39 protein-coding genes and 2 pseudogenes are annotated in these 50,669 nt (G+C 62.8%); 22 read left to right on the top strand and 19 right to left on the bottom strand.

What is annotated here, in order from left to right; all coding sequences use genetic code 11:
- Together araG and araH are read left to right on the top strand one after the other, a co-directional pair.
- Positions 1 to 328 (top strand): annotated as a pseudogene (araG, locus tag BOP96_RS24625) (L-arabinose ABC transporter ATP-binding protein AraG); the annotation flags it as partial.
- A gap of 9 nt (positions 329 to 337) precedes the next feature.
- On the top strand, positions 338 to 1,306 hold the full coding sequence (gene araH / locus BOP96_RS24620) for an L-arabinose ABC transporter permease AraH (protein WP_014718075.1): 969 nt from the start codon (positions 338 to 340) through the stop codon (positions 1,304 to 1,306).
- A 115-nt stretch (positions 1,307 to 1,421) separates the two neighbouring features.
- On the opposite strand, the gene BOP96_RS24615 is transcribed toward araH, so the two are convergent.
- Positions 1,422 to 2,570: an aldose epimerase family protein gene (locus BOP96_RS24615; protein ID WP_073454270.1), complete on the bottom strand. Its 1,149-nt coding sequence runs from the start codon at positions 2,568 to 2,570 to the stop codon at positions 1,422 to 1,424.
- 138 nt (positions 2,571 to 2,708) lie between these two features.
- Between BOP96_RS24615 and BOP96_RS24610 the strand changes: the two genes are divergently transcribed.
- Positions 2,709 to 3,476: an SDR family NAD(P)-dependent oxidoreductase gene (locus BOP96_RS24610; RefSeq protein WP_014718077.1), complete on the top strand. Its 768-nt coding sequence runs from the start codon at positions 2,709 to 2,711 to the stop codon at positions 3,474 to 3,476.
- Between the two features lie 73 nt (positions 3,477 to 3,549).
- Here the strand turns inward: BOP96_RS24610 and BOP96_RS24605 are convergent, their stop codons facing one another.
- Positions 3,550 to 4,146 (bottom strand): glutathione S-transferase family protein, encoded by a 597-nt coding sequence (locus BOP96_RS24605; protein WP_038449817.1) that lies wholly within the window; start codon positions 4,144 to 4,146, stop codon positions 3,550 to 3,552.
- Between the two features lie 30 nt (positions 4,147 to 4,176).
- Positions 4,177 to 4,710 (bottom strand): G/U mismatch-specific DNA glycosylase, encoded by a 534-nt coding sequence (gene mug, locus BOP96_RS24600; RefSeq protein WP_073454268.1) that lies wholly within the window; start codon positions 4,708 to 4,710, stop codon positions 4,177 to 4,179.
- A 95-nt stretch (positions 4,711 to 4,805) separates the two neighbouring features.
- Between mug and yghU the strand changes: the two genes are divergently transcribed.
- A complete protein-coding gene (yghU, locus tag BOP96_RS24595; RefSeq protein WP_020303155.1) occupies positions 4,806 to 5,636 on the top strand; it encodes a glutathione-dependent disulfide-bond oxidoreductase in 831 nt (276 codons plus the stop codon).
- A 122-nt stretch (positions 5,637 to 5,758) separates the two neighbouring features.
- On the opposite strand, the gene BOP96_RS24590 is transcribed toward yghU, so the two are convergent.
- The 3 genes from BOP96_RS24590 to BOP96_RS24580 are packed head-to-tail and all read right to left on the bottom strand — an operon-like array spanning position 5,759 to position 8,500.
- The gene (locus BOP96_RS24590; protein ID WP_019817323.1) at positions 5,759 to 6,685 is read right to left on the bottom strand and encodes a sugar ABC transporter substrate-binding protein; all 927 of its coding nucleotides are present in this window, start codon (positions 6,683 to 6,685) and stop codon (positions 5,759 to 5,761) included.
- A gap of 19 nt (positions 6,686 to 6,704) precedes the next feature.
- Entirely contained in the window at positions 6,705 to 7,484 is a 780-nt protein-coding gene (locus tag BOP96_RS24585; RefSeq protein WP_073454267.1) for a TIM barrel protein, read from the bottom strand.
- Complete coding sequence (locus BOP96_RS24580; RefSeq protein ID WP_014718083.1) at positions 7,481 to 8,500, bottom strand: Gfo/Idh/MocA family oxidoreductase; 1,020 nt, start codon at positions 8,498 to 8,500, stop codon at positions 7,481 to 7,483. The genes BOP96_RS24585 and BOP96_RS24580 overlap by 4 nt, the downstream gene beginning before the upstream one ends.
- Positions 8,501 to 8,687: 187 nt before the next feature.
- Here BOP96_RS24580 and BOP96_RS24575 point away from each other — a divergent pair, with 187 nt between their 5' ends.
- Complete coding sequence (locus BOP96_RS24575; protein WP_073454265.1) at positions 8,688 to 10,649, top strand: sigma-54 interaction domain-containing protein; 1,962 nt, start codon at positions 8,688 to 8,690, stop codon at positions 10,647 to 10,649.
- A gap of 18 nt (positions 10,650 to 10,667) precedes the next feature.
- Here BOP96_RS24575 and BOP96_RS24570 read toward each other — a convergent pair whose 3' ends face one another.
- Entirely contained in the window at positions 10,668 to 11,717 is a 1,050-nt protein-coding gene (locus tag BOP96_RS24570) for a LacI family DNA-binding transcriptional regulator (protein ID WP_073454263.1), read from the bottom strand.
- A gap of 161 nt (positions 11,718 to 11,878) precedes the next feature.
- Here BOP96_RS24570 and BOP96_RS24565 point away from each other — a divergent pair, with 161 nt between their 5' ends.
- The 5 genes from BOP96_RS24565 to BOP96_RS24545 are packed head-to-tail and all read left to right on the top strand — an operon-like array spanning position 11,879 to position 16,324.
- Positions 11,879 to 12,973 carry a fatty acid desaturase family protein gene (locus tag BOP96_RS24565; RefSeq protein ID WP_073454261.1) on the top strand — a complete coding sequence of 365 codons (1,095 nt, stop codon included), beginning with the start codon at positions 11,879 to 11,881 and terminating at the stop codon, positions 12,971 to 12,973.
- Positions 12,970 to 13,296: a MocE family 2Fe-2S type ferredoxin gene (locus tag BOP96_RS24560; RefSeq protein ID WP_019817317.1), complete on the top strand. Its 327-nt coding sequence runs from the start codon at positions 12,970 to 12,972 to the stop codon at positions 13,294 to 13,296. Before BOP96_RS24565 ends, BOP96_RS24560 begins: the two co-directional genes overlap by 4 nt.
- On the top strand, positions 13,293 to 14,492 hold the full coding sequence (locus BOP96_RS24555; RefSeq protein ID WP_073454259.1) for an NAD(P)/FAD-dependent oxidoreductase: 1,200 nt from the start codon (positions 13,293 to 13,295) through the stop codon (positions 14,490 to 14,492). Before BOP96_RS24560 ends, BOP96_RS24555 begins: the two co-directional genes overlap by 4 nt.
- A 2-nt stretch (positions 14,493 to 14,494) precedes the next feature.
- Entirely contained in the window at positions 14,495 to 15,313 is an 819-nt protein-coding gene (locus tag BOP96_RS24550; protein ID WP_073454257.1) for a sugar phosphate isomerase/epimerase family protein, read from the top strand.
- A 48-nt stretch (positions 15,314 to 15,361) separates the two neighbouring features.
- Positions 15,362 to 16,324, top strand: a complete 963-nt coding sequence (locus tag BOP96_RS24545; RefSeq protein ID WP_019817314.1) for a Dyp-type peroxidase — start codon at positions 15,362 to 15,364, stop codon at positions 16,322 to 16,324.
- On the opposite strand, the gene BOP96_RS24540 is transcribed toward BOP96_RS24545, so the two are convergent.
- Positions 16,321 to 17,193, bottom strand: a complete 873-nt coding sequence (locus tag BOP96_RS24540; protein ID WP_038449834.1) for an undecaprenyl-diphosphate phosphatase — start codon at positions 17,191 to 17,193, stop codon at positions 16,321 to 16,323. The two genes, BOP96_RS24545 and BOP96_RS24540, sit on opposite strands and share 4 nt — an antisense overlap.
- A 47-nt stretch (positions 17,194 to 17,240) precedes the next feature.
- On the opposite strand from BOP96_RS24540, the gene BOP96_RS24535 reads away from it, so the two are divergent.
- On the top strand, positions 17,241 to 17,879 hold the full coding sequence (locus BOP96_RS24535; protein WP_019817313.1) for a GNAT family N-acetyltransferase: 639 nt from the start codon (positions 17,241 to 17,243) through the stop codon (positions 17,877 to 17,879).
- On the opposite strand, the gene BOP96_RS24530 is transcribed toward BOP96_RS24535, so the two are convergent.
- On the bottom strand, positions 17,857 to 18,801 hold the full coding sequence (locus BOP96_RS24530; protein ID WP_019817312.1) for a GlxA family transcriptional regulator: 945 nt from the start codon (positions 18,799 to 18,801) through the stop codon (positions 17,857 to 17,859). The two genes, BOP96_RS24535 and BOP96_RS24530, sit on opposite strands and share 23 nt — an antisense overlap.
- Positions 18,802 to 18,967: 166 nt before the next feature.
- Here BOP96_RS24530 and BOP96_RS24525 point away from each other — a divergent pair, with 166 nt between their 5' ends.
- Together BOP96_RS24525 and BOP96_RS24520 are read left to right on the top strand one after the other, a co-directional pair.
- Positions 18,968 to 19,645, top strand: coding sequence for a type 1 glutamine amidotransferase domain-containing protein (locus tag BOP96_RS24525; RefSeq protein ID WP_019817311.1), 678 nt, complete (start codon positions 18,968 to 18,970; stop codon positions 19,643 to 19,645).
- A gap of 78 nt (positions 19,646 to 19,723) precedes the next feature.
- Positions 19,724 to 20,854 carry an alkene reductase gene (locus BOP96_RS24520; protein ID WP_073454255.1) on the top strand — a complete coding sequence of 377 codons (1,131 nt, stop codon included), beginning with the start codon at positions 19,724 to 19,726 and terminating at the stop codon, positions 20,852 to 20,854.
- A gap of 185 nt (positions 20,855 to 21,039) precedes the next feature.
- Here BOP96_RS24520 and BOP96_RS24515 read toward each other — a convergent pair whose 3' ends face one another.
- Positions 21,040 to 22,038, bottom strand: a complete 999-nt coding sequence (locus tag BOP96_RS24515) for an NAD(P)H-quinone oxidoreductase (protein WP_014718096.1) — start codon at positions 22,036 to 22,038, stop codon at positions 21,040 to 21,042.
- A gap of 183 nt (positions 22,039 to 22,221) precedes the next feature.
- Here BOP96_RS24515 and BOP96_RS24510 point away from each other — a divergent pair, with 183 nt between their 5' ends.
- Positions 22,222 to 22,608: a DoxX family protein gene (locus BOP96_RS24510; RefSeq protein WP_014718097.1), complete on the top strand. Its 387-nt coding sequence runs from the start codon at positions 22,222 to 22,224 to the stop codon at positions 22,606 to 22,608.
- A gap of 52 nt (positions 22,609 to 22,660) precedes the next feature.
- On the opposite strand, the gene BOP96_RS24505 is transcribed toward BOP96_RS24510, so the two are convergent.
- The 4 genes from BOP96_RS24505 to BOP96_RS24490 all read right to left on the bottom strand — a co-directional run bounded on the left by BOP96_RS24505 (position 22,661) and on the right by BOP96_RS24490 (position 26,668).
- Complete coding sequence (locus BOP96_RS24505; protein ID WP_014718098.1) at positions 22,661 to 23,479, bottom strand: alpha/beta fold hydrolase; 819 nt, start codon at positions 23,477 to 23,479, stop codon at positions 22,661 to 22,663.
- Positions 23,480 to 23,572: 93 nt separating this feature from the next.
- Positions 23,573 to 24,964 carry an alginate export family protein gene (locus tag BOP96_RS24500; RefSeq protein ID WP_019817308.1) on the bottom strand — a complete coding sequence of 464 codons (1,392 nt, stop codon included), beginning with the start codon at positions 24,962 to 24,964 and terminating at the stop codon, positions 23,573 to 23,575.
- The gene (locus tag BOP96_RS24495) at positions 24,961 to 25,857 is read right to left on the bottom strand and encodes a VOC family protein (RefSeq protein ID WP_019817307.1); all 897 of its coding nucleotides are present in this window, start codon (positions 25,855 to 25,857) and stop codon (positions 24,961 to 24,963) included. Before BOP96_RS24495 ends, BOP96_RS24500 begins: the two co-directional genes overlap by 4 nt.
- 238 nt (positions 25,858 to 26,095) lie before the next feature.
- The gene (locus BOP96_RS24490) at positions 26,096 to 26,668 is read right to left on the bottom strand and encodes a LuxR C-terminal-related transcriptional regulator (RefSeq protein WP_003190613.1); all 573 of its coding nucleotides are present in this window, start codon (positions 26,666 to 26,668) and stop codon (positions 26,096 to 26,098) included.
- Positions 26,669 to 26,798: 130 nt separating this feature from the next.
- Between BOP96_RS24490 and BOP96_RS24485 the strand changes: the two genes are divergently transcribed.
- The 6 genes from BOP96_RS24485 (at position 26,799) to BOP96_RS24460 (ending at position 33,089) form a co-directional block, all read left to right on the top strand.
- A complete protein-coding gene (locus BOP96_RS24485; RefSeq protein WP_073454253.1) occupies positions 26,799 to 27,977 on the top strand; it encodes an acetyl-CoA acetyltransferase in 1,179 nt (392 codons plus the stop codon).
- A gap of 3 nt (positions 27,978 to 27,980) precedes the next feature.
- A complete protein-coding gene (locus BOP96_RS24480; RefSeq protein WP_060767426.1) occupies positions 27,981 to 29,510 on the top strand; it encodes a class I adenylate-forming enzyme family protein in 1,530 nt (509 codons plus the stop codon).
- Between the two features lie 33 nt (positions 29,511 to 29,543).
- Positions 29,544 to 30,863: an MFS transporter gene (locus tag BOP96_RS24475; protein ID WP_014718103.1), complete on the top strand. Its 1,320-nt coding sequence runs from the start codon at positions 29,544 to 29,546 to the stop codon at positions 30,861 to 30,863.
- Positions 30,864 to 31,006: 143 nt separating this feature from the next.
- Positions 31,007 to 31,561 carry a histidine phosphatase family protein gene (locus BOP96_RS24470; RefSeq protein WP_014718104.1) on the top strand — a complete coding sequence of 185 codons (555 nt, stop codon included), beginning with the start codon at positions 31,007 to 31,009 and terminating at the stop codon, positions 31,559 to 31,561.
- A gap of 45 nt (positions 31,562 to 31,606) precedes the next feature.
- Positions 31,607 to 32,362, top strand: a complete 756-nt coding sequence (gene cobF, locus BOP96_RS24465; RefSeq protein WP_073454251.1) for a precorrin-6A synthase (deacetylating) — start codon at positions 31,607 to 31,609, stop codon at positions 32,360 to 32,362.
- A 10-nt stretch (positions 32,363 to 32,372) separates the two neighbouring features.
- Complete coding sequence (locus tag BOP96_RS24460) at positions 32,373 to 33,089, top strand: alpha/beta hydrolase (RefSeq protein ID WP_020303169.1); 717 nt, start codon at positions 32,373 to 32,375, stop codon at positions 33,087 to 33,089.
- Between the two features lie 133 nt (positions 33,090 to 33,222).
- Here BOP96_RS24460 and BOP96_RS24455 read toward each other — a convergent pair whose 3' ends face one another.
- From BOP96_RS24455 to BOP96_RS30795, 3 genes and pseudogenes are all read right to left on the bottom strand, one after another.
- Positions 33,223 to 33,777 (bottom strand): hypothetical protein, encoded by a 555-nt coding sequence (locus tag BOP96_RS24455; RefSeq protein WP_014718107.1) that lies wholly within the window; start codon positions 33,775 to 33,777, stop codon positions 33,223 to 33,225.
- A 72-nt stretch (positions 33,778 to 33,849) separates the two neighbouring features.
- Entirely contained in the window at positions 33,850 to 35,661 is a 1,812-nt protein-coding gene (locus BOP96_RS24450; protein ID WP_019817299.1) for a monovalent cation:proton antiporter-2 (CPA2) family protein, read from the bottom strand.
- A 26-nt stretch (positions 35,662 to 35,687) separates the two neighbouring features.
- Positions 35,688 to 35,801, bottom strand: a pseudogene (locus tag BOP96_RS30795) (outer membrane lipoprotein carrier protein LolA); the annotation flags it as partial.
- A 271-nt stretch (positions 35,802 to 36,072) separates the two neighbouring features.
- Here BOP96_RS30795 and BOP96_RS24445 point away from each other — a divergent pair.
- On the top strand, positions 36,073 to 47,460 hold the full coding sequence (locus BOP96_RS24445) for an autotransporter-associated beta strand repeat-containing protein (RefSeq protein WP_073454249.1): 11,388 nt from the start codon (positions 36,073 to 36,075) through the stop codon (positions 47,458 to 47,460).
- A gap of 116 nt (positions 47,461 to 47,576) precedes the next feature.
- On the opposite strand, the gene BOP96_RS24440 is transcribed toward BOP96_RS24445, so the two are convergent.
- Both BOP96_RS24440 and BOP96_RS24435 read right to left on the bottom strand, forming a co-directional pair.
- Entirely contained in the window at positions 47,577 to 48,248 is a 672-nt protein-coding gene (locus BOP96_RS24440; RefSeq protein ID WP_072435738.1) for a helix-turn-helix domain-containing protein, read from the bottom strand.
- Positions 48,249 to 48,479: 231 nt separating this feature from the next.
- Positions 48,480 to 49,724, bottom strand: coding sequence for a methionine gamma-lyase (locus BOP96_RS24435; protein ID WP_073454248.1), 1,245 nt, complete (start codon positions 49,722 to 49,724; stop codon positions 48,480 to 48,482).
- 123 nt (positions 49,725 to 49,847) lie between these two features.
- On the opposite strand from BOP96_RS24435, the gene BOP96_RS24430 reads away from it, so the two are divergent.
- The gene (locus BOP96_RS24430; protein WP_014718112.1) at positions 49,848 to 50,318 is read left to right on the top strand and encodes an Lrp/AsnC family transcriptional regulator; all 471 of its coding nucleotides are present in this window, start codon (positions 49,848 to 49,850) and stop codon (positions 50,316 to 50,318) included.
- The last annotated feature ends 351 nt before the right edge of the window (positions 50,319 to 50,669 follow it).

Raw genomic sequence — 50,669 nt, 5'->3', positions numbered from 1 at the left:
GCAGAAGATCCTGTACCTGTCCGGCGGCAACCAACAGAAAGCCATTCTTGGCCGCTGGCTGTCGATGCCGATGAAGGTCCTGCTGCTGGATGAACCCACCCGCGGTATCGACATCGGCGCCAAGTCGGAGATCTACCAGATCATCCATAACCTGGCGGCCAGCGGCATTGCGGTGATCGTGGTGTCCAGCGACCTGATGGAGGTGATGGGCATCTCTGACCGCATCCTGGTGCTGTGCGAAGGCGCCCTGCGCGGCGAACAACTGCGCGAGCACGCGACTGAATCCAACCTGCTGCAACTGGCCTTGCCACGCGGCCTGGCGAACTGAGAGACGACCATGACCATTCAAAACAACGCGTTGCCCTCGGCACGCAAACCCCTCGATATGCGTGCATTGCTCGATAACTGGGCGATGCTCTTGGCGGCGGTGGGCATCTTCGTACTGTGCGCGCTGCTGATCGATAACTTCCTCTCTCCGCTCAACATGCGCGGCTTGGGCCTGGCGATTTCGACTGTCGGTATTGCCGCATGCACCATGCTGTTCTGCCTGGCCTCGGGGCACTTCGACCTGTCGGTAGGCTCGGTGATCGCCTGCGCCGGGGTAGTTGCGGCGATTGTAATGCGCGATACCGACAGCGTGATGCTGGGCATTGGTGCAGCGCTGCTGATGGGCCTGATGGTGGGGCTGATCAACGGCATCGTGATCGCCAAGCTGCGGGTCAACGCCTTGATCACTACCCTGGCGACCATGCAGATCGTGCGCGGCCTGGCTTACATCTTTGCCGACGGCAAGGCGGTAGGCGTGTCCCAGGAGCAATTTTTCGTGTTCGGCAACGGCCAATTGTTCGGCGTGCCGGTGCCGATCCTGATCACCATTGTCTGCTTCCTGTTCTTCGGCTGGCTGCTCAACTACACCACCTATGGGCGCAACACCATGGCCATCGGCGGTAACCCGGAGGCGGCGCTGCTGGCGGGCGTGAACGTTGACCGCACCAAGATCCTGATCTTCGCCATCCATGGCCTGATCGGCGCCTTGGCCGGGGTGATCCTGGCTTCGCGCATGACCTCTGGCCAACCGATGATCGGCCAGGGTTTCGAGCTCACGGTGATCTCGGCCTGCGTGCTGGGTGGGGTGTCGCTGAGCGGCGGCATCGGCATGATCCGCCATGTGATCGCCGGGGTGTTGATTCTGGCGATCATCGAGAATGCGATGAACCTGAAGAACATCGATACCTTTTACCAGTATGTGATCCGCGGTTCGATCCTGCTGTTGGCCGTGGTCATCGACCGCATGAAACAACGCTGAACCCAGGCGCTGTGAAAAACCAATGTGGGAGCTGGCTTGCCTGCGATAGCGTTGGTTCAGGCAATAATTGAGTAGCCTGTGCCACCGCCATCGCAGGCAAGCCAGCTCCCACAATTTAATCAGCGGTGAACTTGAAAATAGTGTGTTGGGTGTAAGTCTGCCCTGGATTCAAACGCGTTGAGGCAAAGCTCGGCTGGTTAGGCGCATCCGGAAAATGCTGGGTCTCCAAGGTAAACCCACTCCAGTGCTGGTACGTCTTGCCGCCTTTGCCCTTCACCGAACCGTCCAGGAAGTTGCTGGTATAGAACTGCACGCCAGGCTCTGTGGTGTAGAGCTGCAAACGTCGGCCTGATTCAGGATCATGCACCTCGGCGGCCAGTTGCTTGACGTCGCCTTTGGTATCCAGCGCCCAGTTGAAGTCGAAGCCACCTTGCTTGGGCTCGGCGAATTTGAGCTGCGGATGGTCTGCCTTGATGTGCTGGCCGATGGGTGTGGGCTTCAGGAAGTCCATGGGCGTGCCCTTGACCGGCGCCAGTTCGCCGGTGGGAATCAAGGTGGCATTCACCGGTGTGTAGTGGCTGGCGTGCAAGGTGGCGACCTGCTTGAGAATGTCGCCGTTGCCCGCGCCGGCCAGGTTGAAGTAGCTGTGGTTGGTGAGGTTGAGCACCGTCGGTTTGTCGGTGGTGGCGGTGTAGTCGATGTGCAGTTCGTTGTGGTCGTTGAGGCGGTAGGTGACCTCGGTTTTCAAGTTGCCCGGAAAGCCCATTTCCCCATCTTTGGACAGGTAGGTGAGGGTGACGCCCACCGAATCCTTGTCCTTGACCGATTTGGCTTGCCACACCTGCTTGTCGAAGCCCTGGGCGCCGCCATGCAATGAGTTAGGGCCGTCGTTGAGCGGTACCTGGTAGCGTTTGCCGTCGAGTTCGAAGGCGCCGCCGGCCAGTCGATTGCCGAAGCGGCCAATGGTCGCGCCGAAAAACGCGGTACCGCCTTGATAGCCTTGCACGTCATCGAAGCCCAGCACCACGTCGTCGAGCTTGCCGTGTTTGTCTGGCACTTTTAGCGACTGCAGCACGCCGCCGTAGGTGATCACCGTGGCTTGCATGCCATGGCTGTTACGCAACACGTACTGTTCGACGGCGGTGCCATCGTTGGTTTTGCCGAAGGGTTTGTGTTCGCTGCTAAGGCCGGCGGCGTGCGCGCCACCGCTGGCGATCAGCATGGACAGCGCGAGGCCGGACAGCAGGTATCGAGGGTGCTTCATGGTCGAACTTCCTTTTGTTGTTTTGCTGGAATAGTTCTACTAATTTGAGATATTTTGTCGATATGACAGCAGATTTATAGCCTTTAACGCCGTTCTTGCAAAATAAAATAAGACTAATTAAGCGGAGCACTGATTGTTATGACTACCCAGCAAGCGATTTATCCCGACCTCAAGGACAAAACCGTGCTGGTTTCCGGCGGGGCTTCGGGGATTGGCGAGTTCATGGTGCGGGCCTTCGCCGCGCAGGGTGCCAAGGTGGCGTTTGTGGACCGTGCACAGAGCCAGGGTGAACGCTTGGCGGCGCTGCTCAACTCCAAAGGGCACAGTGTCGAGTTCGAGTGCTGCGATATCACCGACGAGATCGGCTACCGTGCGGCGATCGGGCGCTTCGAGCATTCCCTGGGGCCGATCACGGTACTGGTCAACAACGCAGCGAACGATGTGCGCCACAGCCTGGAAGAAATCGACTCGCACATGTTCGACCAGCTGATTGCGGTCAACCTCAAGCACGCCTTTTTTGCCGCCAAGGCGGTGGTGCCCATGATGAAGGAGGCCGGTAGCGGCTCGATCATCAACCTGGGCTCGGTGGGCTGGATGATGGCCTCGGCCGGCTACCCCGTATACGCCGCCAGCAAGGCCGCCGCCCACGGCATGACCCGAGCCCTGGCGCGTGAGCTGGGGCCCAACCGTATTCGCGTCAACACCTTGGTGCCGGGTTGGGTGATGACCGAAAAACAACTGGCCATGTGGGTCGACGACGCCGCCAAGGAGCTTATCGCCCGCAGCCAGTGCCTGCCCGGCAGCGTGATGCCGGAACACATCGCCAACATGGCGCTGTTTTTGGCCTCGGATGCCTCGGCGATGTGCTCGGCGCAGAACTTTATCGTCGACGGCGGTTGGGTATAAAACGCGATGTTCAGAATGATGCACATCGAGTGTGGGAGCGAGCAAGCCCGCTCCCACAGTTAAATTGTGGTGCTTACTCGATGGGGTAACGCTTGAACGCCGGGTGCTGCTCCAGGCGTTCAGCATGGCGCTTGAGGTTGGGGAACGCATCGGCTTTCACCACCGAGGGCACGGTGAACTGGCTGAACGACCAGGCGACCGCTGCGGTAATCGACGCCTGGGTCAGCGCTTCATTGCCTGCCAGCTGCTTGTCCAGCAGCGCATAAGCCGCCAGCAGTTGCCCGGTAACGCGCTCAAGCCACGGCGCATGCAATTTTTCAGCGGGGCGAAGGTTGTGTTCATAGACGATCTGCACGCTTTTCTCGCATGCCGCCAGCGCGAGCCCAAGCAATTGCAGGTCACGGGCACGTGCCGCCGGTTGTTGGGGCAGCAGCTTCTTGTCAGCCGGCGCCAGCGTTTCCAGGTAATCGAGGATCAGGCTCGAATCCATCAGCACCGTCCCATCGTCCAGCACCAGGGTAGGGGCCTTGACTACGGGGTTGATCTGGGCAAATTCAGCGTAAGTGCTGAACACTGACAGCGGTTCATGCACAAAGTCCACCCCGTATAACTCCAGGGAAACAGCCACGCGGCGTACGTAGGGCGAGTCCAGCATTCCGACCAGTTTCATGCAGCCTCCATTGCTTACAGGGTGTTGGGCTCAAGAGATTACGGGCACGGGCCGGGCGTGCGCAACGGCGTTGTGCAGCAGCCGATACGCTTGCACCAATTGATCGAGGCTGAACGCCAGGTTGCGCCCGCTGGGGTTGGGCAGTACCCAGACCGAGGCGTCGCCCAGTGGCTGCGCTTGCAAACCCCAGGCGACCTCGCGCTGGCCGCTCAGCGCGCTATAGCCGGGCTTGCCGAGGAACGCCACGAAACGCGGGGCATGGCGGCGGATCCTGTGTTCGAACGCCGCCGCCGCGTCCTGGAATTCATGCCGCGCCAACTCGCCTGCACTGGCCGTTGGCCGTGCCACCAAGGTGGTCAATCCGCAACCGTAGTGCAGCAAGGTGGCGCCGTCTTGCGGGCGAATTTCATGGGGCGTGAAACCGGCCAGATGCACGGTGCGCCAGAAGCGGTTGCTGCGATTGGCAAAATGCAGGCCGAGGGCTGCCGAGCCCTTGCCAGGGTTGATGCCGCAGAACAGTACGTGCAAGTGGTCGGCGAGGAGGTCGTCGAGTCGCTCGTTCATGCCGGATCTTCCATGCTGATAGGTGTGACGAGTCATCAACCTTTGGTTTAGTCTGGAACGCTTAGTGGATCACAAGCGCCTCTGGAGCATTGATTATGACCGAGTACGTACCTGCCAAAGTCTGGACCTGGGACACCGAAAGCGGCGGCACCTTCGCCAGCATCAACCGGCCCATCGCCGGCGCCACCCACGAAAAGCCGCTGCCGGTGGGCAAGCACCCGCTGCAGTTATACTCCCTGGCCACGCCCAATGGGCAGAAGGTCACGATCCTGCTGGAAGAACTGCTGGCCCTGGGGCACAGCGGCGCCGAATACGATGCTTGGCTGATCAAGATCGGCGACGGCGACCAGTTCGGCAGTGGCTTTGTGGCGGTGAACCCGAACTCGAAGATTCCAGCGCTGATGGACCACAGCGGCGCCACGCCGATTCGCGTGTTCGAATCGGGCGCGATTCTGCAGTACCTGGCCGAGAAGTTCGGTGCGTTCCTGCCCACGGAGCCTGCGGCCCGGGCTGAATGCCTGTCGTGGCTGTTCTGGCAGATGGGCAGCGCGCCTTACCTGGGGGGCGGCTTCGGGCATTTCTATGCCTATGCGCCGAGCAAGATGGAATACCCGATCAACCGCTTCGCCATGGAGACCAAGCGCCAACTGGATGTGCTGGATAAGCGCCTGGCGGTCAGCCAATACATCGCCGGGGATGAATACACCATTGCCGATATCGCGATATGGCCTTGGTACGGTGGGTTGGTCAAAGGCCGCTTGTATGGCGACTCGGCGGAGTTTCTCTCTGTGCATGAATACAAGCACGTGCTGCGCTGGGCCGACGCAATTGACGCCCGGCCGGCGGTGCAGCGCGGGCGGCGGGTGAACCGGGTGTCGGGTGAGGAGCAGTTGCCAGAACGGCATGATGCAAGTGACCTGGATTGATTCAGATCCAGTGTGGGAGGGGGCTTGCCCCCGATGGCGGTGAATCAGTCACAGATGTAACAACTGATCCACCCTCATCGGGAGCAAGCCCCCTCCCACATTTAGTTTTCCTTCGCTTCGATTTATTTGTAGCGTTGTTCGAATACCGCCACCTGTTCGGGCTTGATCAGTTCAAACGGCACCCACACTTGGGCTTCAATCGGCTCGCCCTTGATCATCTTGATCGCCGCTTGCACCGCCTGGGTCGCCTGGGCCTTGGGGTCCTGGAACACTGAGGCAGCAAGCAGCCCACGCTTGATCGCTGCCAAACCGTCGGGCAAGCCGTCGATGCCGACGATCGCAATCTCGCCCTTGGCCTTGCCGGCTTGCTGCAACGCCATGGCCGCACCGATTGCCATTTCATCATTGTTGGCGACAATGGCATCGAACTGTGTACCTGCCAGCAGCCAGTTGCTGGTGAGGTCCATGCCTTTGTTGCGTTGCCACTCGGCGCTTTGCTGCTCGACGATCTTGATACCGGGAAAGTCCTTGAGCACCTGCCTGGCGCCTTCGGTACGGTCATGGGTGGCGTTCTGTGCAAGGTCGCCCATGATGATCGCCACATTGCCCTTGCCGCCCAGTTTTTGGGCGAGGTAGCGCATCTGCAATTGCCCCGCTTCGATGTCGTTGGAGGCCACCGTGACCACGCCCGCAGGCAGCGTACGCTCATCCGGGTGGCGGTTGACGTACACCAGCGGTGTCTTCGCCGCCACGGCGGCGCGGGTGATGTTGGCAGTGGCGGCGGTGTCGACCGGCAGCACGATCACCGCATCGACCTTCTGGTTGAGAAAACCTTCGACTTGATTGAGCTGGCGCACCACATCGCCCTGGGCGTCTTCAAATTGGATCTGCACGTCCTGGTGTTTGGCTGCCGCCTCCAGTCCGGTGCGCACGTAGGTCATGAAGTTATCGTCCACCCGGGCAATGCTCACGCCGATGCGATAGGCGGCGAAGGACCACTGGCTGAACATCAACAACAGCGCGGCCACTAGTAATGAATAACGGTGCATGAGGCTGTTCCTTTTATTGTTATAGGGTGAATGCCTGGCGGAAACGCTCCAGAGCTGACTCGCTGTCGCCGCTGGCCCAGCCCTCCAGGCCGACCACACCGGTGTAACCCATGGCGTGCAAGGCCCGGGCAATGGCCGGGTAGTGGATTTCGCCCGTGCCGGGCTCCTTGCGCCCAGGCACATCAGCGACCTGGATTTCGCCGATGGCGCTGCCAGCGCGCTGGATCAATTCGATGAGGTTACCTTCGCCAATCTGCGCGTGGTACAGGTCCAGGTTCATTTTCAGATGCGGGCTGCCGACGGCTTCGATCAGGGCCAGGGTGTCGTCGGCACGTGCGAACGGTGTACCTGGGTGGTCGACGGCGGTGTTGAGGTTTTCCAGCAGGAACACGCGGCCGGCGTCTTCCCCCAGGCGCGCGATTTTCTCCAGGCTCTTGCAAGCGCTCAGCCACATGCGCCCGTTGGTGTGGCTGACGGCCTGCACGGGCAGGCCGCCTTCACCCAGGCCCGTGCCATGCAGGTTGAGGCTGGGGCAATTGAGGCGCTCGGCAATGCCCAGGGACTCACGGGCGCTGTCGAGCAATTGGCGGATGCCGTCGGGGTCGGTGAGGGTGCCGCTGAGGTAGCCGGTCATCGAGGTGAAGTCCGCGCCGGTCGCCGCCAAGGCATTGATGTCCTTGTCGGCCCAACTCCAGATTTCGGCGCTGAAGCCCAAGGCATGAATACGTTTGACCCGTTCGATGAAGGGCAGTTCGAGAAACACCATTTCGGCGCTGACGGCCAATTTGAACGGCATCATTCGCGGGCTCCTTGTACGGCCACGGCCTTGCCGGTTTGGTACGACTCAATGCAGGCACGGGCAATTGCCAGGGCTGCGCGCGCATCTTCACCGCTGGCCAGGGGCTTGGCGCCGCTGCGCAGGCAGTCGACAAAGTGGTTGAGCTCGGCAATGTATGCGTCGCGCAGCAGGTCGGTGTCCATCCGCTGGGTGTCTGCCTGGATGCCCTCGGCCAGGTAGCGCACCAGATCGCAGTCGTTAAGGCTGCCCATGCTCAGCATGCCCTTGCTGCCGAACACTTCGCCGCGCACGTCGTAGCCATACACCGCCTGGAAGCTGGCTTCTGCGGTGGCAATGGCGCCGTTGTCAAAGCGCAGGGTGACCACGGCAGTGTCGAGCAAACCTTGGCTTTTGAATTGCGGGGCGATCAGCGCGTCGGCCATCACCTGCACCTGTACCACTTCGGCTCCGGGGTTGAGGTAGCGCAGGGTGTCGAAGTCGTGGATCAGGGTTTCGAGGAAGATCACCCATTGCGGTGAGTTGGCCGGGTTGTTCAGCGCCGGGTCGCGGGTCAGCGAGCGTAGCAGCTGTGGCGTGCCAATACGTCCGGCGACGACGTCGAGGTGCGCAGTGCGAAAGCTCTTGGCGAAGCGCCGATTGAAGCCGACCTGCAAGGGCACCCGTGCATCGGCAGCGGCGGCGATGGCGCGGTCGGCTTCGTCCAGGGTAATCGCCATGGGCTTTTCGCAGAAGATGCCCTTGCCGGCACGTGCGGCCTTGATCACCAGCTCGGCATGGCTACGGGCAGGTGCGGCGATGAGTACGCCGTCGATGTCCGGGTCGTCCAGCAGCTGTTGCGGGTCGGTGTAGGCCTTGTCCACCCCCAGTTCTGCTGCCAGGCGAGCGGCCTGGCCTGGAACCGGATCGGCGATGGCGGCGAGGCAGGCACCGGGGATATGGCGTGCAGCGGTAAGGCCATGGAAGCTGCCCATGCGACCGGCACCGATCAAACCCAGGCGGATGTTGTGTGTGCTCATGAAACGACCCCTTTTGTTGTTGTGGGCCCCCAGGACCGTCCTGGGTGACACAGGGGCGGTAGCAAGGCCTATGCCAATTTATAAATAGCTGATTTATAAAGGCTTATTATTTTAATCAAACTAAAAGTGTTCATTTTCATGACATGTCTATACTTACATGTCGGAAATGTGAACATGGATAACCGCAATGACCCAGGCGTTCAGTGTGCAAGACCTGGAATACCTCACGAACCTGGGGCCTGCCGCGCTGAACGATGGGCCCATCGCCGCGTTGGAACAGGCGTGGCGAGAGTGCCTGGCTGGCAAAGTCGTGCGTCCGGACGGGGTGCGCCAGGTCATCTGGGATTCCTGGCGACGCAGTGTCGAGGCGGGTATCGAGCCCGGTAACAGCGACTACCGCTTTGTTGCGCCTCATGCGCTGGCGGCGACCCTGGCCCACCATCGCGCCCTGATCGCCGCTGCCGCGCAAGTCATGCATGGATTGCTGGCTTACAACCCGCGTGGGCATATCAACCTCACGGATGCCGAGGGCACGACGCTGTATTTTTGCGGGGTGGACATCACCCCGGTGGGCAGTCGCTTGCTCGAAGCGGTGCAAGGCACCAACTGCACCGGCCTGGCCCTGGCCGAAGATCGTCTGGTGTATGTGCTGGCTGAAGAAAATTTCGCCAGCGGCCTGCGCCAGCGCCACATGCACTGCGCCGCCGCGCCGATCAAAGATGCCCAAGGCCAGACCCTGGCCATGCTCACTCTGACCGCCGAGCCCGGCTGGTTTCATTTTCATACCCTGGGCACCGTTCAAGCGGCGGCCGAGGCGGTGTCGCGGCAGATGGCGCTGCAGGTGTTGCTGGAAGAACAACAGGCCGTACTCGAAGTGCTCAACGAAGGCTTGGTGGTGCTCGATGAGCGTGGCTGCATCAAGGCGCTCAACCGTTATGCGCGGCAATTGTTCGGGGTAGGGCGTGAGTTGATCGGCAGTCCTTTCCAGCGCCTGGGCCGCAGTGAACTGAGCGACGCGCTGGGTGAGCCTGTGCGCGACCGCGATTGCACCTTCCACTTGCACGACGGCAGCCAACTCGCCTGCCTGGTTTCGGTATGCCCACTGGAGCAGGGTGGGGTGATCGTGTCGGTGCGCGAAAACCGCCGTATCCGCGAGATTACCCGGCGCATTATCGGCACCCAGGCCCGCTATACCTTCGAGACCATCCTGGGCACCTCGCGGGCCATACAAGACGCACTGCACTTGGGGCGTATCGCCAGTCGCAGCGAGTCCACCACCTTGATCCTCGGCGAAAGCGGCACCGGCAAGGAACTATTTGCTCAGGCCATTCATAACGGCAGCGAGCGTTGCAACGGCCCGTTTGTGGCGGTCAACTGCGGCGCGATCCCACGGGACCTGGTGCAGAGCGAACTGTTCGGCCACGTCGAAGGCGCGTTCACCGGCTCGGCGCGGGGTGGGGCGGCAGGCAAGTTCGAACTGGCGGATGGCGGCACCATCTTCCTGGATGAAATCGGCGACATGTCCTTCGATGCCCAGGTCAGTCTGCTACGGGTTTTGCAGGAGGGTGAAATCACCCGCGTCGGGGCCAAGCAATCGCGGCAAGTCGACGTGCGCATCATCGCCGCCACCCATCGCAACCTGAGCCAGGCGGTGGCCGAGGGTGCGTTTCGTGAAGACCTTTATTACCGACTCAACGTGCTGAACCTGAGCGTGCCGCCACTGCGCATGCGCCGTGACGATATCCCATTGCTGGCGCGGCACTTCCTGCAGCGCTGTGCCCGCTCGCTACGTAAAGCGGTGCAAGGTTTCGCGCCGGATGCGTTGGCGTTGCTGTCAGCCCATGGCTGGCCGGGCAACGTGCGGGAACTGGAGAACGTCATTGAGCGGGCGACCAACCTGGCGATGGGCGAGCTGATTCAATCGGCTGAATTGCCGCTGGAAACCCCGCAACGCACCACGTTGCGCGCCTACCAGCCCCAGCCCGCGCAGGATTTGAGCAGCCATGAAATGCACGCCATCGTCGCCGCGCTCACCAGCACCCGCGGCAACATTCGTCTGGCCGCACAGCAACTGGATGTGTCGCGAGGCGGTCTGTACAACAAGATGAGTCGGTTTGGCTTGAGCGCCGCCGATTTCCGTGAGCGCTGAAACCTCAAGCCAAACCGATCAGTTGCACAGGTTTTCCGGGGTCACTATCTGCGGCGGTATATGCACGCGGTGCCTCAATGGGTCAAACCCCTCATCACTCTGCAAGCGCACCAGCAACTCCACCAGCGCCACGGCCGTTTGCCGTGGCTGCGAGTCCATCACCACATCAATCAAGCCGTTGCTCAATGCCTGACGCGACAACGGCGTGGACTCTTGCAGGATGCAGCACAGCGCCGGGCGCTTGGGCAGTTGCGCCAGGGCGTTGATCACGCCGTCGCCACCACCGCCGACCACACATAACCCACGCAAATCGGTATGGCGGCTGAGCAGATCGAGGGTGGCTTCTTCGGTGATGTCGCAGTTGTCCAGGTTGATCAGCGGCTCCAACGGTTTGAGCCCCGGCGCGTGTTCGGCCAGATAGCTGTGCAAGCCCTCGACCCGTGCCTGATGGCCGAGGAAACGATGGCCGCCCAACAGGATGCCCACGCTGCCTTTGCGTGCGCCGCAGGTGCGCGCCAGCAGCCAGCCCATGGTGCGCCCGACCACGTGGTTGTTCTGGCCTACATAGGGTTCGGCAGCGTGTTCATGGATATCCGAAAGCAGGGCAACCACCGGCACGCCTGCTTCACGAATCTGCGCCAGGCAGGCGTTGATCAACGGATGTGCGAAGCTGACCACCGCGAGGGCGTCGCACTGCACGGCCAGTTGTTCGATTTGCGCGACGATGACGCCGGGCGTGCGGTCGTTGATGTAGTCGAACTGGCAGCTCAGGTTAGCGGTGGCGTGATGCTGCGCTGCCTCGCTAATGGCGTGGGCCAACTGCGCATAGAAGGCTTGGGCGGTCCCCAGCAACAGCACGCCGAAACGGTAGGTGGGCCGACGTTCGCGAATGCGCTGGCCGATCAGCCGTGCGGCGAAATAGCCCACCGCTTCGGCGGCCTGGAACACCTGTTCGGCGGTGCCGGGGTTGACCGGCGCGCGGGCGTTCAATACGCGGTCGACGGTGGCTACGCTGAGCCCCGCATGGGCGGCGACGGTGGCGATGGTTGGGCGTTTGTTGTTGTGCATGGCAGGCCCCTTGAGCGTCTTGATAGAAAACTATCAAGCCCCGCTGGGCCTGGATGATAGCTTGATAGGGAATGGATTCAAGGCCTTGAGGGTGATTTAGCCGCACTCTATCGTTGGTTTCGCAAAGCCCCTGAAACCCACGCTTGCGGAGAACAATAACAATGCCTGGACACACCGCTCACCGCGCTCGGCGCGATTACAGCCTCACCGGCCCCGAAGCCGCCCGGGCCGCCGACAAGGGCCTGGTCTCGGCCCGTTGGTACCAGTCGCCCATCCCGCGCAATCGCATGAAAGCCCTGATGCAACGCCGCGACGCTCCGGCGTTGCTCGACACCGCCCTGTGGTTCTCAGCGTTGTTGGCCACCGGTGTCGGCGGCTACTGGTTCTGGGGCAGTTGGGCCTGCGTGCCATTCTTCATCGCCTACGGTGTGCTCTACGGCACGGCCTCCAACCCGCGCTGGCACGAAACCGGCCACGGCACGGCGTTCAAGACCCGCTGGATGAACGATGCGCTGTATCAGGTGGCGAGCTTCATGTGCCTCTTCGAACCCCACGTGTGGCGCTGGAGCCATGCCCGCCATCACACCGACACCATCGTCGTCGGTCGCGACCCGGAGATCGTTGAACCGCGCCCGCCGAGCTTATGGATGATGGCCCTCAGTCTGTTCAACCTACCCCTGGCCTGGAAGACCTTCAGCGGCGTGGCCCGCCATACGTTCGGGCGAATGAGTGCCCAGGAGCAGGACTTCATCCCCGAATCCGAGTGGCCCAAGGTGTACCGAGATGCGCGTATCTGGGTCGGCATCTACGCCCTGATCATCGGCACCGCGCTGTACCTGCACAGCGCGTTGCCGCTGATGCTGGTGGGCCTGCCCAGCCTCTACGGCGCGTGGCTCGGCTACCTGTTTGGTCTCAGCCAACACGTGGGCCTGGCCGAAGATGTGCTCGACCACCGTAGCAATTGCCGCACCATCTACATGAACCGCGTGTTGCGCTTTATCTACATGAACATGAACTACCACCTCGAACACCACATGTACCCGATGGTGCCTTACCACGCGCTCAGTCAACTGCACGAAGAGATCCGCAACGACTGCCCGCCGCCGTATGCCAACCTGTGGCAGGCCTACCAGGAAATCATTCCGACGATCTGGCGCCAGCGCAGAGACCCCAGCTATTTCGTCCAGCGCCCCACCCGTGGCGAGCAAGCTCGCTCGCCACAGACTGAAAGCCAGTCATTGGAGATAAATGCATGAACGATCAATGGATCGACGTCTGCGCCGTGGGCGAAATAGAAGCAGAAGACGTGCTGCGCTTCGACCACGGCGCGCAGACCTACGCGGTGTTCCGTTCAGCCGATAACGAATTCTTCGCCACCGCCGGCCTGTGCACCCACGAGAAAATCCACCTGGCCGACGGCCTGGTGATGGACCATGTGATCGAATGCCCCAAGCACAACGGACGCTTTGATTACCGCACCGGCAAGGCCCTGGGCGCGCCGGTGTGCGTCAACCTCAAGACCTACCCCGTGCGGGTAGATGCGGGGCGGGTACTGCTCGCCGTCACGGCCGAAGAATGAACGCTCCCCTGATCATCGTCGGCGCCGGCCATGCTGGTGGCCGTGCGGCACTCACCCTGCGTGACGAAGGTTACAGCGGGCGCCTGATCCTGATTGGCGATGAAGCGCACTTGCCCTACGAGCGGCCACCGTTGTCCAAGGGCTTGCTGCAAGGCTCGACCGACTTGGCGCAATGCAGCCTGTGCGACAGCCAGCAGTTGGCGGCGCTCGAGGTAGAGCATATCGCCGCCAACCCGGTCAGCCGCCTGGAGCCGCAGCACCACCGGTTGCAATTGGCCGACGGCCAGTGGTTGAGCTATGCCGGCCTGCTGCTGGCCACCGGAGGCCGGGCGCGGCGTTTGCCCCAAGAGCAGGCCAACGTGTTTTACCTGCGCACCCATGATGACGCGTTGGTCTTGCGCAATGAATTAAAGCCAGGCGCCAGGCTGGTGGTGGTTGGCGGTGGTTTTATCGGCCTGGAGGTGGCAGCGACGGCGCGGGGCCTGGGCTGCGAGGTGACGCTACTGGAAGCCGGGCCACGGCTGGCAGGGCGGGTGTTGCCGCCGGTGATCAGTGACGCGTTGCTGGCATTGCACCGTGAGCAGGGTGTGGACGTGCGTTTGAACGTCGCCCTGGAGTGCATCCACGCCGACGCCGTGCAACTGGTCGACGGGCAGCGGCTGCCCTGCGACCTGGTGGTGGTCGGCATTGGCATGCAGCCCAACATCGAGTTGGCCGCGGCGGCGGGCTTGGACGTCGGGCAGGGCATTCGTGTCGACGCGCAGTTGCGCACCAGTGCGGCGGATATCTACGCGGCGGGGGATGTATGCGAGTTTCGCCTGGCGGGCCTTTATCAGCGCCAGGAAACCTGGCGCAACGCCGAAGCCCAGGGCCGTCTCGCGGCGTTGAACCTGCTGGGGCAGGCGTTGGCGTTCGAGATGATCCCGGGTTTCTGGTCCGATCAATACGCGTGGGGCTTGTACACCGTCGGGGTGATGACTGCACTGATGGTCCGCCGGCAATTGCCCGACGGCGGCCTGCTGCTGTTCTACCTTGACGACCATCACCGTTTGCAAGGCGCCTGCGGTTGGGCCATGGGTCACCGCGCAGCCAAGGACATCAAGCTGTGCGAGCACTTGATCACTGCCCACATCCCGCTTAACCCGGCCAGCCTGGCTGACCCCGAGGTATCCCTGAAGCTGTTATTGCGAGGCTGACCATGCGCCAGTTGTTAGTATTCCAATCGATGTGGGCCATGCAAACCGAGCCCGGCAGCCTCGAAGCGCAACTGGACCGCATCGCCGCCGCCGGTTATGACGGCATCACCGACCATTACTGGGCGCCGGCATCGGTGCAGCGCCTGCACGCGGCGGCCACGGCCAGGGGCCTGCAGATTGAAGGGCAACTGTTCCCGCAATCGGTGGATGAGCTGGCCAGGGCATTGGAGGTGATCAGCCGCTACGGTTGTCACCACCTCACCTTGCAAGCCGACGTGCGCCCACGTACCCAGGCCGAGGCGGCCAGGCTGATCGACGGCTGGCAACGCCTGGCCGAACAGGTGGACTTCCAGATTTTGCTGGAAACCCACCGTTATCGGCTCACCAACGACCTGTTGTTCACCCTCGACCTGCTGGCACAGATGCCCGATCTGAAACTGCTCGCTGACCTGTCCCACTACGTGGTTGGCCGCGAGTTGCCCCAGCCCGGCAGTGTGGAAGACGACGAACAGATACGCACCATCCTGCGTCACAGCTGGGGCTTTCATGGCCGCATCGCCAGCAGCGAACAGGTGCAGGTTGGCCTGGATTTTCCCCAGCACCAACCGTGGGTCGAGCGATTTACCGGCTGGTGGCGCTATGGGGTCGAACACTGGCTGGGCCGCGCTGACACCCCGCAGAGCCTGTCCTTCACTTGCGAGTTGGGCCCGCCACCCTATGCGATTACCGACGCACAGGGGCGCGAACTCACCGATCGCTGGGCCGAGGCGCTCAAGCTCAAAGCCCTGATTCGCCAGGTGTGGGCCAGTTGCCATCGATGATCTGCTAATCTGCGCGGGTTCAAACCGCCCTCAGCCTGTGGAATGCCCATGAAAACCTGCCCCGTCCGTCCCCCGCTCGAACCGCAATCGGTGTGCCATCCGATCACCAGCAGCGCGATCTTCATGGTCGCCACCCTGGCGCCCGATGCGGTTGAAAACGTGCGGGCCTGGTGCGCCGACATCGCAGGCCTGGTGCGCTCGGTAGGCAAGCGCGTGCCCTCGGGCAACCTGACGTGCGTTTGCGGGTTTGGCTCGGATGCCTGGGACCGCCTGTTCGGCGCGCCGCGCCCGGCGGCCTTGCATCCGTTTCGCGAGTTCGGTGTGCAAGGGCGCAAGGCGGTGTCGACCCCAGGTGACATCCTGCTGCACATCCGTGCCGAGCAGATGGACCTGTGTTTCGAGCTGGCAACCCAACTGATGGCCGCCCTGGGTGATAGCGTGAAGGTGGTCGATGAGGTCCAGGGCTTTCGCTACTTCGATATGCGCAGCATTATCGGTTTCGTCGACGGCACCGAGAACCCGGTGGGGCGCAAGGCCGAGGCCTTCACCCTGGTGGGCGATGAAGACCCTGAGTTCGAAGGCGGCAGCTATGTGCTGGTGCAGAAATACCTGCACAACATGACCGCGTGGAATGGCTTGACGGTGGAGGCTCAAGAGAAGGTGATCGGGCGCACCAAATTGTCGGACATCGAACTGGACGACGACGCCAAGCCGAGCAACTCCCACAGCGCCCTGACAGTGATCACTGACGAGGACGGCGAGGAGGTGAAGATCCTGCGCGACAACATGCCCTTCGGCCGCCCTGGTGCCGGGGAGTTCGGCACCTACTTCATCGGCTATGCACGCTCGCCGCAGCCGTTGGAACAGATGCTGGAGAACATGTTCGTCGGCCGCCCGGCCGGCAACTACGACCGCTTGCTCGACTTCAGCACGGCCGTGACCGGGGGCCTGTTCTTCGTGCCCTCGGCCGACTTGCTCGAAGCGCTGGCCGACCGCGAACCGGTGGCTTAACTCAACAACCCGGTGCTGACCGCCACAATCAGGAAGATCCCCAGCAGCGCACGGTAGATCACGAACGGCCAGGTGGAGAAACGCTCCAGAAATTTCATCAGGCCCCAGATGGCAAAGAACGCCGAGATGCTGGCCACCACCAGGCCAAAGATCAAGTGCGGCCAGGCGTGGGCGGGCAGGTCGGCGCGCAGCAGCACCCATAACTCTTTCAAACCGGCCAGGGCGATGGCCGGCAAGCCTAACAGGAAAGAAAACCGCGCCGCTTCTTCGCGTTTGAAATTCAGGAACAGCGCCGCGGTCAACGTGGAGCCCGAACGCGATACGCCCGGTATCAACGCGCCAATCTGTGCAACCCCCACGATCAGGGCATCGCGCAGGCGCATTTGGCTCACGTCGCGTGTATGCCGGGCACGCAGTTCGGCCACTGCCAGCAGCACCGCCATCACCACGCAGGAAATGCCGATCACCATCAGCCCGCGCAATGGCGAGTTGCAGGCATTCAAGGTCGACGACAACGCCAGCCCGGCGATGCCAATCGGGACGGTTGCCAGCACAATTGCCACGGCGAGCTTGAACCAGCGGTCGTTGTAGTCGCCGCGGCGCACCGCACTGATGCTGCCCGTGGTGACCTGGCGCACATCGCGCCAGAAGTAACTGACCACTGCTGCCAACGCTGCCAATTGCATGGCTGCGGAAAACGCCGAGCCAGGGTCTTGCCAGCCGAGCAGGGCGGGTACCACGCGCATATGGGCGGTGGATGACACCGGCAGCAATTCAGTAATGCCCTGGATCACGCCCAGGATGAAGATCTGCAGGTAATCCAGGGAGGCAAAGCCCACATCCAGGCCGGCGGTACAGACGTTGGTCAAAATACGTGTCCTTGAGCAAAAGGGGGAACCGGCGAAGTTTATTCTAAATGTTTCAGGATTTCGGCCAGGGCAATCGCTATTTGCAATCGGTTCAGCCAATAGAAAGGATTCGCCAGGCCATTGGCGTGGGCTGCACTTTTGTGAACAATGGCGCCCTGCGTTTTTCCACCGAGAGCCCCATGCCTGAAACCACCGTCGAATTGATCCAGACCGGCCCCGAAGAAGCCGAACTGATCCGCAATCTTTACCAGTACTACGCCTATGAGTCTTCGGACTGGGAACAGGAAGATGTCGAGGCCGATGGGCGTTTCTACATCCATGACGAACACTTGGCCCGCTACTGGAGCGACCCGCAATGGAGCGCCAACCTGCTGCTGGTAGACGGCTACATCGCCGGCTTCCTGTTGATCGAAGGCAGCGAACTGCCTGGCATCGACGCCCTGGAACTGGCCGACCTGTTCATCCTCAAGCGCTACCGCCGCAAGGGCATCGGCCGCGCCATCGCCAGCCAGGTGCTGTGCAGCGGCGCGGCTAATTGGCTGGTGCGATTCTATGATCAGGACGAGGTGTCCCAGGCGTTCTGGCGCACCGTGCTGGATAACCTGCCGCGCCCGGTGCAGAGCATTGAATTGGACGATGACCCGCAGTTGGTGAACTACCTGATTACCCGGGCATCGCTGCATTAAAAGCCTGCTGCATCGCCTGGGGCGGCTGCCCGAAGGCCCTGAGGAACGCCTGGCGCATGCGTTCGCGGTCTCCAAACCCGGTTTCGCGGGCCACCACCTCTACCGGGTGACGGCTGATTTCCATCATCGCCCGCGCAGCTTCCACCCGCAGGGCTTCGATGGCTTTGGCTGGGGTTTGACCGGTTTCTTCGCGAAACACCCGGCTGAACTGGCGGGGGCTGAGCCGGGCAACGTCGGCCAGGGCGTCCACCGACAAATCATGGGTGAGGTTTTCACGGGCATAGGCCAGGGCCAACTGCACGCGGTCGGACTTTGGGTCCAGTTCCAGCAAGGCCGACAGTTGCGACTGCTCGCTGCCGCGGCGCTGGGCAATCACCAGCTTGCGTGCAATGCGCCGGGCCAGGCCGCTGCCCAGGTCGTCCTCCACCATCGCCAGCGCCAGGTCGACCCCGGCGCTCATGCCCGCACCGGTCCACACCTGGCCGTCGACAATGAACAACTTGTCTTCTTCCAGGTGGATATCCGGATAGCGTTTGCGAAATGCCGGCGCATGGATCCAGTGGGTGGTGGTGCGCTTGCCCGCCAGCAGGCCTGCCTCGGCCAGTACAAAGATGCCCATGCATAAGGACGCCACCCGGCGCGACTGCGCGGACGCGGCCTTGACCAGCTCAAGCAGGTTGGCTTCCGGCAGGCGAAACTCCAGGTAGCCGCTGACAATCAAGGTGTCATAGCCCTCTGGGCGCAGCGCGCTGGTGTTCACCGAAAAACCCTGGGAGGTCATCACGGCGCCGCCGCTTTCCGACACCAGGTGAAACTCATAGGCCGGCTCGCCGCGCAGCAGGTTGGCGCACTCGAACACCGAGCCCAGGCTGAGGCTCAACGACTGGAAATTCGGGTAAACCATCAGCGCAACGCTGTGCATTGCATCTCTCCAAGGGGCGGGGGAGAGGCGATTGTCGGCGCGTGCCCGGCAAACGGCAACCGACTTTGGTGCATGTCCTCAATCCTTGCGGATATGACATTGTGAGCCACTGCCTCGCTGCCTAACATGAGACAACTGTTATTCACACCGACCGAGGCACTGGAAAATGAAAGTATTAATGGTACTGACCTCTCACGACCAGCTTGGCGATACCGGGCGCAAGACCGGCTTCTGGCTCGAAGAATTCGCCGCACCTTATTACGCGTTCAAGGACGCTGGCGCCGAAGTAGTGTTGGCTTCCCCGGCCGGCGGCCAGCCGCCGCTGGACCCCAAGAGCGATGAACCGGATGCGCAAACCGAGCAGACCGAGCGCTTCGGTAAAGACTCGGCAGCGCAGCAAGCCTTGGCGACCACCGTGAAGCTGGACTCGGTCAACGCCGCCGACTTCGACACCGTGTTCTACCCAGGCGGCCACGGCCCGCTGTGGGACCTGGCGGAGTCGCCGGTGTCCATCGCGCTGATCGAAGCCTTCGAGCGGGCCGGCAAGCCCATTGGCTTTGTCTGCCATGCACCGGGTGCCTTGCGTCACGTCAAGGCGGTTAACGGTGAGCCGTTGATCAAGGGCCGCCGCGTCACCGGGTTCTCCAACTCGGAAGAGGCCGCTGTGCAGTTGACTGAAGTCGTGCCGTTCCTGATTGAAGATGAATTCAAAAAACTGGGCGGCCAGTATGAGAAGGGCGCTGACTGGCAATCCTTCGTCCTCGTCGATGGCTTGCTGGTGACTGGGCAAAACCCAGGCAGCTCCAGCGAAGTGGCCAAGGCCCTGCTGACACTCTGCGCTTAAGTTAATCAACCGATCTACACGGTGGCGACTCCCAGGAGTTGCCACGGTTTTCGTTCGTCCTGAATTTGGAATATCGCCGTGCCTGACTGCATCCTGAACACCCCGATCAAGCTGGGGCATCACCGCTTGAACAACCGTGTCGTACTGCCGCCGCTGACCCGCCAGCGCAGCGCCCAGCCGGGTAATATCGCCACCGACCTGATGGCCGAGTATTACCGTCAACGGGCCAGTGCCGGGTTCATGGTCAGCGAGGGGACGCAGATCGAACCCCGGGGCCAGGGCTACGCGTGGACGCCGGGCATTCATACACCGGCGCAAATCCAGGGTTGGCGCAAAGTCACCGCAGCGGTGCATGACGAGGGCGGTGTGATCTTCGCCCAGCTATGGCATGTGGGGCGGGTGTCCCATCACGCGCTGCAACCTGACGGTGGTGCACCGGTGGGGCCGTCTGCACTGGCGGCGTTGCAAGCCAAAGCCTTCATTGAAACCGGGCCTGGTGTGGGTGAACTGGTGCAGCCACCGGTACCCCGCGCCTTGACCGCGCTGGAAATCGAAGAGCTGGTGGGGCACTACGCCCAGGCTGCACGCAATGCCCTGGACGCCGGGTTCGACGGTGTGGAAATCCACGCGGCCAACGGCTACCTGGTCAACCAGTTCATCTCGGCCCATTCCAACCTGCGTGAGGATGAGTACGGCGGCTCGCTGGACAATCGCCTGCGCTTGCTGCGCGAGATTGTCGAAGCGGTGTGCAAGGTGGTGGGGCCGGAGCGCCTGGGCGTGCGCTTTTCGCCGCTGTTCAGTGGCACCGACCAGGACCGGGTCTACATCGGCCTGGTGGAAGAAGACCCGCACCTTACCTATATCGAAGCGATCAAAGTGCTGGAAGCGTCGGGCATCGCCTATGTGTCCATCGCCGAAGCCGACTGGGACAACGCGCCCGACCTGCCCGAGACTTTCCGCCAGGCCGTGCGCCGCACCTTCAGCGGCAGGATCATCTACGCCGGCCGCTACACCGCCGAGCGCGGCGCACGGCTGGTAGAGACCGGGTTGGCGGACCTGATCGCCTTTGGACGGCCCTTCATTGCCAACCCGGACTTGCCCCAGCGGCTGATCAATGGCTGGCCATTGAATGCGTTGAAGGCCGAAGGCTTGTATGGCGGGACAGAGGCGGGGTATGTGGACTATCCGGTGTATGCCCAACAGCCGTGATAGCCCATGATGGCCTGTGTTTTATCCAGTGTGGGAGGAGGCTTGCCCTAACGCCGGTCAGTTAAACGAACGCTATGCTCGAAGCAATGAAGATCAAATGTGGGAGCTGGCTTGCCTGCGAAAGCGGTCGTGCAGTAACAGATACAGTGACTGACACACCACCTTCGCGAGCAAGTCGAATCGCCTCACTTCACCCGCAACACAATCTTGCCGATATGGTCCCCACCTTCCATCCGCGCATGGGCCTGGGCGGCGTCGGTGTAGGCGTAGACCTGGTCGATCATCGGTAGGCAGCGCCCGGCACTGAGTACCGGCCACACGTGTTCGCGCAGTTGCTGGGCAATCTCGGCCTTTTCTTCCCGGGTGCGGGCGCGCAGCAGTGAGCCGGTGATCACCGCGCGCTTGCCGAGGATGGTCAGCAGGTCGACGTCGTTGGCCTTGCCGCCACCGAGGAAGCCGAGGATCACCAGGTGGCCGTCCATGCCCAGGGCCTTGAGGTTATTGTTCAGGTACGAGGCGCCCATGATATCGAGGATCACGTTGACGCCTTTGCCGTCGGTCTGTTTGGCGATGACCTCGGCAAAGTCCTGTTCGCGGTAGTTGATCGGCTCGGCACCGAGCTTGGCAATCGCCGCGCATTTGTCGGCGCTGCCCGCCGTGGCGAATGCCTGGATGCCGAACTCCTGGCAGAGCATCAACGCGGTGGTACCGATGCCACTGGTGCCGCCGTGGATCAATGCGCGCTGGCCCTTATGGGCACCGCCGAGGCCGAACAGGTTGGCCCAGACCGTGAAGAACGTTTCTGGCACGGCAGCGGCCTGAATCCAGTCCATGCCCGCAGGGATCGGCAGCGCCTGGCTGGCCGGCACCGCGCAATACTGCGCATAGCCGCCGCCATTGGTCAGGGCGCAAACCTTGTCGCCCACGCTGTATTCGTTCACGCCAGTGCCCAGCGCCACCACTTCACCGGCCACTTCCAACCCCGGAATCGGGCTCATGCCGGGCTTCATCGGGTATTTGCCCGCGCGCTGCAAGGCGTCTGGGCGGTTGACCCCGGCGGCGTGCACGCGAATCAGAATCTCGCCTGGCCCGGCCACTGGCACGTCGGCGCTGCGCGGCTGCAAGACCTCGGGCCCGCCAGGGGTGGTGATTTCGATCAGGGTCATTTCTTGGGGAAGCGTCATGGAAAAACTCCTGTAGCGATGAGCGTATGGGTTGGGACCGTAGCGCGGGGTCGGCAGTTCAGCAAGATCATGCCGGGTTCTTTGGGCAATGCAAACGCAGGATTTCAGCACAAGCCTGCAAGTGCGGCGACGCGACGTTGGACACACTGACTGCCGGTCATTTTCGACGCAAACAGGTGGCATATGAACCAAGCAAGAAATCAGGATATCGGGCTGTTGTTTCTGCGGGTCAGCGGGGCGTTGTTCCTGCTGTGGGTGCATGGGTTGCCCAAGTTGTTCCACTACAGCGAGCAATTGAAGCTGATCGAGGACCCGTTTCACCTGGGCGCCCATGTCACGTTGCTGCTGGCGATCTTTGCCGAGGTGCTGTGCCCGCTGCTGATCATCGCGGGCGTGCTGGTGCGCCTGGCGTGCCTGCCGATCCTGGCGGTGCTGGTCATCGCGTTGCTGGTGGTGCACCCGGAGTGGACGCTGTTCGAAGGTCAGTTCGGCTGGCTGCTGTTGATCATCTTTACCAGCATCCTCATTGCCGGGCCGGGCCGGCTGGTATTGGCTCAGCGCTTTGCTTGAACAAAAAAAGGCCGGGCGAGCCCGGCCAAACAAGGAGAGGATGTTTCAAGGTTCAGCGGTTCAGGAACCCCAACAGGTCTTCATTGAGCTGTTGAGCGTGGGTCACGGCAAACCCGTGCGGCGCATCCTTGTACACTTTCAGTTGTGCGCCCTCGATCATCTGCGCCGCGACTTTGCCGGTGGTGTCGAACGGCACGATCTGGTCGCCGTCGCCATGGATCACCAGGGTCGGTACGTCGATCTTGGCCATGTCCGGGCGGAAGTCGGTTTGCGAGAACGCGGTGACGCAATCCACGGTCGACTTGAGCGAGGCAAGCATGGCGATCTGCAGGGTCTGGCTGAGCACACCCTCTGAAACGTGCTGGCCTTTATTGAGACCGAAGAACGGCGTGTTGAAGTCGCTGATGAACTGCGCACGATCCTTCAACAGGCCTGCCTTGATGCCATCGAACACCTCACCAGGCACGCCTTGGGGGTAGTCGGCTTGCTGGCCGAAGATCGGCGTGACCGCGCCCAACAACACCAGGCCGGCGACACGGGCACTGCCGTGGCGGGCGATGTAGCGCGCCACGTCACCGCCACCCATGGAGAAGCCCACCAGGGTCACGTCCTGCAGGTCCAGGTGTTCGATCAACTGGGCGATATCGTCAGCGAAGGTGTCGTAGTCGTTACCGGTCCAGGGCTGGTCCGAGCGGCCAAAACCACGACGGTCAAAGGCAATGGTGCGAAAGCCACGGCTGCTCAGGTATTCCATCTGGTATTCCCACATGTCCGCATCCAGCGGCCAGCCGTGGCTGAACAGCACGGGCTTACCGCTGCCCCAGTCCTTGAAGTAGATCTGGGTACCGTCTTTGGCAACGAATGTGCTCATCTGAAACTCCTTGCAGGGCTGAAAAAGGGCGGTGAAAAAACCGCATCACTATTGCCGTAAACCTGAGCCGAGGCTTGTATGGGTGTGCTTGTCTCACCAACTGAACTTGAGCTCCATGCCCAGATAATTGCTGTCGTGCCCACCGGCATCACGCAGGGTCTGGCCGACCGCGTAGTGCACGGCCTCGACCGCACCGCTGAGGTTGGGCGTAAAGGCGTAGTCGGTGCGCAGTTGACCGTAGGCGCCGGTCCAGCGCTCACCTTGGCCCGCCGTGCCAGCCACGGGCAGGTTGGGCTGGGTGTAGACGGCGTCTGCGGTGGTCTGCCGCCACAGCAGGCCGACGGCGGTTTGCACGCTGAGCTTGGCGAGGGGCTTGACGGTAATCGACGGCTTGACGTGGATCAGGTTGCTGTAGCCGGTATAGCCCGCCAGGGAAAAGTAATAGCCATTGGGGAACAGCGGGTTGAAGGTGCCGACCCGGCCGTCACCGGCCTGGCGGTCACCGGAAGCGATATCCAGTTGCAGGCCGATACGCGGCTTCCAGGCCAGCGTGTCAAAGGTGTAGCCGGTGCGGCTGCCACCGGCCCAGGCGCGAATCGTCTTGCTACCCACCGAGCCCCGTTGCAGCATGGCTTCGACGTCCCAGTCGAAACCCTGGGCTGCGCCACCGAGGCGGGCGTCCAGCAACTGGCGCGTCTCTTCGCCGTCGGCGTCCAGGTAATGAGCGGCGCTGCGCTCGTACACGCCGTAATAGGCCGACAGCTCATTGGTGCCGCCCACCAGCCGCTCGACCCGCAACATGTGGAAGCGCGCGTCGCTGTTGGACTTGTCGTCGAAATGCCGGCCATCCTGATACTGCACCGGTTGGCTGGCGATCCCGATAAAGCGCCATTGCGGCGTTTCCCAGTCCGCCCACAACGCATCGAAGGACTGCCGCACATTCGGGCCGTCCCGTGACGAGATGAAGCGCTGCAAGTCGAAGGCGAAATCCTGGCGGCCAGCCCGTGCCTTGAAGGTGCCGGCGCTGAAGGTCTTCACGTATTCGGCAAAGGCCAGGCGCAGGTCGACGCGGTTCTGGTCGGCACCGCCAATCGTGGTCTTGTCATAGGCCCGCACATCTTCCAGCTGGGTGAACAGCCGCCAGTGTTCGTTCAGGTGCAAGTCGGCGTGCACCTGAAAGCGCTGGATCAGGTAGCGGTCACGCGGTACATCCCGCACGCCGAACCCGCTGGCGTCGTTCATCTCGAAGCGTTCACGCAAGGTTGCGCCCAACGACAAGTAGGTGAACGGGTTGGCGGCGGACAGTGGGATGTACTTGAGGTTGTCCAGCGGTTGCGTGCGCAACGCCGGGTCCTTGAGCACAGACCAGTCCTCCTGCCAGCGGTTGGCCTTGATCACCGGGCGTACCGGCGGGTCGTCGGCCTGCACGCTGCCGGTAAGCAACGGCCACAGCACCGCCAGGCTCCAGCCTGCGTGACGAATCATTTTGCCGCGCTGAGTTGGTGGATTTCTGCGACATAACCGCCGGGGAACTCCACCAACGCACTGCGCCGACCTTTGCTGTCGAACGCCGGCACCAGCACGGTGGCACCAGACCCGGTGGCCTTGCCCAGGGTGGCGGCGAGGTCGTTGACCTGATAACCGGTGGTGTCGTGGCCGAACGGGTAGGGCAGTTGGCCGTTGGTGACCAGCACCGCCATGCGCCCGAACGGCGATTCGATATCCACGCGGCGGTAGTGGCCGCCGGCCTGGCCGACATCAACCCCTGGGGCGTGCTTGTCGTCGCTCACTACCTTGCCGTGGGAGAAACCCAGGAACGCCTTGATAAACCGCTCGGCGCTGTCGTGAGACACATACACACGGTTTTCCGGCACGGTGTCGAAGGCGGTGTAATCCGGGGTCTTGGTGTGCCAGTAGAGCTGCATGTTCACACCACCCGGCCACTGCACCACGGCATCACGGCCGATGGGGTCGGGGAAATCGCTGACGATCACATCGGCGCCATTTTCCCGCGCGGCCTTGAGGGCCACGTCCATGTCCTTGACCAGATAGCCGTTGCGTTCCTGGCCGAACGGGTGGGGTACGGGGGTGGTAAAGCCGAACAACGACACGGTGCCCGCCGGGGTCTGGAGCAATTGCGAGGTGGTGCTGCTCGGCACCGGCAGCACATTGACCACGACCTGGGGCGTGCTTTTGCCGCCGAAGGTGGCGAGGAAACTCTGGGCAAAACGGTCCACATCGGCCGGTGCCACATACACATGGCTGGTGTCGTATTGCGGCGCCACGGCCACGCTTGGGGTGGCGGCGAACGCGCTGTTCATCATCGCGCTTGCCAGCAGCGTCAATGCCAGCGATACCTTGGTTGTTGTGTTACCCATGCCCGTTCTCCAGCGCTTCTGAGGGTTCGAAAGCCGTGAGGTTAGGGGGGCAGGGCGGTGGGGAATTGTATGGACGTGCTCGGTTGAACGTTTCAGCTACCTGACGCCCCTCAATTTAAATGTGGGAGCTGGCTTGCCTGCGATGACGGCGTGTCAGTCACTGCATCTATGACTGCACGACCGCTTTCGCAGGCAAGCCAGCTCCCACATTTGATCTTCGCTGCTTTGGGCATTGCGGTCAGGCCACCATGATGATCTTCGATACCAATTCCACCACCGTCTTGGCCTGCAGTTTCTTCATCAACCGCGCCCGGTGCACCTCAACGGTGCGGTGGGAGATCGCCAGGCGCAGGGCGATTTCCTTGGATTTGAAGCCGTTGACGATGTGCATGGCAATTTCCCGCTCACGGGGCGTGAGGTCGCCGGTGCCCTGGTGCATGCGGTCCAGGCGTTCGAAGTGCCAGATCATCAGTTTGAATGGGTCTTTGGGGGTGAGGGTGTAACCGTGGGACTTGGCCCAGAACACTTCGCCGTTGTGGTGCTGCATGAAGCGTTCATCGGAATAAAAGCCGTTGTCGCTGTCGAGCAGCCAGTCATGGCTGCGCTTGCCGATGGCGTGGTAGTCGGCCTGGGACGGGTAGATCAGCAGGGTCAGTTGGTTGACCAGTGCATCGCGCGTATAGCCGAACAGCTTCAGAAAAGCGTCGTTGCAGTCGAGAATCACGCGGTCGCTGGTGACGATCTGCGGGGCAGGGGACAGCTTGAACGCCAGGCGTTCGAGGTCGGGAAATTGCTGGGCTAGCGCGGTCATGGGGCATCCTGCCTCGTTGTTCAATGCCCTGGGGCGCTACTTACCCGTGTAAGTAGTTACACGAATTGGCGCACGATCAGGGGTGGGTCATTGTAAGTAAAGTCCGAATCAAGAACAGAAGAAATTGATTATGCCTGCTGATTGCGTCTCCATTGTTGCCGCTGGTCACTCCCGCTTTGGTCGCCTGGAAGGCACGACGCTGGAAGACCTGATCGTCCAGGTGACCCGGGAAGCCCTGAGCGACGCCGAGATTGACGCGTCGCAAATCGATGCGTTGTTCCTCGGTCATTTCAACTCGGGGCTGGTGCCCGACGGGTTTGCCGCCTCATTGCTATTGCAAGCCGACCCCGGTCTGCGCTTCAAACCTGCCACCCGCTGTGAAAACGCCTGTGCGTCCGGCTCGGCAGCGATCCAGGCGGGGGTCAATGCGATTCTCTCCGGCAGCGCCGAGCTGGTATTGGTAGTGGGCGCCGAGAAGATGACCCACACCAGCACCGCCGCAGTCACCCAAGCCTTGGCCGGGGCCGGTTACCAGAACGATCCGGCCGAAGCCGGCCTGAGTTTCCCGCCGTTGTTCGGCCGCGCCGCCCGCCAATACGCCGAGCGTTACCACTGCCCGCTGGGCTCGATGGCGGCCATCGCCACCAAAAACCACTCCAATGCCATGGCCAACCCCTTGGCGCAGATGCATCGGGAGATGAATTTCGAGCACTGCAATAACGTCTCCCAAAGCAACCCGTTCGTGGCCGAGTCCCTGCGCCTGACCGATTGCTCGTTGATCAGCGATGGCGCCGCCGCCATCATCCTCGCCTCGCCCAAACGTGCGCGTGCGTTTCGTCGCGAGGTGCAGATACGTGCAATGACCCAGGTCAACGACACGCTGCCCATCGCCCAACGCGACATCCTCGCCTTCGAGGGCCCGCAGCGGGCGATTCACTCAGCATTGCGCGGCGCAAATGTGACCCTGGCCGACCTGAGCTTCGCCGAAGTGCACGACTGCTTCACCATTGCCGAGTTGCTGATCTACGAAGCCATGGGTCTGGCGCCCAAGGGCGAAGGCCATCGCGTGCTCGACAGCGGCGTGGTGCGCGCCGGCGGGCGCTTGCCGGTGAACCTTTCCGGCGGGCTCAAGGCCAAGGGGCACCCCGTCGGTGCCACGGGGGTGTCCATGCATGCCTTGGCGTTCCGGCAATTGACCGGCGAACCGATTGGCCTGGCGGTGCCCAACCCGGAGTTTGGCCTGGTGTTCAATATGGGCGGCATGGCGGTGGCCAACTACGCCTCGGTCCTGCAGGCACGCCGGAGCTGAGCCATGAACATTGCCAACTGGCTGCACGACACCCAGCGCCGGGCCCCGCAACGCCCGGCATTGTTCGACGGCAGCGTGCAAGTGGCCGACTACGCCACCTTCGCCGCCCACGTGCGCCAACGCGCCGCGCACCTGGTGGAGCAGCATGGCCTGGTGCCGGGAGACGCGGTGGCGCTGCTGATGAAAAACAGCTGCGACTACCTGGAACTGCTCTACGCCATCTGGTGGATGGGCGGCGTGGCGGTGCCGATCAACGCCAAGCTGCACCCCAGCGAAGCGGCGTGGATTGCCGATAATGCCGAGGCGCGGTTGATCTTTACCGACGGCGGCCAGGTATTTTCATCGCGGGATTTGCCCGCGCATTGCACGGAACTGGACGGCCACCCGCTGCCGCCCAGCCATGGTTGGCCCAGCCTGGAGCAGCCGGTGCCCCGCCAGGATCACGACCTCGCCTGGCTGTTCTACACCTCCGGCACCACCGGGCGTTCCAAGGGCGTGATGCTGTCCCACGGCAACTTGATCGCCATGTCGCTGTGCTACGCCACGGATGTCGATCAAGTGAGTGCCGACGATGCGGCGCTGTATGCCGCGCCCATGTCCCACGGCGCCGGCCTGTACAACTTCATCCATGTGCGCTGCGGCGCCCGGCATGTGGTGCCGGCTTCCCAAGGCTTCGATGCCGCCGAGCTGTTCGGGCTGGCCGAGCACATGGGCGATGTGTCGTTGTTTGCTGCGCCGACCATGGTCAAACGCATGGTCGAGCAGGCGCGGCGCCAGGATTATCACGGCGCCGGCATCAAGACTATCGTCTACGGCGGCGGCCCCATGTACCTGGCCGACCTGCGCGAAGCAGTCGACACCTTCGGCCCGCGCCTGGTGCAGATCTACGGCCAGGGCGAGAGCCCGATGACCATCAGCGTCTTGCCACGCGCCTTGATCGCCGAGCGCCAGCGTCCCGACTGGGCCACCTTGGCCGCCTCGGTGGGCCACGCGCAAGCCTGTGTCGAGATCCGCATTCTTGATGCCGAGCACCAGCCACTGCCCACCGGCGAGCGCGGTGAAATCGCGGTGCGTGGCGCCACGGTGATGCAAGGCTATTGGCGCAACCCGCAGGCCACGCGCCAGACGCTGGTGGACGGCTGGCTGCTGACCGGCGACATCGGCTACCTCGACCCGGCCGGCTACCTGACCCTGACGGATCGCTCCAAGGACGTGATCATCAGTGGCGGCAGCAACGTGTACCCGCGTGAAGTCGAGGAAGTGCTGGCCCAGCATCCCGAGGTGTTCGAAGTGTGTGTGGTGGGCGAGCCGGACGCGCAATGGGGTGAGTCGGTGGTGGCCTTTGTCGTGACGCGCAGCGGCCAGCCGCTGGACGAAAGCGAGCTGACGGCCTGGTTCCTGGCGCGCATGGCCTCGTTCAAAAAGCCGAAAAAATATGTGTGGCGCAGCGATTTGCCGAAGAACAGCTACGGCAAGATTCTCAAGACCGACTTGCGGCATTGGCTGCAAACCGCGAGTATCGCCGCGCTTTAACATGGATCGATAATCAGACAAGGAGTCCCGACGATGGGCAATCCCGCACAAGACACCGTCCGCAAGCGCCGCCGTGCGTTTCTGGGCGCCACCTCCGGCCACTTGATCGAGTGGTACGACTACGGCGTGTATGGCTTTCTCGCGGTCTATATCGGCCAGGCGTTCTTCGTCTCCGATGACCCCACCACCAGCCTGTTGGCCAGCTTTGCCGCGTTTGCACTGAGCTTCTTTATCCGCCCTCTGGGTGGGCTGTTCTTTGGCCCGCTGGCGGACAAGATCGGCCGGCGCAAAACCCTGATCATGGCGCTGGTGATGATGACCGGCTCCACGGTGATGCTGGGCCTGTTGCCGACCTACGCCAGCCTGGGCATCGCCGCACCGATCCTGTTGATTCTGGTGCGCTGCGTACAGGGCTTCTCGGCGGGCGGCGAAATCGGCACCGTCACCAGCTTTATCTCTGAATACGCCGGCCCCGGTCGCCGCGGCTTTGCCACCTGCTGGCTGATGGTTACCGCCGTACTCGGCCTGCTGCTCGGCGGCGCTGTGGCTAACGGCATGACCTGGGGGCTGGGCGCCGAGGTCATGCAGGAATGGGCCTGGCGCGTACCGTTCCTGATCGCCGCGCCCCTGGGCTTTATCTCCATGTACATCCGCCTCAAGCTCGAAGACAGCCCCGAGTTCCTGGCCCTGCAACGCGCCGGGCAAACGTCGCGGGCGCCGCTGCGCGAGGTCTGGCAGTGGAAGCGTGCGATTGCCCTAGTGTTCTTTATCATCACTTTGCACAGCTCGATTTTCTACCTGGTGCTGACCTTTGCCTCGACCTACATGGCCAAGATCCTCAAGTTCGACAGCGGCACCACCTTGCTGTACGTGTTCGTCGCCAGCTTCTCGGCGGCTTTCGTGATGCCATTTGGCGGGGCCTTTACCGATAAATACGGGCGCAAGCCGTTCCTGATGGTGATCGGCACCTTGGCGACCCTGGCGATGTTCTGGCTGTTCAAATCCGCCCCCACCGCCACCCCGGCGACCTTCTTCGCGCCGTTGATGGCGGTGGCGATTTTGTTCGGGCTGTACGCGTCGTCAACCTATGCGCTGATGAGTGAACTGCTGCCCACGCGCATTCGTTCCACCGGGATTGCGGTGGCCTATAACGTGCCGGTGGCGGTATTTGGCGGCAGCGCACCGTTGATTTCCACCTGGCTGATCAAGGTGACAGGCGACATTACCTCGCCGTGGTATTTCTACGTGGCGACCGGGGTGGTGTCGTTGCTGGCGTTGGTGGTGTTGCGCAAGGAGGATTTTGTCGCCAGCGGTCACTCCACGGCCGTGCCCGCCAGCGCTGCGCTGGCTTGAAGCACGAACACCCCGTAGGAGCGAGCTTGCCCGCGAAAAACTCATAGGCGCCGCGCTTATTCAGGCAGCACGCGTTATCGTTGACGCTTTTCGCGAGCAAGAACTAGGCGTCCCCCTCGCTCCTACAGGTACAGAGAATTGCCATGCCGGCCACCCGTTTGACCCTGATCTGCCACGCCATCACGCCCCTGCAAAAGCAGGGGCGTTTCTCTGATGACGAGTCCGTCACGATGGACTGGCAGGGCGCGGCCTTGTCCCTGGCCGGCCGCTACAAACAACAGGCACGCCTGCTGTGCGGCCCCGAGGCCAGAACCTGCCAGAGCGCTGGCTTGTTCGGCGATAACGCCCAGGTCGACCCCGCCTTACGCGACCTTGATGTCGGCGCATGGAAAGGCCAGCGCATCGGCCAACTCGACAGCGCAACCTTGAACACCTGGGCCACCGACAGCGCCAGTGCAGTCCACGGCGGCGAGTCGGTGGGTCAGTTGTGCATTAGGGTTGGCCAATGGCTCAACTCCCTCGAAACCCACCCCGGCCATGTCATCGCCGTGACCCACCCGTTCGTCATCCGCGCGGCGATGCTGTCCGTCATGCAGTTGCCGAGCGCGATGTTCTACCGGATCGACGTCGAGCCATTGTCCGCCACCGAGCTACGCTTCAACGGCGTGTGGCGCCTGCGCCTGGAAACTTCCGCCTGATTCCCGGAACATGGCAAAATCAACGCCCCGCACTGAGAGCACCCCATGAAACGCATCCTGATCATCGGCATTGGCGCCGGCAACCCTGACTACATCACGATGCAGGCCGTGAAGGCGCTGAACCGTACCAACGTGTTCTTCCTGATGGACAAGGGCCAGAGCAAGGACAAGCTGATCGACCTGCGCCGGGAAATCTGCGACACCTACATCACCGAACCCGGCTACCGTTTTGTCGAGGCCGATTGCCCGGAGCGGGTGCGTGGTGAAATCGACTACACCACCGCCGTGCAAGACCTCAACCGCGATAAGCAGCAGACCTTCGAACGCATGATCAACGAAGAAATGGCCGACGGCGAAGTCGGGGCGTTTTTGGCCTGGGGCGACCCGGCGCTGTACGACAGCACCATTCGTATCTTGCAGGCGATTCTTGCCAGCGGTCGCTGTGTGTTCGAGTTTGAAGTGATCCCCGGTATCACCAGCGTGCAGGCCCTGGCGGCGCAGCATAAGGTGCCGCTCAACCGTATCGGCAAGTCCATCGAAATCACCACTGGGCGACGGCTGGCGGCGGGACAGGCGAGTGATGCCGATACCCTGGTGGTGATGCTCGACGCCGAAGATTCCTACCGCAGCGTAGCGGATCAGGACCTGGATATTTACTGGGGCGCCTACCTGGGCACGCCGGACGAGATCCTGATCAGCGGTAAAGTGGCGCACGTGGCAGAAGAGATCGAACGGGTACGCAAGGCGGCGCGCCTGGAAAACGGCTGGATCATGGACACCTATTTGCTGCGCAAACCCTGAGGTAAACCCGATGCTCAAACAGCTTGCCCTCGCCTTGGCCCTGGTGGCCGGCGCCGCTCATGCCGACACCGGCTTGCACACCGACTTGCCGTTGTCCTACCTGGAGCAGACCCAGGGCGACGCACGCAACCAGCCGTTGGTGATCTTCCTGCATGGGTTTGGCAGCAACGAGGAAGATTTGTTTGGCATCAAGGACGCGTTGCCATCTACCTGGACCTACCTGTCAGTACGTGCGCCGCTGCCGGTAGAGCCGCAGGGTTATCGTTGGTTTACCAAGACCGATGAGCCTGAGTACAACGGCGAGACCGATGAATTGTTCAGCAGCGCCCGGCTGATCAAGGACTTTGTGCTCAAGGCCACCGCCAAGTACCACACCCAAAGTGATCGGGTGTTCCTGGTGGGGTTCAGCCAGGGCGCGATCATGTCTTACGAGGTGGCCTTGCGTGAACCCGAGTGGGTGCGCGGTATCGCCGCACTCAGTGGCAGCGTGCTACCGGGGCTCAGGTCTGCGCTGAAACCGGATGCGTCCATGGGCAAGCTGGCGATCTTTATCGGCCATGGCACCTTGGACCAGGCGCTGCCCTTCAGCTCGGCCACGCAGGCGAACAAGGTGCTGACAGGGTTGGGGCTCAAGCCGGAGTTTCATGAGTACCCGGGGATGAATCACACCATCAGCGAAGCGGAAATCCAGGACTTAAAAGCCTGGCTTGAGAAAAGCCTGAAGTGAAATGCGCTTGAAAATGTGGGAGCTGGCTTGCCTGCGATAGCGGTGGCTCAGTAAAAGAGTGAGTGACTGACACACCGCTATCGCGGGCAAGCCCGCTCCCACATGGGTTTTGTGTTGGCTGTAAAGAGGAGGGTCATTTGCCGCCTGTAATCTGCTTCACCAACTGCGCATGCCCCTTCACATCATCCGCCCGGGAAATGGCCTGAATCACCAGCAAATGGTTGCCCGAACCACCCAGGAATGTGGAGTTCAAGGTCTTGCCACCACCTTGGGTGGCGCTGCTGTCCACTTGGCGCAGGCCCAGGCCCTTGTAGGTGAGTTTCTTCTCGCCCAGTTTCTTGAAGTCAGGCAGGGCAGCGCTCTGGTCCTTGACGAAATCGGCCACGGCGCCGTCTAGGAACTGCGGGTCGTTATCCTGGATAGTTGCCCCATCGTTGCGCACGGTTTCGGCGACGATCACCACACTTTTCGTCGTCGAGTTGGCGTACAGGGTGCCTTGGGTGTCAGCGGTGCCGTCTTGCGCCGTGCCGGAGGGCAGGGTGTCGGCGCTGTAGGCCTTGGGCAGTTTGAAGGTGAACTTGCCACCCAAGGTGGAGATGGTCTGGGTGGTGGGCTTGGCAGCAGCGAATACGCTGCCGGCGGTGAGCGCGAGGGCCAGCAGCATTGCGGTCTTGGTGAACGTGGCCATGAAGCACTCCGGGGATGAACGAAATTGCGGCGTATTCTGTCAGAAAATTCGCAATCTCGTTCATCGGCCCCGTCACACTTTGTCGGAAGACTCTTCCTCAAGCCTGTCCATTTCAAACAGGCGCGCCAGTTCCGCACGGGCTTCCTGGGCGGTTTGCATGACCTTGGCCGCGTCGTCGTACACCGCGTGTTGGGCGGCGAGTACCTGCTGGTCGTGGGTCTTGAAGCGGTTGATGCGCGCATCGGCCTGGGCCTGGCTCAAACCGAGGCCGACCAGGGTACGGCGGCTCATTTCCAGGCTGGAGTAGAAGGTTTCACGCACCGGTGAAGCGTCCAGGTCCACCAGGCGGTGTACGTGCTGGCGGTTGCGCGCACGGGCGATGATCTTCATGTGCGGGTAGAGGTTGCGCACCAACTCGGCGGTCTTGATGTTGATCTCTGGGTCGTCCATGGCGATCACGAAGAATTCCGCCTGATCGACTTTGGCCGCGTGGAGGATTTCCGGGCGCTGGGGGTCGCCGTAGAACACCGGCATACCGCCGAAACTGCGGGTCAGCTCGATGGTTTCCACCGAGGTGTCGAGGGCGATGAACGAGATGTTCTGCGCGCGCAGGATGCGCGCCACGATCTGGCCCATACGGCCCATGCCGGCGATGACCACGCGGGGCGCATCGCTTTCGATGGCGCGGTATTCCTCGGGTACTTCCACCGGCTTGACCTTGGGCTTGAACAGCTTCGGGCACACCAGCAACAGCAGCGGGGTCACGGCCATGGACAGCGTGATGGTGAGCACCAGCACGTCGTACAACTGCGGTTCGAACAGGCCCTGGTCGCGGCCGATCTTGAACACCACAAAGGCGAACTCACCCCCCGCCGCCAGCACCACGCCCAGGCGTAAAGCGCTTTCGCGGTTGAGGTCGCCCACCATCCGCCCGACGGCGTACAGCAGCGGCAGCTTCAAGCCGATCAGCAGCAGGGTCAGGCCGATCACCACCAGCGGTGTGCTGAGCAGCAGACTGAGGTTGGCGCCCATGCCCACGCTGATAAAAAACAGGCCCAGCAGCAGACCCTTGAACGGCTCGATCTGGGACTCCAGTTCGTGGCGGTATTCCGAATCCGCCAGCAGCAGGCCGGCGAGGAAGGCCCCCAAGGCCATGGACACGCCCACCAACTCCATCAGCCAGGCGGTGCCGATCACCACCAGCAACGCGGTGGCGGTGGACACTTCGCGCAGGCCGGTCTTGGCGACAATGCGAAACACCGGGCGCAACAGGTAGCGCCCGCCGATGATCACCACGGCGATGCTGCCCAGGATCTGCAGCACATGTTGCAGGCCTTGGGCCTCGGTGGTCGGATGATCGCTGCCGGCCAGCAACGGCACCATGGCGATCAGCGGGATGGCGGCGATGTCCTGGAACAACAGGATGGCAAAGGCCAGGCGCCCGTGGGGTTGGTTGAGTTCCTTGCGTTCGGCCAGGCTTTGCAGGCCAAACGCCGTAGACGACAGCGCCAGGCCCAGGCCCAGCACGATGGCGCTGTTCCACGACTGGCCAAACAGCCATAGCGCGACCGCGCCCATCACCACGCCGGTGAGCAGGACCTGGGCCAGGCCGACGCCGAACACCGCCTTGCGCATCACCCACAAACGTTTGGGCGACAGCTCCAGGCCGATGATGAACAGCAACAGCACCACGCCCAGTTCAGAGAACTGCGCCACGCTTTGCGGGTTGCCGATCAGGCCGAGAACAGACGGGCCGATGATCACACCGGCAAACAGATAGCCCAGCACCGCGCCCAATTGCAGGCGCTTGGCCAGGGGCACGGTCAGCACGGCGGCGAACAGGAACACCACGGCTGCTTGTAACAGGTTGCCTTCATGGGGCATTACGAACTCCAGCATTTGCATCGGTCAACGGTAGGAGCGAGCTTGCTTGCGAAGAACGCAAGGGCACCGCGTTGTGTCTGGTTTGTCGCGTCATCGTTGAGGATTTTCGCGAGCAGGCTCGCTCCTACGGTGGGGAGGATAGGGCGCTATTAGAGCGCTTTTTCACATTTGGAAACTTGTATTTTTGACGCGACAGTCAATGGATGTTGGCGCTCATCCCATTCTTACACCGGTTTTACGAAAGTATTAATACCATTTAATTCAATGGCTTTCGCGCAGGTCTACTAACGTTTCGAAAAACTGAACCAGTAGTCACCACGGTCAGGTGTTTCGAATTCGATGCGTGTGGATCGTTGAAACAAGGCGTGCACGCAGTCACGGATGAAAGGCTTGGACCACAAGGAGTAGAACGTGGATAGAAGACTTGCGACTGCCGCTTTACCTCGTATTTCTGCGCTTTCTCTTGCGATCCGCCTGGGCGTGGCCGGGCTGGTGATGGGGCTGGCGAGCCCGGATGTGTTCGCCGCCTGTAGCCCGGCGAGTCCCACCGCTGGAGCGACGGTGACCTGTACGGGTGTGCCGACATTGCTGCTGATTCCCAACACCTTCAACAGCGCTGTCAACACCCTCACGGTCAACGTCACCGCCGGGACGAAGCTCAATACATTGGTGGGTGGTGTCGCGCTGAGCCTGACGGGCAACAACACGACATTGAACAACGCCGGCACCATTGACCCGGCAGTACTTGGGTTGGTTTCAGCCCTGAGCGGTGGTGTGGTGATCGGCAACTCGACAGCCAATGCGCTGAACATCACCAACGCGGCCACCGGCGTTATTAACGGTACCGGCGCGCTGCTTGGGTTGAACCTGGCCTCGCTGGGCGGCATGGCACTCAATGCCACCAACGGCGTAGGCGGCACCACCACGATTGTCAACGACGGCACCATTGGTTCGTCTTTCTTGCTCGGCCTTTCGCTGCTTTCCTCCGACACCCCGGTGGTGGCGGTACAGGGTGGCGGGCAGGTCAATATGACGAATAACGGCACCCTGACCGGGCGCGTGGCGTTCGAGAGCTCCACTACAGGGAACACGTTCCGCAACACCGGCACTATCTCTGGCGGTGTGTCGATGGGGGCCGCCAGTACCAACACCTTTACGGCAGTCACGGGCTCGCAAGTGACCAACGGCGGCGGCCTCGGCTTAAGCCTTGGCGGACTGATCGGCGTGAACCTGACGTTCGCCCCCACCGGCCAGGTGGACGGCGGCGCAGGCGGCAGCAACTCGCTGATCCTTGAAAACACGACGGGCGTCGGTGGTGGCAGTACAGGCACCGGCACGGCTTCAAGCGCCAACTATGTCAACTTCAACAACCTGGCCATCAATAGTGGCACCTGGACGTTGCAGGGGCCGTTGGTCAGCGGCAGCACTACGCTCAATGGCGGTGTGGCGCAATTCAATAACAACGCGACATTTGGCAGCGGTGTGCTCACGTCCAACGGCGGCGCTATCGAGGCCACCGGCAACGGCCTGACACTGGCCAACCTGATGACCCTGGGTACCGGTGGTTTAACGGTACAGGGCGCCTCGACCGGGTTGACCCTGAGTGGTGTGATCTCGGGCGCCGCGGGTGTGAGCAAAGCGGGTACCGGCGAATTGATCCTCAGTGGCACCAACACCTTCCAGGGTGGTACCACCTTGAACGCCGGCACGCTTACATTGGGCAATGCCGCGGCGCTAGGTACCGGTGCCTTGACCGTTGCGGGTGCGAGTACGTTGCAGAGCAATGCAGCCTTGACCACCAGCAATGCAATCGCCTTGAACGCCAATCTGACCGTGGACGGCGTGAACCCGCTGACCCTTGGCGGGGTTGTCAGCGGTGGTTCCGGGTTGATCAAGGAGGGCGTATCGAGCCTGGCGCTTACGGGCAACAATACTTACACCGGCGCCACGGCCCTCAACGCCGGTTCGCTGGTGGTGGGCTCCAATACTGCGCTCGGCGCCAGTGTGTTGAACGCCTCGGCGGGTACCACGTTGGATGCCAGTGCAGCAGTGAGCCTGGGCAATAACCTCAACCTGGGCGGTAACCTGACCCTTGGCGGCAGCAACGCGCTGACCCTTGGCGGTGTGGTGGCGGGCCTTGGTGGGTTGATCAAGAACGGCCCGGCGGATCTGCTCCTCAATCAAGCGAACACTTACCTGGGCAACACGGCACTCAACAGCGGCAAGCTGGTGATTGGCGCTACCGGTGCCTTGGGTGCGGGTACGTTGAATGCAGCTGCAGGCACGACCCTGGACGCCAGCACCAGTGCCACGCTGACTAACGCGATCAACCTGGCCGGTAACCTTGGAATCGGTGGCAGCGCCAACCTGACCCTGGGCGGCACAGTCAACGGTGCAGGCAGCCTGACCAAGAACGGCACAGCCGGCCTGACACTGAGCGGCAGCAATAACTTCCTGGGTGGCACCACGCTGAATGCCGGCACGCTGACCGTCGGCAGCAACACGGCGCTTGGCCTGGGCAACTTGACCGTCGGCGGCGCCGCAACCCTGGACAGCACCTCGGCGGTGGCGTTGGGCAATGGTATTGCCCTCAACGCCGGGCTGACCGTCGGCGGCACCAATGGGCTGACCCTGGGCGGTGTGGTCAGCGGCGCGGGTGCGCTGATCAAGGATGGCCTGGCCAACCTGATCCTTAACGGCACCAACACGTTCACCGGTGGCACCAGCCTCAACGCCGGTACGTTGACCTTGGGCACGGCAGGCGCATTGGGCGCAGGCCCCTTGACGGTCGGCGGTGCGGCAACCCTGGATAACAGTGCGGCCCTTACCCTGGGCAACGGGATTGCCTTGAATGGCGACCTGACGCTCGCGGGCAACAATGACCTGAACCTCAGCGGCGTGCTCAGCGGCGCCAGTGCGCTGATCAAAAATGGCTTGGCTGACCTGACCTTGAGCGGCAACAACACGTTTACCGGGCCATTGAATATTGTCTCCGGCAGCGTCACCACCGGCAGCGCCGGTGCATTGGGCAACACCTCTGGCGTCAATGTCAGCACCGGCGCCGCACTGAACCTGGGCGTCGATTCCAGCCTGGCCGGCCTCAGCGGTGCGGGTGGCGTGGCAGTCGGCGGCGGTTTGAATCTCACCGTGGGAGGGGTGAACACCAGCAGTACTTTTGACGGTGACCTCAGCGGCGCGGGCAGCTTGATTAAAGTGGGTACCGGCACGCTCACGCTCAACGGAATCAATGGCATCACCGGTAACACGGCGATCAACGCGGGCACTCTGGATGTCGATGGTTCTCTGGGCAGCGCGTCGGTCAACGTGAATACCGGCGGCACCCTCACCGGCAGTGGCTCGCTATTGGGTACGGCGAATATCAACAACGGCGGGCACCTGGCGCTGGGCAGTGGCACGACCTTGTCGGCCGCTGGCCTGAACATGAGTGCCGGGGCCAGTCTGGATGTGGCGCTTGGCGCACCGTCGCTGACCTCGCTGATGAATGTCGGTGGCAACGTGAATCTGGCCGGCGACCTTAATGTGAGCGATGCCGGTGGCTTTGGCGCTGGCGTGTATCGCTTGATCAACTACACCGGCGGCTTGACCGGTGCATTGAACGTCAACACGGTGCCGCTGGGTTATGGCCTGGGTGATCTGCTGATACAGACCTCAGTGGGCAGCCAGGTCAACCTGGTGGTAGCGGCGCCGAATATTCGTTTCTGGGACGGCAGCAACATCCTCGCCAACGGCACTGTTGACGGTGGCAACGGCACCTGGACAGCGGGGGGCACCAACTGGACCTCGGCCGACGGCCTTTCCAACCAGACCTGGGGCGGTGGCTTTGCGGTGTTCCAAGGTGCTGCAGGCACTGTCAGCGTGGATGGCGTACAAACCATCACCGGTCTGCAATTCGTCACCGATGGCTACAGCCTGGTCAATGGCACCGGTGGGCAGTTGAGCACCGGCAGCGGCAACTTCGCGGTGCGCGTCGACCCACTGGCGACTGCCACCCTCGGCGTCGATATCACCGGCGCGGGCGTGCTGAACAAACTCGATACCGGCACGCTGGTGCTCAATGGCGCCAACAGCTACACCGGCGGCACCTTGCTCAATGGCGGCACGTTGGTGGTCGGCAGCAACACCGCGCTGGGCACTGGCACGCTGACCGCTGCGGCGGGCACCACCCTGGACAGCAACGTCTCCGTAACCCTGGGCAATAATGCCGTACTCAACGGCAGCCTGACGGTCGGCGGCAGCAACGCATTGGCGCTCAATGGCGCCATCAGCGGCACCGGTGGCCTGGCCAAGAATGGCACGGCAGGCCTGTCACTCGGCGGCACCAATACCTTCCTGGGTCCCGTGGCCTTGAACGCAGGCGGGCTGATCCTGGCCAGCAATACGGCGCTGGGCGCGGGCGTGTTGAACGCCGCAGGCGGTACCACCTTGGACGCCAGCACGGCGGTCGCCACCACCAACGCGATCAATCTGGCGGGCAACCTGGGCATCGGCGGCACCGCTGACCTGACCCTCGGCGGCGCAATCAACGGTGCAGGCAGCCTGACCAAGGAGGGCACGGCCAATCTGATCCTCAGCGGCGCCAACGCCTACCTGGGTGGCACCACCCTGAACGCCGGTACGCTGACCTTGGGCAGCGCCACCGCCCTTGGCCTGGGCAACCTCACCGTTGGCGGCGCGGCGACCCTGGATAACACGGCAGCGCTGAGTGTGGGCAATGGCGTCGTGCTTGACGCCAACCTCGCCGTCACCGGCAGCAACGACCTGACCCTGGGTGGCCTGGTCACCGGCACGGCTGGCCTGAGCAAAGACGGCGCGGCCAACCTGACCCTCAATGGCGTCAACACCTTCCAAGGCGGCACCAGCCTCAACGCCGGCACGCTGACCCTGGGCACGGCAGCAGCCCTGGGTACCGGCGCCTTGAACGTAAACGGTGCAGCTACTCTGGCCAACAGCACACCGCTGGTATTGGCCAATGCGGTCAACCTCAACGCTGGGCTGACCGTGGGCGGTCTCAACAACAACCTGACCCTGGCCGGCGTGCTGGCCGGCAGCGGCAGCCTGGTCAAAACCGGCACGGCGGATGTGAGCCTGACCGGCACTAACACCTTCAACGGCCTGTTCGATGTGCAATCGGGCAGCCTCACCACGCTGGGCAACGGAGCACTGGGTGTCGGCGCCGGGGTCAACCTGGCGAGCGGTACTGCCCTGAACCTGGGCGGCAGCGCCAGCCTGGGCGCCCTCACGGGTACCGGGCTTGCAACCGTAGGGGCCGGCAGCACCTTGAGCGTCGGCAACAATAATCTGGACAGCACCTTCAACGGCGTCGTGGCAGGCCTCGGCAACCTGGCCAAAGACGGCACAGGCGCCTTGACCCTCGGTGGCCTCAGCGTGGTGACCGGGGACGCCCAGGTCAACGCCGGCAGCTTGCTCGTCAATGGTTCCCTGGCCAGCGCCAACGTGGCGGTGGGCAGTGGTGCCACCCTCGGTGGTACCGGTACTTTGTTGGGCAACGTGAGCATCGCCGACGGCGGCCACCTGGCCGTCAATTCCGGCGCGACCCTGACCACCGGTTCGCTGCTGCTCAATGCCAACTCCAACCTGGATGCGGGCCTCGGCGCGCCCGCGACGGGCGGCACCGCGCTGGTGCAGGTCAACGGCAACCTGACCCTGGACGGCACCCTCAACGTCACCGATATCGGCGGCTTCGGTGCGGGTATCTACCGCCTGATCGACTACACCGGCGGCCTGACCAACAACGGCCTGCTGCTGGGCAGCCTGCCGGTGAACATCCCGGCCAGCGACCTGGACCTGCAAACCGCGATCGGCAACCAGATCAACCTGCTGGTCAACGGCAGCACCAACGTGCAGTTCTGGGACGGCAGCCAAACCACGGGCAATGGCACCATCGAAGGCGGCAGCGGCACCTGGAGTGCAGGCGGCAGCCAATGGACCGGCGTCAATGGTGCATTCAATACAGCCTGGACGCCCAACAGCTTTGCCGTGTTCCAAGGCACGGCGGGCACCGTCACGGTTGACGGCGCGCAAGCCATCACTGGTTTGCAGTTCGTCACCGATGGCTACAACCTGGCCGGCGGGGCAGCGGGCGCCCTGACCCTGTTCAATGGCGTGGGCGGCAACACCGCCGTACGTGTCGATCCAGGCGTCACTGCCACCTTGGGCGTGGCGCTTAACGGCGGCGGCACCCTGGCCAAGCTCGACACCGGCACCCTGGTGCTCAACGGCGCCAACAGCTACACCGGCGGCACTGCCCTGGATGGCGGCACCCTGGTGGTCGGCAATAACAGTGCCCTGGGCAGCGGCCTCTTGACCACCGCCAACGGCACCACCCTGGACAGCAACACCGCGGTCAGCCTGGCCAATGCACTCAACGTCAACGGCAGCCTCACCCTCGGCGGCAGCAATGCCCTGACCCTGGCCGGCACGGTGGCGGGCACGGGCAGCCTGATCAAGAATGGCATCGCCAACCTGACCCTCAGTGGCAACAACACCTATGCTGGCCCAACCGCACTCAACGCAGGCGGCCTGATCCTGGCCTCCAATTCGGCCCTGGGCAGTGGTGCCCTGAACGCGGCCGCCGGCACCACCCTCGACAGCAGCACGGCGGTCGCCCTGGCCAACACGGTGAATCTGGCCGGCAACCTGGGCATTCTGGGCACCGCCGACCTGAGCCTGAACGGCTTGGTCAGCGGTAGCGGTGGGCTGACCAAAACCGGTGCGGGCAACCTGACGCTCAACGGTGCCAATGCCTACCTGGGTGGCACGCAATTGAATGCCGGTTCCTTGACCCTAGGCAATGCGTCAGCCCTGGGCAGCGGTGCCTTGGCGGTCAATGGGGCAACCACCCTGGACACCAACACGGCGTTGGCCCTGGCCAATAACACCAGCCTGAACGCCGCGCTCACCGTCGGCGGCAGCAACGATCTGAGCCTCAACGGTGTAGTGGACGGCAGTGGTTCGTTGACCAAGGCCGGTGGCGCCAACCTGACCCTCAACGGCACCAATACCTACAGCGGCGGCACGGCCCTCAATGCCGGCACGCTGACCGTCGGCAGCACCACGGCCCTGGGCTCGGGCGCATTGACCGTCGGCGGTACGGCGACCCTGGCCAACAGCACGCCGTTGGTGTTGGCCAATGCGGTCAACCTCAATGGCGACCTCACTGTCGCAGGCAGCAACAACCTGACCCTGGCCGGTGTACTCGCTGGCAATGCAGCGCTGATCAAGAATGGCGCGGCGGACCTGCTGCTGACCGGCAACAACAGCTTCAGCGGCCCACTGACCGTGGCGGCGGGCAGCGTGACCACGACGGGTAATGGTGCGCTAGGCACCACCTCCGGCGTCACTGTCGGCAGCGGCGCCAGCCTCAACCTGGGTGGCAACGCCAACCTCAACAGCCTGGCCGGCAACGGCGTGGTACAGGTGGCTGGCGGCAACACGCTGGCGGTGGGTGGCAGCAACCTGGATAACAGCTTTGGCGGTGCGCTCAACGGTGCCGGCAACCTGGATAAAAACGGCAGCGGGGTGCTCAACCTGAGCGGCACCAATGCCATCAGCGGCGCGGCCAACGTCAACGGCGGCACCTTGAATGTCACCGGTTCACTGGCCAGCGGCACAGTGGCGGTGAACAGCGGCGCAACCCTGGCCGGCAGCGGCTCATTGGCCGGCGCGGTGACCGTGGCCGACGGTGGGCACATCGGCTTGGCCACCGGCAGCACGCTGTCGGTGGGCTCGTTGGTGCTGGGTGGCAACTCGAACCTGGATGTCGGTCTCGGCACTCCGGTGCTGGGTGGCGGCACAGGCCTGCTGAATGTCGGCGGCAATCTGACCCTGGACGGCAACCTCAATGTCACTGATATCGGCGGCTTTGGCAGCGGCGTCTACAACCTTATCAACTACACCGGGGCCTTGACCGATAACGGCCTGGCTCTTGGCACACTGCCAGGCAGCGTGGTGCCGGGCGACCTGCAAGTGCAGACCGCGATCACCAACAAGGTCAACCTGCTGGTGACTGCGCCCAACACCACCGTGCAGTTCTGGGATGGCAACAGCCTGATCGGCAACGGTGCGATTGACGGCGGCAACGGCACCTGGAACGCCGGCAATACCAACTGGACCAATGTCGACGGCACCCTTAACCAAGGCTGGGCCAACAGCTTCGCGGTGTTCCAAGGCGTGGCGGGCAACGTGACGGTGGACGGTACGCAAAACATCACCGGCATGCAGTTCGTCACTGATGGCTACACCCTGGGCTCCGGCACGGCGGGCGTGCTCAACCTGGTCAATGGCGGCACCGGCAACACCGCGGTACGCGTCGACCCCAACGCCACCGCGACCCTGGGCGTGACCCTCAACGGCGCTGGCACCCTGGCCAAGCTCGACAGCGGCACCCTGGTACTCAACGGCAATAATGGCTACACCGGCGGTACCGCGCTCAATGGCGGCACCCTGGTGGTGGGTAATAACAGTGCCCTGGGCACAGGCGCTCTGACGGCGGCCGGTGGTACTACCCTGGACAGCAACGCGGCGGTCAGCCTGGCCAATGCGGCCGTGCTCAACGGTGCCTTGGCGGTGGCAGGCAGCAACGCGCTGACCCTTGATGGGGTTGTCAGCGGCAGCGGCAGCCTGGTGAAAAACGGTGCGGCAGCGCTGACACTCAATGGCGTCAACAGCTACAGCGGCGGCACTGGCCTGAACGCCGGTCAATTGATCCTTGGCAATAATGCTGCCCTGGGCAGTGGTGCCTTGACGGTCGGCGGCGCGGCGCAACTGGATGGCAGCACCGACCTGCAACTGGCCAATACCCTCAACCTGGGTGGCGCGCTGACCCTGGCCGGCAGCCACGACCTGGCCCTCAACGGCGTGGCCAGCGGCAGCGGCGGCCTGGTGAAAAATGGCAACGGCGACTTGTTGCTGACCGCGGCCAACACCTACAGCGGCGGTACCACGCTCAACGGCGGCAGCACTACGGGCAACACCACCAGCCTGCAAGGCGCTATCGCCAACAACGCGGCGTTGACCTTTGAGCAAGCCATCGACGGCACCTACACCGGCAACCTCACCGGTACCGGTGTGTTGAACAAAACCGGCACCGGCGCGTTGTTGCTCAGCGGCAACAACACCTTTACCGGCAACACCAACGTCAACACCGGCAGCCTGCTGGTCAACGGCACCTTGAACAGCGCCGCAGTGCAAGTCGCCAGCGGCGCGACCCTCGGCGGCAGCGGTACCCTGGGCGGTGCGGTGAACATGGCTGACGGCTCGGTGCTCCAGGCCGGTGCCGCGACGCCGCTGTCGGTGGGTTCGCTGGCCTTGTCATCGGGCACCACCCTGGACTTCGCCCTCGGTGCGCCGGGTGCCTCCAGTACAGCGGTGAACGTGGCGGGCAACCTGACCCTGGACGGCACCCTCAACGTCAGCGATACCGGCGGCTTCGGTGTCGGCGTGTACCAGCTGTTCCGCTACGGCGGCAGCTTGACCGATAACGGCCTCACCTTTGGCACCTTGCCGGTGGCACTGGGTAACCTGAGCCTGCAAACGGCGCTGGCCAACCAGCTCAACCTGGTGGTGCAAACCACCCCAGGGCAGATCCAGTTCTGGAACGGCGGCACCACCAACCCCGATGGCAGCATCACCGGCGGCAGTGGTACCTGGGGCCCAGGCACCAACTGGACCGACCCCACCGGCACTCAAGGGCAGGCGTCCACCAATCAGTTCGCGGTATTTGGCGGGCAGGGCGGCACCGTGACCGTAGTTGGCAACCAAGGCTTCACTGGACTGCAAGTGCTGGACGCCGGCTACACGCTGGTCGCCGGCGCAGGCGGTAGCTTGAGCCCGACCAATGCGGCCGATGGCAGCCTGGCGCCAGTGCGCGTCAATTCCGGCGTGACCGCTCAGATTGATGCACCGCTGGTGGGAACCGGCGGCATCAACAAGCTGGATGCGGGCACCTTGCTGCTGACTGGCGCCAATACCTACACCGGCGGCACCACCGTCAGTGGCGGTACGCTGGCGGGCACCACCACCAGCCTGCGTGGCAGGATCCTCAACAACGCGCGGTTGTTGTTTACCCAGCGCACCAATGGCCAGTTCAGCGGCACCTTGAGCGGCACCGGTGCGCTGATCAAGCAAGGCGCAGGCGCGCTGTTGCTGACCGGCAACCAGCCGTTCAGTGGCACCGTGGCGGTGGAAGAGGGCGTGTTGCAAGTGGGTAACGCGGCCAACCCAGGCGCGGTGCTTGGCGGCCAAGTCACTGTGGCCAACGGTGCGGGGCTGACCGGTAACGGCAGTGTCGGTTCGCTGGTCAACAACGGCTCGGTGACGCCCGACGGTGGCAAGCTGACCGTTGCCGGCAACTTCACCAACGCCAGCACCGGTGCGCTGAACCTGGTGATCACCCCATCCACCACCGGCTCCCTGGCCGTGGGCGGCACCGCGAACCTGGGCGGCACCTTGAATGTGGTCAACCTGGCACCCTATGCCGGCGCCACCACCTACACCCTGCTGACGGCGGGCGCGGTCAACGGCACCTTTGCCACCACCAACCTGGAGAACCTGGCATTCCTCACTACCGCGTTGAACTACAGCCCAACCCAAGTGGCCCTGGCGGTCAGCCGCAACGACGTCAGCTACGCCAGCGTGGCGGCCACCGGTAACCAGCGCGGCGTAGCGGCGGCGTTGGGCACAGGCACCGCAGTCGGTGGCGCAGCGGTGCAAAATGCACTGCTTAACGGTGATGCAGGGGCGGCACGTGCGGCCTTCGACAGCTTGTCCGGCGAAATCCACGCCAGCACCGCCAGCGCCATGCTTGAAGACTCGCGTTACGTGCGTGATGCGGTCAACGAGCGCCTGCGCCAACCCGGTTGCTACCGCGAGGACGACCCGCGCAATGCCCTGGCACCCAGCGAAAACCACCTGAGCAGCGCCGGTTGCCACGGCGAGATGGTCGGTTGGATGCGCGTGCTCGGCACCTGGGGCCACATGGGCGGTGACAGCAACAGCGCCAAGCTGGACCGCAACCTCAGCGGCTTCCTGCTCGGTACCGACAAGCAAGTGGACGACGCCTGGCGCGTGGGCGTGGCCGCCGGCTATACCCGCAGCGACCTGGACGCCAAGCGCCGCAACTCGAGCGCCGATGTGGACAGCTACCACCTGATGGCCTACACCGCCTACCAGCAAGAAGCCTTCGCCGCACGCATGGGCGTGGCGTACAGCTGGCATGACGTTGAAAGCAAACGCAACGTGGCCGTCGGTGGCGAAGGCCAACGCCTCAAAGCCGATTACAAGGCACGCAGTGCGCAGGTGTTCGGTGAAGTCGGCTACACGATTCAAACCCCTACCGTGGCCCTGGAACCGTTCGCCGGCCTGGCCTACGTCAACTATGACAGCGACACCATCAAGGAAAAAGGCGGCTCGGCAGCCCTGCGTGGCGATGCCGACCAGGACATCACCTACTCGACCTTGGGCGTGCGCATTGGCCAGACCATCACCCTGGGCAACGGCTCGAAAATCACCCCACGGGGCAGCATCGGCTGGCGCCATGCCTTCGGTGACACCAAGCCCGACGCCGACCTGAGCTTTATCAATGGCGGTGGCTCGTTCAGCACCCAGGGCGTGCCGATTGCCAAGGACAGCGCGGTGGTGGAAGCGGGCCTGGATTACCAGATCAGCCAGAACGGCAGACTGGGCCTGGGCTATTCCGGCCAACTCTCGCGCAACGACAAAGACCACGCCGTGACGGTGAGTTTCTCCCTCGGTTTCTGATCAAGGCCGAGTTTTCTTGAACCGCCCGCAAGGGCGGTTTTTTTTGCTGAAAGCTGGGCTTGCCCGAATACCCCGTGTAGAAGCGAGCGTGCTCCCACAGTTTGATTGGCGTGAGCTCAGAAACGGGTGCCGTCTTCGGTCGAGTACATCCACCGCAACAACGAATGCCGCCCGCTGATCCCCAACTTGATCGCCGCACGCTTGAGGTAGCTCTCGATGGTGTTGACCTTCAACGCCAGTTGTTCGGCCAACTCCGGCGCGGTGCGCCCGGCCAGCAGGCCTACGCACACTTGCAGTTCACGGTTGGACAGGGTCAGCCCCGATTGCACCAGGCGCTCCTGAATGCGTCGGTGCAAGGTGTCGATGCCCTGATGTTGGGGCACTGCGCACGGGCTGTCTGGGAGCGATGGCTGCAGCGCGGTGATGTGTTTTTCCACCATGGGCAGCAACAGCGCGGAGAAGTCTTGGAGCATGCTGCGTTCTTGCGCGGAAAAGCTGTCGGACGGGTGCGAGCGATACACCGACAGTACATAGCGCACATCGTCCTTGCGGCCCGTGAGGTGCAGTTGTGCGGCGAGTTGCTCGCTGCCCAGGGCCGCCACCGAATCGGTGTACACCGGGCTGATCTTGCGGCGGCCAAGGCCTTCGCGGCTGACGTGCAATTGGGTGATATGGGTGGCGTCCACTGCCAGTTGGGTGAGGATCAGGTCATGCAGCATGCGTGGAAAATGGCGGCTGCCGGTGCTGGCGATGACCTTGCCTATCTGTGGGAACAGGTGTGAGTTCATCAATTCGTCCATGAGTTTCGTGCAGGTGTTCGGTTTTATAGCGACGGGGGTTAAGAAGGTAACGAATGTGAATAACCTGCAGTGATAGTGCGTCCCGCTGCGGACATGCTAGTACAGGCTGGCTAAAGGAGGGGGATCCAATCTGCGAAAAAAAAAGCATTAAACATGTAGAACGGCAGTCGGATCCTTCCGACCGCCGCCCAGGCACCGCAAAACGCACGGCTTGAGGCGCTATTTCATCGCATAAACCGCTGTCGCGGCTGGCCGCAGGTTGGCACCGCTGCACTTGGCCAGGGCCTGTTGGATATCCGTCAGCAGGTCGGCAACGTCTTCAAGCCCCACCGACAAACGCACCAGGCCCTCGCTGATACCGTGCTGCGCAAGTTGCTCGGGGGTGTAGGTGGAGTGGGTCATGCTCGCCGGGTGTTGGGCCAGTGATTCGGCATCTCCCAGGCTGACCGCACGGGTGAACAGTTGCAGTGCGTTCATAAAGCGCCGGCCCGTCTCGATCCCACCCTTGAGTTCAAAGGCAATCATGCCGCCGGGCAGTTTCATTTGCCGGGTCGCCAGTTCGTACTGGGGGAAGGAACGCAGCCCGGGGTAGATCACACTCTCCACGGCCGGGTGCGCCTGCAAGGCTTCGGCCAGCGCCTGGGCATTGCTGCAATGACGGTCCATGCGCAGGGCCAGGGTCTTGAGGCCGCGCATCAGCAACGACGCGTCCTGGGGTGACATCACTGCGCCGGTCAGGTCCTTGAGCCCTTGCAGGCGGATGCGCTGTGCCAGCGCCTGGTTGCTCACCGCAACACCTGCGGTGATGTCGCCGTGGCCGCTGAGGTATTTGGTGGCCGAGTGCACCACCACATCGGCACCCAGTTCCAGGGGGCGTTGCAGATAGGGCGTGCAATAAGTGTTATCGACCACCACGGTGACATTCGGCTGTTGATGGGCCAACTCGGCCACGGCGGCGATGTCGATCAGGCGCAGGTTGGGGTTGGCCGGCGTCTCGCAGTAGAGCATGCGCGTGGCCGGGGAGAATGCTGCTTGCAGGGCGGCCAGGTCGGTCAGGTCGACATGCCGCACCTTGATACCGAATTCGCCCAGGCCATGGTGCAACAGGGCGAAGGTACAGCCATAGAGGGTCTGGCTGACGATTATCTCGTCGCCCGGGCGCAACAGGGTCCAGAACGTTGCGGCAATCGCGCCCATGCCGGAGCTGAATGCTACGGCGGCCTCGCCGTTTTCCAGGCTGGCCATGCGTGACTCCAGCAGGGCCAGGGTGGGGTTGGAAATGCGCGTATAGAAGTGGCCGCTGGCTTCGCCGGCAAAGCAGGCGGCGCCGTATTCGACGGTGGGGAAGGCGAAGGTGGCAGACAAGTAGATGGGCGGAACGAGGGCGCCGTGATGGTCAACAGGGTCATAGCCATGGTGAATGGCACGGGTGCAAAAGCCGAAGCTGGTGTGTTGAGTGTGCATGTCGGGCGCTCCTTATTTCCTACAATGCTATGCTCATAACCACAGATGAACTTTGCGAAAAAGCCTGCAAAAACCCGCGTTTGTGGATCAAACATCGATAAAAATAATGATTAGAGGCACGTTATGCCCATCAAGCTGGACCGTACGGACAAAGCCCTTTTAAACGCGTTGCAAGGCAACGCCCGCCTGACCGTGGCCGAGTTGGCAGAGCGGGTGGCCCTCACCACCTCACCGTGCTGGCGCCGGGTGCGCACCCTGGAGGAGAGCGGGGTGATCAGTGGCTACCAGGCGATCCTTTCTCCCAAGGCGCTGGGTTATGGGGTGACCGCGTTTGTCAGCATCATGATGGAAAGCCACACCCAGGAAATCGCCCGCGCGTTCGAGCAGCGCCTGTTGGCGATTCCGGAGATTGTGGCGTGCCATAACGTCTCGGGGCGCTATGACTTTTTGCTGGAAGTGGTGGCCAAAGACCTGGAATCGTTTGGCGAGTTTGCCCGCGAGGTTTTGCAGACGTTGCCCTGTGTCAAGGAGATCTATTCGAGCTTTTCCTACAAGTCGGTGCGGCCGTTGCGGGTGATTCCGTTGCCGGGTTGACGGGAGGCTTACGGCGCGAGCCGATGCGTATCCACCTGACGCCCCGCGATCCAACTGTGGGAGCTGGCTTGCCTGCGATGGCGGCCTGCCAGCCGACACCTATCTACCTGACGCCCCGCGATCAATTTGTGGGAGCTGGCTTGCCTGCGAAGGCGGCCTGACAGCCGACGCAGTTATACCGAGTACATATCCATTCCTGCGGTAACGGCCACCTAGGGGTCCGCCCTTACGGCGGGTCACTTTGGAAAAGCCCCAAAGTAACCAAAGGGCTCTTGCCCCACCACTCGGCACCTCGCTTAGGCTCGGTGTGCCCGTAATCCGCCAGTGATTTGGGGGGCCGCCGCCACGCGC

The organism is Pseudomonas sp. FSL W5-0203 (assembly GCF_001896155.1).
Lineage (GTDB): Bacteria > Pseudomonadota > Gammaproteobacteria > Pseudomonadales > Pseudomonadaceae > Aquipseudomonas > Aquipseudomonas paracarnis.
Note: the sequence above shows the minus strand (reverse complement) of the source record. Positions and strands in the feature narration are given on the sequence as shown.

Coding starts and splice junctions, on each gene's coding strand:
- BOP96_RS24535 (WP_019817313.1), top strand. CDS start 17,241: ATGTTTCAGGATTTCGGCCAGGGCAATCGCTATTTGCAATCGGTTCAG.
- BOP96_RS24475 (WP_014718103.1), top strand. CDS start 29,544: ATGGGCAATCCCGCACAAGACACCGTCCGCAAGCGCCGCCGTGCGTTT.
- BOP96_RS24545 (WP_019817314.1), top strand. CDS start 15,362: ATGAAAACCTGCCCCGTCCGTCCCCCGCTCGAACCGCAATCGGTGTGC.
- BOP96_RS24525 (WP_019817311.1), top strand. CDS start 18,968: ATGAAAGTATTAATGGTACTGACCTCTCACGACCAGCTTGGCGATACC.
- yghU (WP_020303155.1), top strand. CDS start 4,806: ATGACCGAGTACGTACCTGCCAAAGTCTGGACCTGGGACACCGAAAGC.
- BOP96_RS24495 (WP_019817307.1), bottom strand. CDS start 25,857: ATGGGTAACACAACAACCAAGGTATCGCTGGCATTGACGCTGCTGGCA.
- BOP96_RS24580 (WP_014718083.1), bottom strand. CDS start 8,500: ATGAGCACACACAACATCCGCCTGGGTTTGATCGGTGCCGGTCGCATG.
- BOP96_RS24450 (WP_019817299.1), bottom strand. CDS start 35,661: ATGCCCCATGAAGGCAACCTGTTACAAGCAGCCGTGGTGTTCCTGTTC.
- BOP96_RS24615 (WP_073454270.1), bottom strand. CDS start 2,570: ATGAAGCACCCTCGATACCTGCTGTCCGGCCTCGCGCTGTCCATGCTG.
- BOP96_RS24560 (WP_019817317.1), top strand. CDS start 12,970: ATGAACGATCAATGGATCGACGTCTGCGCCGTGGGCGAAATAGAAGCA.
- cobF (WP_073454251.1), top strand. CDS start 31,607: ATGAAACGCATCCTGATCATCGGCATTGGCGCCGGCAACCCTGACTAC.
- BOP96_RS24430 (WP_014718112.1), top strand. CDS start 49,848: ATGCCCATCAAGCTGGACCGTACGGACAAAGCCCTTTTAAACGCGTTG.
- araH (WP_014718075.1), top strand. CDS start 338: ATGACCATTCAAAACAACGCGTTGCCCTCGGCACGCAAACCCCTCGAT.
- BOP96_RS24505 (WP_014718098.1), bottom strand. CDS start 23,479: ATGAGCACATTCGTTGCCAAAGACGGTACCCAGATCTACTTCAAGGAC.
- BOP96_RS24480 (WP_060767426.1), top strand. CDS start 27,981: ATGAACATTGCCAACTGGCTGCACGACACCCAGCGCCGGGCCCCGCAA.
- BOP96_RS24455 (WP_014718107.1), bottom strand. CDS start 33,777: ATGGCCACGTTCACCAAGACCGCAATGCTGCTGGCCCTCGCGCTCACC.
- BOP96_RS24605 (WP_038449817.1), bottom strand. CDS start 4,146: ATGAAACTGGTCGGAATGCTGGACTCGCCCTACGTACGCCGCGTGGCT.
- BOP96_RS24500 (WP_019817308.1), bottom strand. CDS start 24,964: ATGATTCGTCACGCAGGCTGGAGCCTGGCGGTGCTGTGGCCGTTGCTT.
- BOP96_RS24485 (WP_073454253.1), top strand. CDS start 26,799: ATGCCTGCTGATTGCGTCTCCATTGTTGCCGCTGGTCACTCCCGCTTT.
- BOP96_RS24515 (WP_014718096.1), bottom strand. CDS start 22,038: ATGACGCTTCCCCAAGAAATGACCCTGATCGAAATCACCACCCCTGGC.
- BOP96_RS24590 (WP_019817323.1), bottom strand. CDS start 6,685: ATGCACCGTTATTCATTACTAGTGGCCGCGCTGTTGTTGATGTTCAGC.
- BOP96_RS24530 (WP_019817312.1), bottom strand. CDS start 18,801: ATGCACAGCGTTGCGCTGATGGTTTACCCGAATTTCCAGTCGTTGAGC.
- mug (WP_073454268.1), bottom strand. CDS start 4,710: ATGAACGAGCGACTCGACGACCTCCTCGCCGACCACTTGCACGTACTG.
- BOP96_RS24550 (WP_073454257.1), top strand. CDS start 14,495: ATGCGCCAGTTGTTAGTATTCCAATCGATGTGGGCCATGCAAACCGAG.
- BOP96_RS24585 (WP_073454267.1), bottom strand. CDS start 7,484: ATGATGCCGTTCAAATTGGCCGTCAGCGCCGAAATGGTGTTTCTCGAA.
- BOP96_RS24555 (WP_073454259.1), top strand. CDS start 13,293: ATGAACGCTCCCCTGATCATCGTCGGCGCCGGCCATGCTGGTGGCCGT.
- BOP96_RS24575 (WP_073454265.1), top strand. CDS start 8,688: ATGACCCAGGCGTTCAGTGTGCAAGACCTGGAATACCTCACGAACCTG.
- BOP96_RS24570 (WP_073454263.1), bottom strand. CDS start 11,717: ATGCACAACAACAAACGCCCAACCATCGCCACCGTCGCCGCCCATGCG.
- BOP96_RS24510 (WP_014718097.1), top strand. CDS start 22,222: ATGAACCAAGCAAGAAATCAGGATATCGGGCTGTTGTTTCTGCGGGTC.
- BOP96_RS24435 (WP_073454248.1), bottom strand. CDS start 49,724: ATGCACACTCAACACACCAGCTTCGGCTTTTGCACCCGTGCCATTCAC.
- BOP96_RS24565 (WP_073454261.1), top strand. CDS start 11,879: ATGCCTGGACACACCGCTCACCGCGCTCGGCGCGATTACAGCCTCACC.
- BOP96_RS24610 (WP_014718077.1), top strand. CDS start 2,709: ATGACTACCCAGCAAGCGATTTATCCCGACCTCAAGGACAAAACCGTG.
- BOP96_RS24490 (WP_003190613.1), bottom strand. CDS start 26,668: ATGACCGCGCTAGCCCAGCAATTTCCCGACCTCGAACGCCTGGCGTTC.
- BOP96_RS24470 (WP_014718104.1), top strand. CDS start 31,007: ATGCCGGCCACCCGTTTGACCCTGATCTGCCACGCCATCACGCCCCTG.
- BOP96_RS24440 (WP_072435738.1), bottom strand. CDS start 48,248: ATGAACTCACACCTGTTCCCACAGATAGGCAAGGTCATCGCCAGCACC.
- BOP96_RS24460 (WP_020303169.1), top strand. CDS start 32,373: ATGCTCAAACAGCTTGCCCTCGCCTTGGCCCTGGTGGCCGGCGCCGCT.